At 70.3% G+C, this 54,673-nt stretch carries 53 protein-coding genes (2 of these 53 cut by a window edge); 24 read left to right on the top strand and 29 right to left on the bottom strand.

The genetic code is table 11. The features are described 5' to 3' along the window. Positions 1-1,650, bottom strand: the 5' portion of a protein-coding gene (locus tag ACFV9W_RS01060; RefSeq protein ID WP_385754041.1) for a cytochrome P450. Its footprint begins 1,542 nt before the window's first position; only the first 1,650 of its 3,192 coding nucleotides appear in the window; it begins with the start codon at positions 1,648-1,650; its stop codon lies off the left edge, out of view. A gap of 203 nt (positions 1,651-1,853) precedes the next feature. Between ACFV9W_RS01060 and ACFV9W_RS01055 the strand changes: the two genes are divergently transcribed. After that, a complete protein-coding gene (locus ACFV9W_RS01055; protein WP_385754037.1) occupies positions 1,854-2,516 on the top strand; it encodes a PAS domain-containing protein in 663 nt (220 codons plus the stop codon). Between the two features lie 26 nt (positions 2,517-2,542). On the opposite strand, the gene ACFV9W_RS01050 is transcribed toward ACFV9W_RS01055, so the two are convergent. Together ACFV9W_RS01050 and ACFV9W_RS01045 are read right to left on the bottom strand one after the other, a co-directional pair. Further along, the gene (locus ACFV9W_RS01050) at positions 2,543-3,568 is read right to left on the bottom strand and encodes a LacI family DNA-binding transcriptional regulator (protein ID WP_385754034.1); all 1,026 of its coding nucleotides are present in this window, start codon (positions 3,566-3,568) and stop codon (positions 2,543-2,545) included. Further along, on the bottom strand, positions 3,552-6,002 hold the full coding sequence (locus ACFV9W_RS01045) for a glycoside hydrolase family 3 N-terminal domain-containing protein (protein WP_385754032.1): 2,451 nt from the start codon (positions 6,000-6,002) through the stop codon (positions 3,552-3,554). The genes ACFV9W_RS01050 and ACFV9W_RS01045 overlap by 17 nt, the downstream gene beginning before the upstream one ends. Positions 6,003-6,252: 250 nt before the next feature. Here ACFV9W_RS01045 and ACFV9W_RS01040 point away from each other — a divergent pair, with 250 nt between their 5' ends. Genes ACFV9W_RS01040 through ACFV9W_RS01030 form a run of 3 tightly spaced genes read left to right on the top strand, consistent with a single transcriptional unit; the run spans position 6,253 to position 9,384 of the window. After that, positions 6,253-7,593: an extracellular solute-binding protein gene (locus ACFV9W_RS01040; protein WP_385754029.1), complete on the top strand. Its 1,341-nt coding sequence runs from the start codon at positions 6,253-6,255 to the stop codon at positions 7,591-7,593. After that, on the top strand, positions 7,590-8,492 hold the full coding sequence (locus ACFV9W_RS01035) for a carbohydrate ABC transporter permease (RefSeq protein WP_385754026.1): 903 nt from the start codon (positions 7,590-7,592) through the stop codon (positions 8,490-8,492). Before ACFV9W_RS01040 ends, ACFV9W_RS01035 begins: the two co-directional genes overlap by 4 nt. Before the next feature lies 1 nt (position 8,493). Further along, the gene (locus ACFV9W_RS01030) at positions 8,494-9,384 is read left to right on the top strand and encodes a carbohydrate ABC transporter permease (protein WP_385754023.1); all 891 of its coding nucleotides are present in this window, start codon (positions 8,494-8,496) and stop codon (positions 9,382-9,384) included. Positions 9,385-9,390: 6 nt separating this feature from the next. Here the strand turns inward: ACFV9W_RS01030 and ACFV9W_RS01025 are convergent, their stop codons facing one another. Both ACFV9W_RS01025 and ACFV9W_RS01020 read right to left on the bottom strand, forming a co-directional pair. Continuing rightward, positions 9,391-10,815, bottom strand: a complete 1,425-nt coding sequence (locus ACFV9W_RS01025) for an MFS transporter (RefSeq protein ID WP_385754020.1) — start codon at positions 10,813-10,815, stop codon at positions 9,391-9,393. Between the two features lie 164 nt (positions 10,816-10,979). Then, positions 10,980-12,422 (bottom strand): aminopeptidase P family protein, encoded by a 1,443-nt coding sequence (locus ACFV9W_RS01020; protein ID WP_385754017.1) that lies wholly within the window; start codon positions 12,420-12,422, stop codon positions 10,980-10,982. A 132-nt stretch (positions 12,423-12,554) separates the two neighbouring features. Between ACFV9W_RS01020 and ACFV9W_RS01015 the strand changes: the two genes are divergently transcribed. From ACFV9W_RS01015 to ACFV9W_RS00985, 7 genes are all read left to right on the top strand, one after another. Further along, positions 12,555-13,199 (top strand): helix-turn-helix domain-containing protein, encoded by a 645-nt coding sequence (locus tag ACFV9W_RS01015; protein WP_385754014.1) that lies wholly within the window; start codon positions 12,555-12,557, stop codon positions 13,197-13,199. A 103-nt stretch (positions 13,200-13,302) separates the two neighbouring features. After that, the gene (locus tag ACFV9W_RS01010) at positions 13,303-14,496 is read left to right on the top strand and encodes an NAD(P)/FAD-dependent oxidoreductase (protein WP_385754011.1); all 1,194 of its coding nucleotides are present in this window, start codon (positions 13,303-13,305) and stop codon (positions 14,494-14,496) included. Then, positions 14,493-14,816 carry a (2Fe-2S)-binding protein gene (locus ACFV9W_RS01005; protein ID WP_385754008.1) on the top strand — a complete coding sequence of 108 codons (324 nt, stop codon included), beginning with the start codon at positions 14,493-14,495 and terminating at the stop codon, positions 14,814-14,816. The genes ACFV9W_RS01010 and ACFV9W_RS01005 overlap by 4 nt, the downstream gene beginning before the upstream one ends. Beyond that, a complete protein-coding gene (locus tag ACFV9W_RS01000) occupies positions 14,813-16,309 on the top strand; it encodes an FAD-dependent oxidoreductase (protein WP_385754005.1) in 1,497 nt (498 codons plus the stop codon). The genes ACFV9W_RS01005 and ACFV9W_RS01000 overlap by 4 nt, the downstream gene beginning before the upstream one ends. Continuing rightward, on the top strand, positions 16,306-17,271 hold the full coding sequence (locus tag ACFV9W_RS00995; protein WP_385754002.1) for a dihydrodipicolinate synthase family protein: 966 nt from the start codon (positions 16,306-16,308) through the stop codon (positions 17,269-17,271). Before ACFV9W_RS01000 ends, ACFV9W_RS00995 begins: the two co-directional genes overlap by 4 nt. Further along, complete coding sequence (locus ACFV9W_RS00990) at positions 17,271-18,272, top strand: proline racemase family protein (protein WP_385753999.1); 1,002 nt, start codon at positions 17,271-17,273, stop codon at positions 18,270-18,272. The genes ACFV9W_RS00995 and ACFV9W_RS00990 overlap by 1 nt, the downstream gene beginning before the upstream one ends. Positions 18,273-18,382: 110 nt before the next feature. Further along, the gene (locus tag ACFV9W_RS00985; protein WP_385754882.1) at positions 18,383-19,771 is read left to right on the top strand and encodes an amino acid permease; all 1,389 of its coding nucleotides are present in this window, start codon (positions 18,383-18,385) and stop codon (positions 19,769-19,771) included. Here the strand turns inward: ACFV9W_RS00985 and ACFV9W_RS00980 are convergent. Continuing rightward, positions 19,759-21,102 carry a 6-phospho-beta-glucosidase gene (locus tag ACFV9W_RS00980; protein WP_385753996.1) on the bottom strand — a complete coding sequence of 448 codons (1,344 nt, stop codon included), beginning with the start codon at positions 21,100-21,102 and terminating at the stop codon, positions 19,759-19,761. The genes ACFV9W_RS00985 and ACFV9W_RS00980 overlap by 13 nt on opposite strands. Then, the gene (locus ACFV9W_RS00975; RefSeq protein ID WP_385753993.1) at positions 21,099-21,848 is read right to left on the bottom strand and encodes a DeoR/GlpR family DNA-binding transcription regulator; all 750 of its coding nucleotides are present in this window, start codon (positions 21,846-21,848) and stop codon (positions 21,099-21,101) included. Before ACFV9W_RS00975 ends, ACFV9W_RS00980 begins: the two co-directional genes overlap by 4 nt. Before the next feature lie 166 nt (positions 21,849-22,014). Here ACFV9W_RS00975 and ACFV9W_RS00970 point away from each other — a divergent pair, with 166 nt between their 5' ends. Then, a complete protein-coding gene (locus ACFV9W_RS00970; RefSeq protein ID WP_385753990.1) occupies positions 22,015-24,117 on the top strand; it encodes a phosphocholine-specific phospholipase C in 2,103 nt (700 codons plus the stop codon). Positions 24,118-24,221: 104 nt separating this feature from the next. Then, positions 24,222-25,118 carry an aminoglycoside phosphotransferase family protein gene (locus ACFV9W_RS00965; protein WP_385753987.1) on the top strand — a complete coding sequence of 299 codons (897 nt, stop codon included), beginning with the start codon at positions 24,222-24,224 and terminating at the stop codon, positions 25,116-25,118. 20 nt (positions 25,119-25,138) lie between these two features. Here ACFV9W_RS00965 and ACFV9W_RS00960 read toward each other — a convergent pair whose 3' ends face one another. From ACFV9W_RS00960 to ACFV9W_RS00915, 10 genes are all read right to left on the bottom strand, one after another. Then, positions 25,139-26,221 carry a mechanosensitive ion channel family protein gene (locus ACFV9W_RS00960; RefSeq protein WP_385753986.1) on the bottom strand — a complete coding sequence of 361 codons (1,083 nt, stop codon included), beginning with the start codon at positions 26,219-26,221 and terminating at the stop codon, positions 25,139-25,141. A gap of 160 nt (positions 26,222-26,381) precedes the next feature. Continuing rightward, entirely contained in the window at positions 26,382-27,407 is a 1,026-nt protein-coding gene (locus ACFV9W_RS00955; protein ID WP_385753983.1) for a Gfo/Idh/MocA family protein, read from the bottom strand. After that, the gene (locus tag ACFV9W_RS00950; protein ID WP_385753981.1) at positions 27,404-28,420 is read right to left on the bottom strand and encodes a Gfo/Idh/MocA family protein; all 1,017 of its coding nucleotides are present in this window, start codon (positions 28,418-28,420) and stop codon (positions 27,404-27,406) included. The genes ACFV9W_RS00955 and ACFV9W_RS00950 overlap by 4 nt, the downstream gene beginning before the upstream one ends. A 34-nt stretch (positions 28,421-28,454) precedes the next feature. After that, positions 28,455-29,291, bottom strand: coding sequence for a carbohydrate ABC transporter permease (locus ACFV9W_RS00945; protein ID WP_385753979.1), 837 nt, complete (start codon positions 29,289-29,291; stop codon positions 28,455-28,457). After that, positions 29,284-30,252: a carbohydrate ABC transporter permease gene (locus tag ACFV9W_RS00940; RefSeq protein WP_385753977.1), complete on the bottom strand. Its 969-nt coding sequence runs from the start codon at positions 30,250-30,252 to the stop codon at positions 29,284-29,286. The genes ACFV9W_RS00945 and ACFV9W_RS00940 overlap by 8 nt, the downstream gene beginning before the upstream one ends. Continuing rightward, positions 30,252-31,520, bottom strand: a complete 1,269-nt coding sequence (locus tag ACFV9W_RS00935; RefSeq protein ID WP_385753975.1) for an ABC transporter substrate-binding protein — start codon at positions 31,518-31,520, stop codon at positions 30,252-30,254. The genes ACFV9W_RS00940 and ACFV9W_RS00935 overlap by 1 nt, the downstream gene beginning before the upstream one ends. A 36-nt stretch (positions 31,521-31,556) precedes the next feature. Further along, positions 31,557-32,720 carry an ROK family protein gene (locus ACFV9W_RS00930; RefSeq protein WP_385753972.1) on the bottom strand — a complete coding sequence of 388 codons (1,164 nt, stop codon included), beginning with the start codon at positions 32,718-32,720 and terminating at the stop codon, positions 31,557-31,559. A 137-nt stretch (positions 32,721-32,857) separates the two neighbouring features. Beyond that, complete coding sequence (locus ACFV9W_RS00925) at positions 32,858-34,030, bottom strand: hypothetical protein (RefSeq protein WP_385753969.1); 1,173 nt, start codon at positions 34,028-34,030, stop codon at positions 32,858-32,860. Next, on the bottom strand, positions 34,027-34,209 hold the full coding sequence (locus ACFV9W_RS00920) for a helix-turn-helix domain-containing protein (RefSeq protein WP_385753966.1): 183 nt from the start codon (positions 34,207-34,209) through the stop codon (positions 34,027-34,029). Before ACFV9W_RS00920 ends, ACFV9W_RS00925 begins: the two co-directional genes overlap by 4 nt. A gap of 12 nt (positions 34,210-34,221) precedes the next feature. Further along, complete coding sequence (locus ACFV9W_RS00915) at positions 34,222-35,268, bottom strand: hypothetical protein (protein WP_385753964.1); 1,047 nt, start codon at positions 35,266-35,268, stop codon at positions 34,222-34,224. A gap of 282 nt (positions 35,269-35,550) precedes the next feature. On the opposite strand from ACFV9W_RS00915, the gene ACFV9W_RS00910 reads away from it, so the two are divergent. The 3 genes from ACFV9W_RS00910 to ACFV9W_RS00900 all read left to right on the top strand — a co-directional run bounded on the left by ACFV9W_RS00910 (position 35,551) and on the right by ACFV9W_RS00900 (position 37,585). Beyond that, positions 35,551-36,462, top strand: coding sequence for a YceI family protein (locus ACFV9W_RS00910; protein WP_385753961.1), 912 nt, complete (start codon positions 35,551-35,553; stop codon positions 36,460-36,462). 640 nt (positions 36,463-37,102) lie between these two features. After that, positions 37,103-37,306 carry a hypothetical protein gene (locus tag ACFV9W_RS00905; protein WP_385753959.1) on the top strand — a complete coding sequence of 68 codons (204 nt, stop codon included), beginning with the start codon at positions 37,103-37,105 and terminating at the stop codon, positions 37,304-37,306. 9 nt (positions 37,307-37,315) lie between these two features. Continuing rightward, positions 37,316-37,585, top strand: a complete 270-nt coding sequence (locus ACFV9W_RS00900; RefSeq protein WP_385753957.1) for a hypothetical protein — start codon at positions 37,316-37,318, stop codon at positions 37,583-37,585. Positions 37,586-37,771: 186 nt separating this feature from the next. On the opposite strand, the gene ACFV9W_RS00895 is transcribed toward ACFV9W_RS00900, so the two are convergent. The 3 genes from ACFV9W_RS00895 to ACFV9W_RS00885 all read right to left on the bottom strand — a co-directional run bounded on the left by ACFV9W_RS00895 (position 37,772) and on the right by ACFV9W_RS00885 (position 39,846). Further along, positions 37,772-38,041 carry a hypothetical protein gene (locus ACFV9W_RS00895; protein ID WP_385753955.1) on the bottom strand — a complete coding sequence of 90 codons (270 nt, stop codon included), beginning with the start codon at positions 38,039-38,041 and terminating at the stop codon, positions 37,772-37,774. Positions 38,042-38,829: 788 nt separating this feature from the next. After that, complete coding sequence (locus ACFV9W_RS00890; RefSeq protein ID WP_385753953.1) at positions 38,830-39,144, bottom strand: PadR family transcriptional regulator; 315 nt, start codon at positions 39,142-39,144, stop codon at positions 38,830-38,832. A 504-nt stretch (positions 39,145-39,648) separates the two neighbouring features. Continuing rightward, positions 39,649-39,846, bottom strand: a complete 198-nt coding sequence (locus ACFV9W_RS00885; protein WP_385753952.1) for a hypothetical protein — start codon at positions 39,844-39,846, stop codon at positions 39,649-39,651. A 221-nt stretch (positions 39,847-40,067) separates the two neighbouring features. Here ACFV9W_RS00885 and ACFV9W_RS00880 point away from each other — a divergent pair, with 221 nt between their 5' ends. The 3 genes from ACFV9W_RS00880 (at position 40,068) to ACFV9W_RS00870 (ending at position 42,306) form a co-directional block, all read left to right on the top strand. Continuing rightward, positions 40,068-40,706, top strand: coding sequence for a DUF6082 family protein (locus tag ACFV9W_RS00880; RefSeq protein ID WP_385753949.1), 639 nt, complete (start codon positions 40,068-40,070; stop codon positions 40,704-40,706). Between the two features lie 512 nt (positions 40,707-41,218). Further along, entirely contained in the window at positions 41,219-41,758 is a 540-nt protein-coding gene (locus ACFV9W_RS00875; RefSeq protein WP_385753947.1) for a winged helix-turn-helix domain-containing protein, read from the top strand. Further along, entirely contained in the window at positions 41,755-42,306 is a 552-nt protein-coding gene (locus tag ACFV9W_RS00870) for a transposase (protein ID WP_385753944.1), read from the top strand. The genes ACFV9W_RS00875 and ACFV9W_RS00870 overlap by 4 nt, the downstream gene beginning before the upstream one ends. Positions 42,307-42,574: 268 nt before the next feature. On the opposite strand, the gene ACFV9W_RS00865 is transcribed toward ACFV9W_RS00870, so the two are convergent. Further along, positions 42,575-43,246: a hypothetical protein gene (locus ACFV9W_RS00865; RefSeq protein WP_385753943.1), complete on the bottom strand. Its 672-nt coding sequence runs from the start codon at positions 43,244-43,246 to the stop codon at positions 42,575-42,577. Between the two features lie 82 nt (positions 43,247-43,328). Next, complete coding sequence (locus ACFV9W_RS00860; RefSeq protein ID WP_385753940.1) at positions 43,329-43,781, bottom strand: hypothetical protein; 453 nt, start codon at positions 43,779-43,781, stop codon at positions 43,329-43,331. On the opposite strand from ACFV9W_RS00860, the gene ACFV9W_RS00855 reads away from it, so the two are divergent. Further along, on the top strand, positions 43,780-43,998 hold the full coding sequence (locus ACFV9W_RS00855; protein WP_385753938.1) for a hypothetical protein: 219 nt from the start codon (positions 43,780-43,782) through the stop codon (positions 43,996-43,998). The two genes, ACFV9W_RS00860 and ACFV9W_RS00855, sit on opposite strands and share 2 nt — an antisense overlap. 68 nt (positions 43,999-44,066) lie before the next feature. Here ACFV9W_RS00855 and ACFV9W_RS00850 read toward each other — a convergent pair whose 3' ends face one another. The 3 genes from ACFV9W_RS00850 to ACFV9W_RS00840 all read right to left on the bottom strand — a co-directional run bounded on the left by ACFV9W_RS00850 (position 44,067) and on the right by ACFV9W_RS00840 (position 46,276). Beyond that, positions 44,067-44,594: a hypothetical protein gene (locus ACFV9W_RS00850; RefSeq protein WP_385753935.1), complete on the bottom strand. Its 528-nt coding sequence runs from the start codon at positions 44,592-44,594 to the stop codon at positions 44,067-44,069. A gap of 485 nt (positions 44,595-45,079) precedes the next feature. Next, a complete protein-coding gene (locus ACFV9W_RS00845; RefSeq protein ID WP_385753932.1) occupies positions 45,080-45,271 on the bottom strand; it encodes a CsbD family protein in 192 nt (63 codons plus the stop codon). A gap of 162 nt (positions 45,272-45,433) precedes the next feature. Continuing rightward, complete coding sequence (locus tag ACFV9W_RS00840) at positions 45,434-46,276, bottom strand: SDR family oxidoreductase (protein WP_385753929.1); 843 nt, start codon at positions 46,274-46,276, stop codon at positions 45,434-45,436. Positions 46,277-46,379: 103 nt separating this feature from the next. On the opposite strand from ACFV9W_RS00840, the gene ACFV9W_RS00835 reads away from it, so the two are divergent. Together ACFV9W_RS00835 and ACFV9W_RS00830 are read left to right on the top strand one after the other, a co-directional pair. Beyond that, positions 46,380-46,763 carry a winged helix-turn-helix transcriptional regulator gene (locus ACFV9W_RS00835; RefSeq protein WP_385753927.1) on the top strand — a complete coding sequence of 128 codons (384 nt, stop codon included), beginning with the start codon at positions 46,380-46,382 and terminating at the stop codon, positions 46,761-46,763. Positions 46,764-46,812: 49 nt separating this feature from the next. Further along, positions 46,813-47,517, top strand: coding sequence for a hypothetical protein (locus ACFV9W_RS00830; protein ID WP_385753924.1), 705 nt, complete (start codon positions 46,813-46,815; stop codon positions 47,515-47,517). A gap of 241 nt (positions 47,518-47,758) precedes the next feature. Here ACFV9W_RS00830 and ACFV9W_RS00825 read toward each other — a convergent pair whose 3' ends face one another. The 4 genes from ACFV9W_RS00825 to bglX all read right to left on the bottom strand — a co-directional run bounded on the left by ACFV9W_RS00825 (position 47,759) and on the right by bglX (position 52,120). Further along, a complete protein-coding gene (locus ACFV9W_RS00825; protein WP_385753921.1) occupies positions 47,759-47,935 on the bottom strand; it encodes a hypothetical protein in 177 nt (58 codons plus the stop codon). 134 nt (positions 47,936-48,069) lie between these two features. Continuing rightward, the gene (locus tag ACFV9W_RS00820; RefSeq protein ID WP_385753919.1) at positions 48,070-48,894 is read right to left on the bottom strand and encodes an SAM-dependent methyltransferase; all 825 of its coding nucleotides are present in this window, start codon (positions 48,892-48,894) and stop codon (positions 48,070-48,072) included. Between the two features lie 86 nt (positions 48,895-48,980). Further along, positions 48,981-49,772 (bottom strand): crotonase/enoyl-CoA hydratase family protein, encoded by a 792-nt coding sequence (locus tag ACFV9W_RS00815; protein ID WP_385753916.1) that lies wholly within the window; start codon positions 49,770-49,772, stop codon positions 48,981-48,983. A 65-nt stretch (positions 49,773-49,837) separates the two neighbouring features. Next, a complete protein-coding gene (gene bglX, locus ACFV9W_RS00810; RefSeq protein WP_385753913.1) occupies positions 49,838-52,120 on the bottom strand; it encodes a beta-glucosidase BglX in 2,283 nt (760 codons plus the stop codon). Positions 52,121-52,308: 188 nt separating this feature from the next. Between bglX and ACFV9W_RS00805 the strand changes: the two genes are divergently transcribed. Next, positions 52,309-54,192 (top strand): ABC transporter ATP-binding protein, encoded by a 1,884-nt coding sequence (locus ACFV9W_RS00805; RefSeq protein ID WP_385754879.1) that lies wholly within the window; start codon positions 52,309-52,311, stop codon positions 54,190-54,192. Positions 54,193-54,334: 142 nt separating this feature from the next. Continuing rightward, positions 54,335-54,673 carry the 5' end (the start) of an AAA family ATPase gene (locus ACFV9W_RS00800; RefSeq protein ID WP_385753911.1) on the top strand. 2,424 nt of this gene lie beyond the right edge of the window, so only the first 339 of its 2,763 coding nucleotides appear in the window; the start codon lies at positions 54,335-54,337; its stop codon lies off the right edge, out of view.

Raw genomic sequence — 54,673 nt, 5'->3', positions numbered from 1 at the left:
CACCACGGGGCGGTCGGTCGGCAGCCCGTCCGCGTACGCGTCCAGCGCGGCGACCTCGGTCTCGCAGCCGAGCGCGGCGGCCTCGTCGGCGAGCTGGGCGGCGAGCCCGGTGCAGGTGCCGTAGTTGCTGCCGTGCAGGAACAGGGCGCGGGTGCCGGGGAGTACCCGCGTAGGGAGAGTGTCGGCGACCGGGTCCGTCTCGGCCTTCGCCGCGGCGCCGGGCAGCGGAGTGTGCCGGCGGTCGGCCGGGGTGCGCGGCGCGAGTGCGAGGGTGAAGCCGTCCGGCTTCAGCGTGAGGGTCTCCTTCACCGACAGCTCGTAGTCGGCGTGGTCGACCAGACGGTAGCGGTGCACGAGCATCGCGAGCAGCATCGTCGCCTCGTGCAGCGCGAACTGCCGCCCGATACAGGCCCGTTCACCCGTCCCGAAGGGCTTGAACGCGTGCGGGGAACGCTCCGCCTCGGCCTCGGGCGTGAACCGGTTCGGGTCGAAGCGCTCCGGGTTGTCGCCCCACACCGGACCCCGGTGCAGCATCGGCGCAAGCACCGTCACACCCTGCCCGGCGCGCAGCGGAATGCGTCCGCCGAGCAGTGTGTCCTCGCGGGCCTCCCGGCTGAACGCGGCGGCCGTCGGCCACAGGCGCAGCGCCTCGTTGAGGACCTGCCGGGTGTACGTGAGCCGGCCGACCTCGTCGAAGTCCGGCTCCGGGTCCGTGGTGTCACCCCACAGGGCGTCCACCTCGCGGCGTACGAGATCGAGGACGGCCGGGTTCTTGGCGAGGTAGTACAGGGCGAAGGACATCGCACCAGACGTCGTCTCGTGCCCGGCGATCAGGAACGTGATGACCTGGTTGCGGATGTTGGCGGTGTCCAGGGTGGAGCCGTCCTGCGGGTGCTCGGCCGTCAGCATCAGGCCGAGCAGGTCGTCGGTGTGCCTCTCGCCGCTCTCGACCCGCGCGGTGATCACGTCGTCGACGACCTGGGCGAGATAGTCGGCGTCGGCGCGGAACGCCGCGTCGGCGGCCTCGTAGTCACCACCGGGGACACGTGCCAGGCGCTTCATGCTCCACTCCAGGCAGCGCACCATCGCCTCGACGAACGGGTGCGGCTCGCTGCTGGCGAAGGAGGCGAAGTCGTAGCCGAACCCGGCGAGGCCGATGGTGTCGAGCGTCATGCGGGTCATGTCACCGGGCACGTCGACCGGGCTGCCGTCACCGGCCGCCAGGTCCCAGGACTCGACGAGGCGGCGCGCCACCTTGTACATCACCGGGTGGTACGTCCGCATGGAGCCGAGCGCGAAGGCCGGCATGAGGATGTCGTGGGCGCGGGCCCAGTTCGGCTCGTCGTTGTAGGCGGTGAACAGGCCGTCGGCGGCGAACTCGCGGACGTTGCGCAGCGCCGGGCCGATGCTCTTGGCGAAGCGGGTCTCGTCGGCGAGCTCGGTGACGAGGTCGAGGTCGGAGACGAACAGGGCGTCCCGCCCGTGAACCCGCCGCACCAGCTGCGGGCCGTGCTCCCGCATCAGGCCCATGATCTGCTGCAGCGGTCCGGGGCCGAGACCGGTGGCGGTGACATCGACGACGGGGACCCCGGCGGCGGCGTAGGCGCTGTCGTCGGGCGTGGGGGAGGGGGTGGGCGCGGAGTCCGGCATGGTGGGGCGGTGCCTTTCGCGGAGGGGGGATCGTGCTGTCGCGGAGTGGGGGGAAAACTGAGAACTGCGGCTTCCAGCTTGATCCGCTCCCCCTGCTGGTCAGCCCATCCCCACTACATGATTGTGTAGTGGCTGACGGTGCATCGGACTTGTGCGCGGGCGCAGTCCGTGGCACGGGCGACACTCACGGAGGCGATCAGCGAATGGACACCGGGGGCGTCGGGGACGCGGTGCTGTGGCGCAATCGCGCGATGGTGCTGTTCGACCGGATCCCGATGCCGGTCGCGGTGTGCGATCCCTACGGCGACGTACGCCTTGTCAACGCCGCGTTCGCCCTGGAGTGGGGCACCACCGCGGGCCGCCTCAAGGGGCGCGCGATCCTCGACCTGTTCGTGCCGGTCGACGCCGCGCAGGTCGACCGGATCGCGCAGGCGTTGAGGGCGCGCCGCCGCTCGCGCTACACGGTCGCGGTGGCCTGGCGCGGCGGCGACGGGACGCGGCGCCGCGGCGAGTTGATCGTCGACACGGTGAGCGAGAGCGCGCATCGGGTGCCCGATCTGCTGGTGACGGTACGGGTGTACGACACGGCGGCGGCGCCAGAGCGAACCCCGTCCGCCTCCCCGCCGCCGCACCCGCAGGAGGCGCGCATCCTGGCCCTGCTGGCCGCGGGCGCCACGACGGCCCGCGCGGCCCGCGAGACCGGCCTGACGACCGACGGCGTCACCTACCACCTGCGCCAACTGTCACGCCGCTGGGGCGCGTCGAACCGCACGGAACTGGTCGCGCGGGCGTACGCGGAGGGGGTGCTGGTGGCGGGGGAGTGGCCGCCGAGGATCGCGGCGGAGGTGCGGGAAGACGGGTCGTGACCATGGGCGACCGGCTCCCGCACTCCCTACTGCGCCGCAGGCGCCTCCTGCGGCGGCGCCGTCGACGCCCGTACGACCAGTTCCGTGGCGAGTTCGATGTGGTGGGACTCGACCCGCTCGCCGTTGGCGAGGCGCAGCGCCGTGCGCAGGGCGATGCCGCCCATCTCGCGCAGCGGCTGGCGCACGGTGGTCAGGGCCGGTGCCGCCATTCTGGCCAGGAGTGTGTCGTCGAAGCCGACCACGCTCAGGTCCTCGGGGATGCGCAGGCCGCGGGCGCGGGCGGCCTCGATGATGCCGAGGGCGATCTCGTCGTTGCCCGCGAAGATCGCCGTCGGTGGTGTGTCCAGGTCGAGGAGCGCGGCGGCGCCGAGCATGCCGGCCTGGTGCGTGAACGCCCCGTGCCGGACGTAGTCGGCAGGCGTGGGGGCGTCCACCGCTTCCAGGGCGGCGCGGTAGCCGTGCATGCGGGCCTGGTTGCACACGGCCATGGTCGGTCCGCCGAGGTAGCCGACGCGGCGGTGGCCGAGGTGGATCAGATGCTCGGTCGCGGCCAGGCCGCCGGCGAAGTTCGTCGACCCGACGCTGTGCACCCGGTTGTGCGGCAGGTGCAGCGGGTCGAGGACGACCAGCGGAAGTCCGGCCCGGGTCAGTTCCTTCACATGCGCGGCCGTGTACATGCTGGTGACCGCGATGAGGGCGCGCCGCCCCGCGGACGCGAGGTCCCGGGCCCAGTGCGGGGCGGGTGACGACTTGCTGATCACGACGGAGGCGCCCAGTTCGGCCGCGGCGTCGATGATGCCTTCCAGCGCCTCGGCCGAGTACGTCTTCAGGTCGCCGTTGAACTGCACCTCGATGGTGGGGTTCTTCGCGGCCTCGGTGTGCCGGAAGACGGGGGCCAGGTAGTCGTGCTCGCGCAGCAGCTCCTGCACCCGGGCACGGGTCCGCGGCGCCACGTCACTGCGGTCGTTGACCACCTTCGACACGGTGGCCACGGAGACCCCCGCCTCGCGGGCGATGGTCGCCAGGGTGGTGCGTCTAGCGTGCGGTGGCATCTGCTTCTTCCAGGGTCACGTCCACCGGTGTGGTGAGCCGCCGGTCGTGGCCGATCATCCGGGTGGGGCCCGTCAATCGTACGACAGCCCGGCACGGCAACTCCTGGGACGAGGCGCCGACCTGCACCTCGATGTCGCCGGGTTCGACGATCCGGGTGAGGTCGCGGCCGGTGAACGCGGTCCGGTCGGCGTGCACCCGGAAGGTCACCCGTGCGCTCGCCCCCGGGGCGAGGTCCACCTGCGCGAAGCCGGTCAACTGGCGTACCGGGCGTGCGACTTGGGCGACAGGGTCGCGCAGGTAGAGCTGGACAGTCTCGCGACCGGACCTGGTGCCGGTGTTGCGCACCCGCGCCGACACCGTGAACTCCCCGTCGGTGGGGGCCTCGTCCGTGCTCACGTGCAGGTCCCCGATCTCGAACGTCGTGTACGACCTGCCGTAGCCGAACGGGAACAGCGGCGTCGGGTCGACGCTGCTGATGCCCTCCGTGTGCGCGCCCAGCGGCGCCTGCAGATAGGTACCGGGCTGGCCGCCGGGTCGGCGCGGGATCTGCACCGGCAGTCTGCCCGCCGGCTGGACGCGTCCGGACAGCACCCCCGCGATCGCCGCCGCACCCTCCTGGCCCGGCATGAACGCCTGGACGAGCCCGGCGGCCTGCGGATGCACCTCGCCGAGGGCGTAGGGGCGGCCGGAGAGCACGACGACGACCACGGGCGTCCCGGTGGCGAACAGCTCCGCGAGCAACTCCGCCTGTACGCCCGGCAGCCGGAGGTCCTCCACGTCGCAGCCCTCGCCCGACGTGCCGTTGCCGAACAGTCCCGCACGGTCGCCCACCACCGCGACGCACAGCTCCGCCCCGCGCGCCGCTGCCGCCGCCGCGGCGAAGCCGGACCGGTCCTCCTCGCGTACGTCGCAGCCCGGCTCGAAGACGACCTCGGTGTCCGGGAGTTCGCCGCGCAGCGCCTCCACGACGGTCGGCGCCGAGATGCCCAGCGGCAGCCCGGGGTGGCGGGGCAGCACATGGTTCGGGAAGGCGTAACAGCCCATGAGAGTGCGCGAGTCGGCCGCGCAGGGCCCCACCACGGCGATGCGGCCCGGCGCCCGGCGTCCCGCCTCCGCGTCGACGAGCGGCAGCGCGCCGCCCGCGTCGAGCAGCACGACGGACCGCTCGGCCAACTTGCGGGCCAGTTCCCGGTTCTCCGGCGAGTCCAGGTCCCTCGTCGCGGCGGACGCGGCCGAATCCTCGGGCGTCCAGCCGGGGTCGAGGAGGCCCAGTTCGACCTTCTGGGTCAGCAGGCGGCGCACCGCCCGGTCGAGCAGGGACTCCGCAAGCTCGCCCCGCAGGACCCGGTCCGCCAGGTGCGGGCCGAAGGTGAGCGTGTCCGGCAGCTCCACGTCGATGCCCGCCCCGAGCGCCAGGACGCCCGCCTCGTCGAAGTCGGCCGCGACCCCGTGGAGCCCGGCGAGGAACGCGAGTGACCCGTAGTCGGAGACGACCGTCCCGGTGAACCCCCAGTCCTCGCGCAGCAGTTGGGTCAGCAGCCACGGGTCGGCGCCGGCCGGGACGCCGTCGATGTCGGAGTAGGAGTTCATCACCGACCGGGCGCCGCCCACCGCGATCGCCGTCTCGAACGGCGGCAGGATGACGTCCATCAGCTCGCGGCGGCCCATCGGCACAGGACCGTGGTTGCGGGCGCCGCGGGCGGCCGAGTACCCGGCGAAGTGCTTCAGGGTGGCGATCACTCCCGCGCCCTCCACCCCGCCGACGTACGCGGCACCGAGCACCGACACCAGGTAGGGATCCTCGCCCATCGTCTCCTCGACCCGGCCCCACCGGTAGTCCCGCACCACGTCCAGGACCGGAGCGAGCCCCTGGTGCACGCCGAGCGCCCGCATGTCCCGCCCGATCGCCCCGCCGAGGCGGCGCACCAGGTCCGGGTCGAAGGCCGCCGCCCACGCGAGCGGAGCCGGGTAGACGGTGGCGCCATAGGTGTTGACCCCGGTGAGGCACTCCTCGTGGGCCAGGGCCGGGATGCCGAGCCGGGAGCCCTTGACGACGGTGTGCTGCTGCTCGACCAGGAGGTCCGCGCCGTCCCGCGCGCTCACCGGACGGCTGCCGTACACCCGCGTGAGGTGACCGAGCCCGTCCCGAGCCGCGTCTTCTAGCGGAACACGCCCCGCGTCCTTGAACAGGGCCTCCAGCGGCGCCACTTGGGGCTTCTCGACCGGCTCGTCGCCGGTCTCCCCGGGTGACCCGTCGTCCCCTGCCTCGTGTCCCATGAAGTTGCCGATCCAGCGGCTGCCGAGCTGCGCCACCTTCTCCGCCACCGTCATCTCGGCGAGCAGCGCCTCGACCCGGTCGGGCACGGGCAGTGCCGGGTCCTGCCAGAGTGGCGTGACCTGCCCCGTCCCGGCACGTGAATCAGCCGCGGACATCCGCATCCTCCTCTGCCCTCAGCCCGCAGAACTTCGAAACATTTTCGATGTCTGTCGCGGCTTCCACGAGTGTTGTGTCCGCCCGACGCTACGCATAAGTTCCGTGCGCCACAACGTTCTTGCAGATGCCTTGACAGCCCTGTGGCCGCTACCTAATTTGCAGTCACAGAGCTGAACGTCGGCTGGTTTTCGAAAAGTTTTCACGGCGGCCCACGCGTCGCCGGCGGCTCTCGAGTGCGGAGATACAGACATGGAAATCCCCCTCTCACGACGTCCCGTCTCAAGACGGACCGCCCTCGGCATCGCCGCCGGTGTGCCGCTCTCCGCGGCGCTCGCGGCCTGCGGCTCGTCGGGACCGACCAAGGGCGGTGCGGGAGGCTCGGGCGCCTCGTACTGGTACCTCAGCGGCCAGCCCCAGGAGGGCATCAGGACCGGCGCGCTGGAGGCCTTCAACAAGGCCCACCCCAAGAGCGCGATCAAGGGCACCACCTTCCAGAACGACGCCTACAAGACGAAGATCAAGACCGCCATCGGCGCGGGGAAGGCGCCCACCCTCATCTGGGGCTGGGGCGGCGGAACGCTGCGCAGCTACGTGGAGGCGGGCCAGGTCGAGGACCTGACCCCGTGGTTCGACCAGAACCCCGAGGTCAAGAAGCGCCTGATCCCCACCTCGTTCGGCGCGGCGACCGTCAAGGGCAAGATCTACGCGATGCCCTGCGAGACGGTGCAGCCCATCGTCCTCTACTACAACAAGGACGTCTTCGAGAAGGTCGGCGTGAAGCCGCCGCAGTCGTGGGACGACATCATGGCGCTGGTGCCCAAGTTCAACGCCAAGGGCATCGCGCCGTTCTCCCTCGGGGGCCAGTCCCGGTGGACGAACATGATGTGGCTGGAGTTCCTCTTCGACCGCATCGGCGGGCCCGAGGTGTTCCAGGCCGTCTTCGACGGCGAGAAGAACGCCTGGTCCGACCCGGCCGCCATCAAGGCGCTGACCATGGTGCAGGACCTGGTCAGGGCCAAGGGCTTCATCAAGGGCTTCTCCTCGATCACCGCGGACTCCAATGCCGACCAGGCACTCCTGTACACCGGCAAGGCCGCGATGATGCTGCACGGCTCCTGGTCGTACGGCATCCAGAAGCACGACGGCGGTGACTTCGTCTCCGGCGGCGGCCTGGGCTTCATGAACTTCCCGGCCGTCGAGGGCGGCAAGGGCGACCCGAGCAACACCCTCGGCAACCCGGGCCAGTACCTGTCCATCTCCTCGAAGGCCAGCGCCAAGGAAAAGAAGATCGCCAAGGAGTACTTCGCCAAGGGCGTCCTCCAGGACGCCGAGGTGAAGGCGTGGATCGACAACGGGTCCGTACCGCTCAAGCTGGGCACGGAGAAGCTGCTCGCCGCCTCCAAGGACGCCGACTTCCTCCAGTTCACCTACGACGTCGCCACCAAGGCCAAGGTGTTCAGCCAGTCCTGGGACCAGGCGCTCAGCCCCACGGCGGCCGAGACACTGCTCGACAACATCGTGAAGCTGTTCCAACTGTCCATCTCGCCCAAGCAGTTCGCCGCCAACCTCAACGAGGTCATCGGGAAATGACCGCGCTCACCGCCCACCCGCCCCGTCGCGGCCGGCGCAGCATCCTGCCGTGGCTGACCGTGCCGGCGCTCGTGGTCTTCGTCGGGTTCGCCGTCGTCCCGCTCGTCGGTGTCTTCGTGCTGTCCTTCACCACCTGGGACGGAATCGGCGCCATCCACCCGTCGGGGCTGACCAGTTGGCGGTCGGTGCTCACCAACCCCGGCCTGCCGCACGCGGTGCTGGTGACTTTCGGGGTGATGATCGCGTCCTGGGCCTTCCAGACCCCGATCAGCATTCTGCTCGGCACGTTCATGGCGGGACGCCAGCGCTACCGGGCGGTCCTCGGGGTGGTGTACTTCATCCCGCTGCTGCTCAGCTCCGCCGCGATCGCCGTCGCGTACAAGGCGCTGCTCAACCCCACCTTCGGGCTCGGCGCGGGCCTCGGGGCGGACTGGCTCAGCAAGGACTGGCTGGGACGGCCGGGACTCGCCTTCGGCGTCGTCATCTTCATCGTCTCCTGGCAGTTCATCCCGTTCCACTCGCTGATCTACCAGGGTGGTGTGCAGCAGATCCCGAAGTCCCTCTACGAAGCAGCCGAGTTGGACGGCGCCGGACGGATCCGGCAGTTCTTCAGCGTCACGCTGCCCCAGCTGAAATACACCATCATCACCTCGTCGACGCTGATGGTGGTCGGCTCGCTGACCTTCTTCGACCTGATCTACGTCCTGACCGAGGGCGGGCCGGGGGACGCCACCCGGGTGCTCGCGCTCGACATGTACAAGCGGGGCTTCCAGGCCAACCTGATGGGCCCGGCCAGCGCCATCGCCGTCATCCTCGTCCTGGTGGGTCTCGCCCTGGCCCTGCTGCTGCGCAGGCTCGGGGGCCGGGACGCCGGTGAGAGCCAGCTCGAGGGGGCCTGACATGACCACCATGCTGACCAAGCCGCAACCGCAGAAGACCGACCACCGCGAGCGGCGCCGCACCCGCTCGGCCACCGGGCGGCGCAACTGGGCCGGGGGCCTGGCCGGCTGGCTCTGGCTCGCCGTCGTCGCCGTCCCCCTGTACTGGACGCTGATCACCAGCCTCAAGGACCAGAGCAACTACTACGCGGGCAACGCGCTGCTGCCGTCGGGCGACTCCACGCTGGCCAACTACCGGCTGGTCATCGAGTCCGACTTCGGCCAGTACTTCCTGAACAGCGTCGTGGTCGCCGTCGGAGCGGTGGTGCCCGCGGTCACGTTCTCCTTCATGGCCGCGTACGCGATCGTGCGCGGCTGGCGCCTGCGGTTCCTGCGCGCGGCCAACGGCCTGTTCCTCATGGGCCTCGCCATCCCGCTGCAGGCGACGGTCATCCCGATCTACCTGATCATCATCAGGCTGCATCTGTACGACAGCCTGCTGGCGCTCGTCCTCCCGTCGATCGCCTTCGCCATCCCGCTGTCCGTGCTGGTGCTGTCCAACTTCATCCGGGACGTGCCCAAGGAGCTGTTCGACTCGATGCGGGTCGACGGGGCCACCGAGTGGACGACGCTGTGGCGGCTGGCGGCGCCGCTCACGCGGCCCGCCATCGTCACCGTGTCCATCTACAACGGGCTGACCATCTGGAACGGATTCCTACTGCCGCTGATCCTGACCCAGAGCCCGGACAAGCGGACCCTGCCGCTCGCCGTGTGGTCCCTGCAGGGCCAGTACCAGGTCAACGTCCCGGCCATCCTGGCCGCCGTCGTCCTCACCACGCTGCCGATCCTGATCCTCTACGCGATCGGCCGCAGGCAACTGCTCAGCGGCCTGACGGCCGGGTTCGGCAAGTGACGGCGGTTACGCCGGGCCCTCGCCCGCCTCCAGCGCCCCCAGGTCCACGTTCTTCGTCTCCTTGCTGCACAGCAGCGCGACGAGAGTGAGGAGCGCCATCGCCGAAAGGTAGACGCCGACCAGCCACGGAGAGCCGTCGCCCGCCTCCCACAGCGCCACCGCGATGAACGGGGCGACGGCCGCGCCGAGCACCGAGCTGACGTTGTACGAGATGCCGGAGCCGGTGTAGCGCACGGACGTCGGGAACATCTCCGGGAGCAGCGCGCCCATCGGGCCGAAGGTGAGGCCCATCAGCGTGAAGCCGAGGACCAGCCACAGGACGACACCGAGCGTGCCGAGACCGATCAGCGGCACCCACACCAGGCCGAAGACGAAGATGCCCGCGGTGATCCACGAGAGCGTCTTGCGGCGGCCGAACTTGTCGGCCAGCGGACCGGAGACGAGCGTGAACACGGCGAAGAAGACCACGCCGAAGATCAGCATCAGTACGAACGTGGTGTAGCTGTAGCCGAGGCCGGGCACGGTGGCGTCCGTCGCGGTGCGGCCGTAGCTCAGCGAGAACGTCGTCATCAGGTAGAAGAGCACGTACGTCGCCAGCATCGCGAAGGTGCCGAGGGTCAGCTGCTTCCAGTGGTGACGGAACACGGTCGCCAGCGGCAGCTTGCGGACCTTCTTGGTCTCCTGCGTCTTGGTGAAGACCTCCGCCTCGACGAGGCGCGTCCGCACCCACAGGCCGACCGCGACCATGACGGCCGAGAACAGGAACGGGATCCGCCAGCCCCACGACAGGAACGCCTCGGAGGGCTGCGAGGGGTCGGCGCCCGCGGCGGACGGCAGCAGAGCGGCGATGACCAGGAAGAGACCGTTGCCGATGATGAACCCGAGCGGCGCGCCCAGCTGCGGGAACGTGCCCCACAGCGCCCGCTTGCCCGGCGGCGCGTTCTCCGTGGCGACCAGCGCCGCGCCGCTCCACTCGCCGCCGAGCGCGAAGCCCTGCGCGATCCGCATCAGCACGAGGAACGCGGTGGCGACCCAGCCGATCGACCCGTACGTGGGCAGCACGCCGATCAGGAACGTGGCGATGCCCATCGTGAGCAGCGAGACGACCAGCGTCTTCTTGCGGCCGAGCCGGTCACCGAGGTGCCCGAAGAAGGCCGCGCCGATGGGGCGGGCCACCATCGCCGCGCCGAACACGGCGAACGACGACAGGAGCGCGGTCGTGGGGTCGCTGCTCGGGAAGAAGAGCGCGGGGAAGACGAGTACGGCCGCGGTCGCGTAGACGTAGAAGTCGTAGAACTCGATCGTCGTCCCGATGAGGCTGGCGATCAGGACCCGCGAGCGCGGGTTGACCGGCGCGGCCGGATTCGGGCCGGAGGCGGGTGACGGCGCGGCGGAGTTGGCAGGTGCCGGGCCGGTGGCAGAAGCGGACATCTTCGGTCAGTCCCAGGGCGTGTTGCGGTGTGCGTCCACCGGCGCACGAACGCCGGCGACCCTCGTACCGGTCGGACGGTACGAGGATCACAACCCTGCCATGTGTCTCACTCACCGGTAATCGGTGTTCGGTATATGAGACACATAAGGAACGGGCGGTTGGCCTACTCCGCCATCCAGCGTTCCAACCCCGCCGCGTCCAGCGGCAGTTCGCCGGACAGCGCCTCCGAGCCGGCCTCGGTCACCAGGATGTCGTCCTCGATGCGCGCCCCGATGCCGCGCAGCTCCGGCGGCACCGTCGTGTCATGGGCGTGGAAGTACAGGCCCGGCTCGACCGTGAGCACCATGCCCGGCGCCATCCGGGCACCCTGGTACGCCGCGTAGTCGGCGCGGGCGCAGTCGTGCACGTCGAGGCCGAGGTGGTGGCCGATGCCGCACACCAGATAGCGGCGGTGGTGCTGCCCCTTGGGGGAGAGGGCCTCGTCCACGGAGACCGGCAGCAGCCCCCAGTCGTCCAGGCCGCGCGCCACGACCTCCATCGCCGCTGTGTGGAAGTCGATCCACTCCCGCCCCGGCCCCACGGCGTCGAGCCCGGCCCGGTGTGCCCGCTCCACCAGGTCGTGCACGGAACGCTGGGCGTCGGTGAAGCGGCCGGAGGCCGGGAAGGTGCGGGTGACGTCGGCCGTGTAGTAGCTGCGCGTCTCGACACCCATGTCCAACAGCACCGCCGCGTCCTCCGCCACCGGCCCGTCGCAGCGCACCCAGTGCAGGGTCGCGGCGTTGCGGCCGCTGCCCACGATGGTGGCGTAGCCGGGGCCGTTGCCGTACGTGCGGGCGTAGCGGTCGAAGGTGCCCTGCAGCCAGCGTTCGCCGCCACCGCGCACGGCGGCCGGGAACTCGCGCACCACGGCCCGGAATCCCTCGACCGTACGGTCCACGGCCTCGCGCAGCTGCCCGATCTCCCACGCGTCCTTGACCATGCGCAGTTCGGAGAGCGCCCGGCCGAGGTCGGCGGAGGCGGCCATTCCGTGCCGACGGGCCGTCCCGGCGTCGAGCGGCCCGGTGAGCAGCGGCCCCTGCGCGGCGCACGCGGCCAGCGCCTCATCCAGCGAACCCAGCGGTGCCGTCTCAAGGCCCAGCGCCGCGCGCCAGTCGTCCAGGCCTGGCGCGGGGCCCACCCACAGCTCGCCGTGCGCAGCGTCCGCGAAGAAGCCGGGCTCGCCGGGGCGGGCAGGCGGCGGCAGATACAGCACCGCGTCATGACCGCCGGGCGCCGGCCGCAGCACCAGGACGGCGCCCTCGATCGCACACCCGGTCAGCCAGTAGAAGTCGCTGTCCGGCCGGAAGTCGTACGCGGTGTCGTTGCTGCGCACCGGCGCCCGCCCCGCGGCGATGACGAGCGGCCGACCGGCGAACTCCGCACCGAGCCGCACCCGGTGCGCGGCGGCGGCCTCGGCGGCGCCCGGCACGGTCGGCGGCGTACGGTCGGCCTCGTCCCAGCCCTGCCCCATGTACGCGGTGAAATCCGGCAGTTCGGCCAGCCGTGGCATGCGCGGGTCCGGGGTGCTGGGGCGGGGGACGGAGCTGCCGAGGGTCGTGTCGGTCATGCCGATTCCACTTCTAGTCAGTGCTGTTGCGTCGGCGTCGGGCATGAACGGGAAACTGTTCGGAACACCAAACGCTTCGTGCGGCATAGTGTTCGGCAAAGCGAACGCTGTCAAGGGAGTCAGGGAGAGGCTATGGACGTTCCTCAGGAGTCGGTCCGTGACATGGTGGCGGCCAATCTCCGCCGCGCGCGGACGCGGCGCGGCCTGTCGATCTCGGAGCTCTCGCGCCGCTCCAAAATTGGCAAGGCGACGCTCTCCCAGCTCGAGTCCGGCACCGGAAACCCCACCATCGAGACGGTGTTCAGCCTCTCGCGCGCCCTGGAGATGCCCGTCTCCGACCTCCTGGAAACGCGGGCGCCCGGCGGCCTGACCGTCGTGCGCGCCAAGGAGGTCGAGGTGCTCAGGGGCGAGGGTGTCGACCTGCGGCCGCTGCGCCGGATGACCTTCGGCGACCTGGTCTTCGAGGTGTACGACCAGGTCGTACGGGCCGACAGCAGGCAGGACTCGCTCGGCCACGTCGGCACCGAGCACACCATCGTGCAGACCGGCCGGCTCCAGGTCCGCGTCGACGGCGACGAGGTGGAGCTCGGCCCCGGCGACTACGTCGGCTTCGACGCCACGCTCCCGCACTCCTACACGGCGCTCGACGGCGACGTGCACTCGGTGCTGCTGCTCCAGTACCGCCCGCACGAGCACGCCCACTTGGGAATCCCGCACCCCGGGACAGGGGCCGGGACAGGGGTCACTGCCGGGACCGCCGGGCCCGAAGGTGAATGACCCCCGCAAGTATTTTTCGATCACCCTCAGCACATCCGTTGACACTCCCTGAAGGGCCGTCCTAGCCTCCTCGCTGTTCGATGAAACGAACGGAGGCGGTTCGATGCACGGAACACGGGCGGTCATTCTCGGAGCCGGAATCGTCGGAGCCGCCTGTGCGCGGGAGTTGGCCCGCGAGGGCTGCGCCGTCACGGTCGTCGACCGGGGCCGCCCCGCCGCCGCGACCACCGCGCACGGCGAGGGCAACATCCTCGTGTCCGACAAAGGCCCGGGCCCCGAACTCGAGTTGGCGCAACTGTCCGGACGCCTGTGGCCGCGAATCATCGACGAGATCGCCGAACGGGACGCGGACGTACGCGACTTGACCGAATGGGACCCCAAGGGTGGAATCGTCGTCGCCACCACCGACGGCGGCGCCCGCGAACTCACCAAGTTCGCCGAGTCCCAACGCGCGGCAGGAGTACGGGCGGAGACCCTGGACGCCGCCTCCCTCGCCGCCGCCGAACCGTACGTCACCCGCGACCACACAGCCGCGATCCACTACCCGGACGACGCCCAGGTCCAGCCCTCCGGCGCGGCCGCCGCACTCCTCGCCGACGCGCTCCGCGCAGGCGCCACCCTGCGCAGTCACTGCGAGATACAGGACGCGGTCACCCGCTCCGGCCGCCTCACCGCCGTCCGCACGACCGACGGCGACCTCATCGAGGCGGACCTCTTCATCAACGCCGCGGGCCCCTGGGCGGGCGAACTGTCCACCCGCCTCGGCGCCCCCGTCGACGTACGCCCCCGCCGCGGCGACGTCCTCGTCACCACACCCCTCCCGCCCACCGTCTTCCACAAGGTCTACGACGCCGACTACGTGGGCGCCGTCGGCAGCAGCGCCGAGGACCTCCAGACCTCCGCCGTCGTCGAGGCCACCCGCGGGGGCAGCGTCCTCATCGGTTCGTCGCGCCGCCGAGTCGGCTTCGACGACCGGCTCCGCCCCGACGCCCTCTCCCCGATCGCCGCCAAGGCGCTGCGCCTCTTCCCGGCCCTCGCGGACGTACCGATCATGCGCGCCTACGGCGGCTTCCGCCCCTACGTACCCGACCACCTGCCCGTCATCGGGCCCGACCCGCGCCTCGCCGGACTGTGGCACGCGGGCGGCCACGAAGGCGCGGGCATCGGCCTGTCCGTCGGCACCGCACGCCTCGTGCGGGACCTGCTCCTGGACCGGCCCACCGAGATCGACGCGACGCCGTTCCGGGTCGACCGGCCGGCCGTCCTGGGAACCACGGAGAAGGGGAGGGCGGCATGAGCCCACGACGCGTACCGGCGGCCACGGACGCCGTCGGGCGGCGCGAGACACCGCTCACGATCACCGTCGACGGCGAGCCCGTCGCCGGGATCGTGGGCCAGTCCATCGCGGGCATCCTGCTCGCATCCGGCCGCCGCGCCTGGCGCGCCGGCCGATCCGGCGCGCCCCGCGGCGTGTTCTGCGGCATCGGCGCCTGCTTCGACTGCCTGGTCACGGTCGGCCCCGAACGCGACGTACGGGCCTGCCGCAGGCGGGCGCGGGACGGGGACGAGGTGCGGACGCAGACACGTAACAACCCCACCCCGACGGAGGCCACATGACACGCCACGTAGTGGTCGTGGGCGCTGGACCCGCAGGGCTCGCCGCCGCCGACGCCGCGCTCGGTGCGGGCGCCCGCGTCACCCTGATCGACGAGGCCGAGCAGCCCGGCGGCCAGTACCACCGGATGCTCCCCGAGGCCTACGCCGCCGAACACCCCGAGCGCCTCCACCACGGTTGGCGCGCCTTCGACGAGCGCCGCCGCCGCGTCCTCGCCCACCCGCGCTGCACCTGGTGGTCCGAGACCGCCGTGTGGGCCCTGGAACGGCCCGACCCGGCGGAGCCGGGACCGCCGCGCGTGCACGTGCTGCGCGGTCCGGTCGACGGGGGCGGTCGGCAGCGGCAGGCGCTCGACCCCGACGCGCTGGTGCTCGCGGTCGGCGCCCACGACCGCGTACTGCCGTTCCCCGGCTGGGAGTTGCCCGGCGTGTTCACCGCGGGCGCGGCGCAGGCGCTGGCCAAGGGGGAGCGCGTCGTGGTCGGCGACCAGGTGGTCGTGGCCGGGAGCGGGCCGTTCCTGCTGCCGGTGGCCGCGTCGCTGATCGAGGCGGGGGCGCGGGTGCGTGAGGTGCTGGAGGCCAGTACCTCGGGGACCCTCGCGCGTGGCTGGGGGCGGCGGCCCTGGGAGCTGGCGGCGCAGGCCGGAAAGGCGGCCGAACTCGCTGAGTACGGTGGACTGTTGACCCGGAACCGGGTTCCGTACCGCACCGGACGTGCTGTCGTCGAGGCGCGCGGGGACGGGTGCGTTGAGGAGGTCGTCACCGCTCGGCTGCGCGCCGACTGGTCGGTCGTGCCGGGCAGTGAGCGCACCGTGGCCGTCGATGCCGTGTGCGTGTCGCACGGGTTCAGCCCGCAACTGGAGCTGCCGGTTGCCGCCGGGTGTGCGCTGCGTGCCGCCCCGGCCGGGGAGTTCGTCGAGGTGGACGGCGACCAGCGCACCACCTGCCCCAATGTGTACGCGGCCGGGGAGATCACCGGGATCGAGGGTGCGCCCGCCGCTCGCGTGGAGGGTGCGCTCGCCGGGTGGCTGGCCGGAGGCGGAAACCGGAACATCGCCAAGGTGCGGCGGCTGCGGACCAGCCGTGACCAGGGGCGTGTCTTCGCCGCCCGCCTGGCCCGGGCGCATCCCATCGGGGCGGGCTGGACCGGATGGATGCGGCCCGAGACCGTGGTGTGCCGGTGCGAGGAGACGGACTACGCCACCGTGTGCCGCGCCGCCACCGACGAGTCGACCGCCGCCCCGCGCGCCGCCAAGCTCGCCACCCGCGCCGGACTCGGCCCCTGCCAGGCCCGGATGTGCGGACCCACCGTCGCCGAGATCGGGGCACGGCTGCGGGGGCCCGGAGGCGAGGACCGTGACATCGCGGGTCTGCCTCCGGCCAGTGAGCACCGGCGGCCCGTCGCCCGGCCGATCCGCCTCGGCGATCTGGCCGCCACCCCCGAAACCACTTCCACGTTCCCTAGTAACTCCCGTACAGAGGAGAGCAGTTCATGAGCGGAAAGAAGCAGCAGAAGAAGGGTTCCACCGAAGGTCTCGGTCTCGGTGGTGTCGTCGTCGCCACCGCCCTGCCCTACTCCGGGGACGCCTCCGCGCCCGCCGGGCTCGCCGTCGACTACGACCGGTACGCCGAGCACTGCCGTTGGCTCGTCGACAACGGCTGCCGCGGCGTCGGCCCGAACGGCTCGCTCGGCGAGTACTCCTCCCTCACGGACGAGGAGCGCCGGAAGGTCGCCCGTACGGCGATCGACGCCGTCGGCGACGACGGTGTCGTCGTGGTCGGTGTGCACGGGGTCGGGTCCCACCAGGCGAAGCACTGGGCCGAGGTCGCGGCCGAGGACGGCGCCGACGGTGTGCTGTGCCTGCCGCCCACCCTGTACCGGGCCAACTCCCGTGATGTCATCGACCACTTCGAGGCCGTCGCGTCCGTCGGGCTGCCGGTCATGGTCTACAACAACCCCTTCGACACGAAGGTCGATCTCACGCCGGATCTGCTCGCGGAGATCGCGCGGATCGACAACATCGTCGCCGTGAAGGAGTTCTCCGGTGATGTGCGGCGGGTCCTTGAGATCAAGGAGAAGGCGCCGTCGTTGGAGATCATCAGCGGGGCTGACGATGTGGTGCTCGAGAGCCTGTTGATGGGGGCCACCGGGTGGTTCGCCGGGTTCCCGAACGTGTTCCCCGCCGAGTCCGCCCGGCTCTACGACCTGGCGCTCGCGGGCAAGCTGGAGGAGGCGCGGGCCCTGTACGAGCCGCTGGTCGCCGCCTTCCGCTGGGACTCGCGCACCGAGTTCGTGCAGGCCATCAAGTTGGGGATGGAGCAGGTCGGCCGGTTCGGCGGGCCCTGCCGTCCGCCGCGCGGGGCGCTGCTGCCCCAGATGCGGGAGCAGGTCGAGGCGGACATGGCCCGCGCCATCGCCTCGCTGGAGAACTCCTCGCAGCAGCAGGGGGCGCTCTGATGCGGTCCGTGCGCACCCTGAGTGCCGTCGACTCGCACACCGAGGGCATGCCCACCCGCGTCGTCACCGGCGGCGTGGGCCCCATCCCCGGCGACACCATGGCCGAGCGGCGCACGTACGCCATGGAACACCTCGACGAGCTGCGCCGGTTCCTCGTCGACGAGCCGCGCGGCCACTCCGCGATGAGCGGCGCCGTCCTCCAGCCGCCGACCCGTCCCGACGCGGACTGGGGTGTCCTGTACATCGAGGTCAGCGGCTTCCTGCCGATGTGCGGGCACGGCACCATCGGCGTCGCCACCGTGCTTGTGGAGACCGGGATGGTGGAGGTGAGCGAGCCGGAGACCGTCGTCAGGCTCGACACACCCGCCGGGCTCGTCGAGGCGCGGGTCGGCGTGCGGGACGGTGTCGCCGAGCAGGTCACCCTGCGCAATGTGGACTCCTTCGCGCTTGAGCTCGATGCCACCGTGAAGGTGCCCGGCTACGGCGAGGTCCGCTACGACATGGCGTACGGCGGGAACTTCTACGCCATCACCGAACTCGACCAGCTCGGCCTGCCCTTCGACCGGGCCCGCAAGGACGACATCCTCAAGGCCGGGCTCGCCATCTCGGATGCCATCAACGAGCACAACCGGCCCCGGCACCCGCTCGACCCGGTCATCGGCGGCTGCAAGCACGTGCAGTTCCTCGCCCCCGACTCCACCGCCCGGCACTCCCGCAACGCCATGGCGATCCAGCCCGGCTGGTTCGACCGCTCGCCGTGCGGCACCGGCACCTCGGCCCGGATGGCGCAGCTGCACGCGCGCGGCGAACTCCCGCTGCACACCGAGTTCGTGAACGAGTCGTTCATCGGCACGCGGTTCACCGGGCGGCTCGTCGGTGACGCGAAGGCCGGTGAACTCGACGCCGTCGTACCGGAGTTCTCCGGCCGGGCCTGGATCACCGCCACGGCCAACTACCTCCTCGACCCGAGCGACCCGTTCCCGCACGGCTTCGTGCTCTGACACACCAGGGCCGCGCACACCTCCCAGGAGTCACCGTGTCCCGTACGACAACCACCAACCCACCCCGCGACCCGGCCGGGCCAGGCGGGGGACTCCTCTCGCGCGCCGGGATCTTCCGCCTCAAACCCGTCGACGACTCGGAGGAGGAGACCAGCGGCGGGCTCAAGCGCACGATGGGACTGTGGCAGCTCGTCGCGCTGAGCCTCGGCGGCCTGGTCGGCGCGGGTGTCTTCTCGCTCGCCGGCGTCGTCGCCAACGAGGACGCCGGGCCCGGCGTGATGCTCTCGTTCCTCATCGCCATCGTGGCCAGCGGCGCGGCCGCCCTCTGCTACGCCGAGTTCGCCGGCACCATACCGAAGGCGGGCTCGGCCTACACCTACTCCTATGCCGCGCTCGGCGAGTTCGTCGGCTGGGCCATCGGCTGGGACCTGCTGCTCGAGTACACGGCGATCGTGGCCGTGGTCGCCATCGCGGTGTCCGGATACTTCTCGTACATCCTGGAGCATGTGGGCATTGATGTGCCGACGTGGATGCTCGGCGCCCCTGGCACCGGGGCCGGGCATCGCGTCGACCTGTTCGCGCTGCTGCTGTGTCTGCTGCTTGCCTTCGTGCTGTCCCGTGGGACGAAGGAGTCGGCGCGGTTCGAGACGATCCTTGTTGTTGTGAAGCTCGGCATCGTCGCGCTCGTCGTCGTCGCCGGGGCCTTTCACATCAAGTCCGGGAACTACACGCCGTTTCTGCCCTACGGGGTCGGCGGCGCGTTCACCGGAGCGGCCACCGCGTTCTTCGCCGTCTACGGGTACGACGCCATGAGCGCCGCCGCGGAGGAGAGCGCCGAGGCGAAGAAGGTGCTGCCGAAGGCCATCATCGTCTCGCTCGGCATCGCCGCGTTCGTCTATCTCGCGGTGTGTGTCGTGCTGCTCGGGATGCAGAACTATCGGGACATTGATGTGGCCAGTCCGTTCTCCAGTGCCCTGGGGGCGGTCGGGCTCGGCGGACTCGGGCTCGTCGTGGCCGTCGGTGCCGTCATCGGCATCACCACCTCTGCTTTTGCCAACATGCTGGCAGTGTCCCGGGTCTGGTACTCGATGAGCCGCGACGGGCTGCTGCCGAAGTACTTCGCCCGCAACCACCCGCGCAGGCACGTGCCCACGCGGGTGATCTGGCCGGTCGGCATCGGCTCCGCGCTGATCGCCGGGTTCCTGCCCATCCGGGAGGCCGCCGACCTCACCAATATCGGCATCCTGATGGCGTTCATCGTGGTGGCCATCGCTGTTGTCGTGCTGCGGAAGACGCGGCCCGAGCTGCCGCGATCCTTCCGTACGCCGCTGGTGCCGTGGGTGCCCGCGATCGGTGTCGCGTTCTCCGTGTGGCTGATCAGCCACCTGGACCGGGTGACCTGGGCCCGGTTCGCGGCGTGGATGCTCCTCGGGGTCGGTGTCTACGCGGCGTACGGCTACCGGAACTCGGTCGAGCGCCGCGACGGTCAGCGCAGGTAGGCCAGGCCCGGGTGCGCCTCCCGGTACGCGTCGACCAGGCGGCGTGCCACGTTCGCCGAGTCCACCAGCGGATGCAGCGCGAACGCCTTCACCGCCGTCGCCCGCGATCCCGAGCGGGCGGCGGCGAGGATCTCGCGCTCGACCGCCTTGACGGAGGTTACGAGGCCCGTGGCATGCCCCGGCAGCGGGTCGACGGCGACGGGGTGCGCCCCGTTGGCGTCGACCAGGCACGGCACCTCGATCACGGCGTCCGCGTCGAGGGCCGAAAGGGCCGTGCGGTTGCGGACGTTGAGGATCAGCGTGGTGCGCTCGTCACGGGCGATGGCCCGCATCAGGTCGAGGGCCACCTTCTCGTAGCCACCGGACTCGGTGAGGGAGGCCTCATCGCGTTCGCCCGCGCCGGCCGCCTCCCGGTTCTCCGCCATGTACGTGGCCTCGCGCTCGGCCCGCGTGGCGTCCCACGTCTTGAGCGGCGGGGCCGCCGGGTCGCGCATCCGGTCGTAGAACCGGGACTGCTGGACGTGCAGGAACGCGCCGCGGGTCGCCTCCGCCTCCTGGTAGGCGTGCACCGCCTCGCGGTTGAAGTAGTAGTAGTGCAGATACTCGTTGGGAATCGAGCCCAGCTCGCGCAGCCACTCCGCGCCGAACAGCTTGCCCTCCTCGAACGAGCCGAGGAGGGTGTCGTCGGCGAGGAGGCGGGGGAGTTCGTCGCGGCCGTTCACCTTCAACCCGCGCAGCCAGCCAAGGTGGTTGAGACCCACGTAGTCGACCCAGGCGTTCTGGGGGTCGGCGCCGAGCGCCCGCGCCACGCGCTTGCCGAGGCCGACGGGGGAGTCGCAGATGCCGATCACGCGGTCGCCGAGGTGCGTCGAGAGGGCTTCCGTGACCAGGCCCGCCGGGTTGGTGAAGTTGATGAACCAGGCGTCCGGGGCGAGTTCGGCGACCCGCCGCGCGATCTCCTCGACGACCGGCAGCGTGCGCAGCCCGTACGCGAGCCCACCCGCGCCGACCGTCTCCTGACCGAGGACGTCCTCCGCGAGGGCGATCCGCTCGTCCGCCGCGCGCCCCTCCAGGCCGCCCACCCGGATCGCCGAGAACACGAAGTCCGTGCCGCGCACCGCCTCGTCGAGGTCGGTGGTGACGGTGACCTTCGGCGCGTCCGGCACCCCCTCGGCCTGCTCGGCAAGGACCCGGGAGATCGCGTCGAGGCGCTGCCCGTCGAGGTCGTACAGCGCGACCTCGGTGACGCGGCCCTCCGCGTGGTCGGTGAGCAGGGCCCCGTACACGAGCGGCACCCGGAATCCGCCGCCGCCGAGAATCGTCAGTTTCATACCTGCACTACTTTCACGCCGGCCTCCGTGAGCGCCGCACAAGTGGGCGCGGGCGCGGAGGAGTTGGTCACGAGGACGTCGAGGGAGTCGGGGCCGCACACCTTGGCCATGCCGGTGCCGGGGAACTTGGAGGAGTCCGCGAGGAGCACCGTGCGGTCGCTCGCCGCGATCATGGCCCGCTTGACCGGGACCTCCACCACGGTGGTGTCCATCACCTGCCCGTCGGGGCGGACGCCGCTGGTGCCGAGGAACAGCCAGTCGGCGTGCAGCTGGCGCAGGTTGTCCTCGGTGAGGAAGCCGACCAGGGAGCGGTACTCGCGGCGCACCATTCCGCCGAGCAGCACCAGGCCGATGCCGGTGTCGTCGGCCAGCTCCTCGTACACCACGAGGTTGCTGGTGATGACGGTGAGGCGGCGGCCGTGGAGCTGTCGGGCCAGGCGGTACGCGGTCGTGCCGATGTCGAGGAGGACCGACTGGCCGTCCGTTATGAGGGATGCCGCGTGCTCGGCGATGGTGTCCTTCTCGGGGACCCGCACCTGCGCGACCTCGGAGAAGGGCTGGTCGCCCTCCTCCATGACGGCGCCGCCGTGCACCCGGGTGAGGAGGCCGTCCTCCTCCAGTTTCACCAGGTCGCGGCGGATGGTCGCCGGGCTCGCGGTGAGCTGCTCGGCGAGCTCGGCGACGGACGCGGTCCCACCGGAGCGCAGCGCACGCAGGATCAGGTGGTGTCGTCGCTCAGCCAGCATGCGGCGCACACTACTCGTCAATTTCGATCGATTCCATGCTCATTTTTGTTCAGAGCTTGATTGTGCGGCGGTGGCATGAGTTCATCCAGTGCTCACCATCCGTACCGACCGTGCTCGTAGCGTCCCGGCGTACCGTCCTCCCCACTCTTTTCCAGGAGCCGACGACATGACCAATCCGCTCACGCACCCCGTGTCCCGGCGCCGCGCCCTCGCCCTCGGCGGAGCCGTCGCGGCGGGCTCCCTGCTGCCGCCCTCGCTGCAGCAGGCCCTGGCCGCCGAGCCGCCGGCCGGCGGGCTCGACGCCATCGAGCACGTGGTGATCCTCATGCAGGAGAACCGGTCCTTCGACCACTACTTCGGCATGCTGCGCGGCGTCCGCGGCTTCGGGGACCGCAACGCCGTCCACCTGCCCGACGGCAAACCGGTGTACGAGCAGCCGGACGGCCTGAAGAGAGTCCTGCCGTTCTCCGTGCGCGCGGCCGCCAAGGCACAGCAGCACGACCTGCAGTACATCGACGCCCTCAACCACGACTGGAACGGCGGCCACAAGGCCTGGAACAACGGCTGGATGAACCAGTGGGTCTCCGCCAAGACCGCGGCGACCATGGCGTATTACGACCGCTCCGACATCCCGCTGCAGTACGAGCTCGCCGACACCTTCACCATCTGCGACGCCTACCACTCCTCCATGCACAGCTCCACCAGCCCCAACCGCAACTACCTGTGGAGCGGCAACTCCGGCGACGAGCCGGGCGGCGGGCGCGCCATCGGCAACGGCGCCTACGACGAGGGCACCCACAAGGGCTACGCCTGGCCCACCTACGCGGAACTCCTGGAGAAGGACGGCCGCAGCTGGCAGACGTACACCGAGTGGGAGAACTTCACCGACAACCAGATCGAGTTCTTCGCCTCCTTCAAGGCGGTCGCCCGCAAGGCGCTGGCCAAGACCGGCGGGCACACGTACATGGAGTCGTTCTACGCCCTGGTCCGCAAGGCGGACGACGCCGGTGACACGGCCGAGCGGGAGCGGCTGCTCGGGCTCCTGGAGGAGGGGGTCGACGTCCTCACGGCGGCCGAGCGCAGCCTGTTCGAGCGCGCCCTGCGCCGCGTGCCCACCGGCACCCTCGCCGAACGCTTCGCCGAGGACGTCGCGGCAGGGAAGCTGCCCGCCGTCTCCTACCTGGTGCCGTCCGCGGTCGACTCCGAGCACCCCAGCGTCTCCGTGCCCGCCGCGAGCGCCAGCGTCCCGTACAAGGTGCTCGACGCGCTGGCCTCGCACCCCGACGTATGGCGCAAGACCGTTGTGCTCATCAACTACGACGAGAACGACGGCTTCTTCGACCACGTCCCGCCGCCCGCGCCCGAGCCGGGCGACCCCGACGAGTGGTGGCAGGGCCGGCCCACCGGGCTCGGCATCCGTGTGCCGATGCTCGTGATCTCGCCCTGGTCGGTGGGCGGCTATGTGTGCTCCGAGCTGTTCGACCACACCTCCGTCAACCGTTTCCTGGAGAAGTGGACCGGCATCGAGGACCCGAACATCACGCCGTGGCGTCGCAAGATATGCGGCGACCTGACCTCCGCGTTCGACTTCGACACGGCCGAGAAGCAGCCCGCTGTGGAGTACCCGGGCCCGGTGCCGCCCGCGTCCGCCCGCTGGAAGCCGGTGCCGCCTGCCGAGCAGAAGATGCCCGTGCAGGAGCCCGGTACCCGGCCCGCGCGCCCGCTGCCGTACCAGCCTGACGCGTATGCCCGCCTGAACGACGGCCGGGTCGAGGTCACCCTCTCCAACACCGGAGCTTCCAGCGCCCACTTCGCGCTCTACCCGTACGAGGGCGAGTTCGACGTGCCGCAGCACCGGGACGTCTCCGGCACCCGCGCCCTGAGCGTGACACCGGCCAAGGACCACTACCGGTTCACCGTCACCGGGCCCGGCGGCTTCCGCCGCGAGTTCGCGGGCCTCGCCGCGTCCACCGCCGAGGTCACCTCGTCCGTCCGCGCCAAGACCCGCGAGCTGCGCATCACCCTGGCCAACCACGGCACCGAGCCCAAGGTGTTCACCGTCCGCCCGCAGGCCTACGTCCGCGCGGCCGACGCCGCACCGCTCACCCGCCAGGTCCGCGTCGCGCCCGGCGACAGCACCACCGTGACGCACCCGGCCGCGAAGTCCCACGGCTGGTACGACCTGATCGTGCGCTGCGAGGACGAGCCCGACTTCGCGCGGCGCCTGATGGGCCACATCGAGAACGGGCGGCCCTCGGTCTCCGGCTGACCCGAGGGCCGACCCGAGGGGCGTGCGGGAAAACCGATCGCCGGGCCGGGCGTGCGTGGCTACGCTCGGCCCGGCCAGGCAGGCCGCTCCCGCGAAAGGTGACCATGGGCGTACGCAAGCTGCACCAGGACGAGCCGGACATCGACGAGGGCCTCGTGCGCGCCCTGGTCGACGAGCAGTTCCCGCGGTGGGCGGAGCTGCCCCTGAAGTACGTCGACTCGCACGGCACGCAGAACGTCCTGTACCGGCTCGGCGAGGAGTGGGTGGTCCGGCTGCCGCGCATGTCCGGCGTCGTGCCCGAACTGGCGGGCGCCCGGCAGTGGATGCCCTACCTCGCGGCCCGGCTCCCGGTGCCCGTGCCCGAGCAGGTGGCCGAGGGCGAGGCCGGGCACGGCTTCCCGTGGCCGTGGGCGGTGCACCGCTGGCTCCCCGGCGAGAACCCGACCGCGGGCCGGCTGGCCCGGCCCGAGGCGCTGGCCGAGGACCTGGCGGCCTTCGTCACGGCGATGCGCGCCATCGACACCACCGGCGCGCCGGAGTCCTTCCGCGGCCGGCCCCTCGCCGAACGCGCCGACGGAACCCGCGAAGTGATCCGCGGTCTGGACGGGACGATCGACTCCGCGGCGGCCCTCGCGGTCTGGGACGAGGCCGTACGCACGCCGGGCGCTACCCGCGACGTATGGCTGCACGGGGACCTGCAGCCCGGCAACCTCCTGGTGTCGGACGACGGCCGGCTCGCCTCGGTCATCGACTTCGGGTGCATGGGCACGGGGGACCCGGCCGTCGACCTGATCACTGCCTGGTACGTCCTCGGCGGGCCGGAGCGGCGCGTCTTCCGGCAGGCCGCGGCGGTCGACGACGACGCGTGGGTGCGCGGCCGCGGCTGGGCGCTCACCATCGCGGTGCACGAGCTGGCGTACTACCGGGACCTGAACCCGTTCATGGTGCGGACGGCGTCGCGCGTGGTCGGTGAGATCCTCGCGGACGCGGCCCGCACCTGACGGGAGTTTGAAGACAGGCCCTACAGGGAGGGCGCGACCGGGGCGTCCCGTTGCTGCGGGATGACGACCGCCGGGCTGCCCTGCGTCAGCGCCACCGTCCGCGCGGGCGACGGGATGCGGATGCCCTCGTCGCGGAAACGCGCGTGCAGCCGTTTGATGAACTCGTGCTTGATCCGGTACTGGTCGCTGAACTCGCCTACACCCAGGATCACGTTGAAGCTGATCCGGGAGTCGCCGAAGGTGTGGAAGCGCACGAGCGGCTCGTGCTCGGGCACGGCGCCCTCGACCTCCTTCATCACCTCGGTGACGACCTCGACCGTCACCCGCTCCACTTCCTCCAGGTCGACGTCGTAGCCGACCCCCGCGAGCACGGTGAGGGTCATCTCCTGCTCGGGGCGGCTGAAGTTGGTCATGTTCGTGCCCGACAGCTGCGTGTTCGGGATGATCACGAGGTTGTTGGAGAGCTGCCGCACCACCGTGTTGCGCCAGTTGATGTCGACGACATAGCCCTCCTCGCCGCTGCTCAGCCGGATGTAGTCACCGGGCTGCACGGTCTTGGAGGCCAGGATGTGCACGCCGGCGAACAGATTGGCCAGGGTGTCCTGAAGCGCCAGTGCCACGGCGAGACCGCCCACGCCCAGCGCGGTGAGCAGCGGCGCGATGGAAATGCCCAAGGTCTGGAGCACGACCAGGAACCCCATCGCGAGCACCACGACCCGCGTGATGTTCACGAAGATGGTCGCCGAGCCGGCCACCGCCGCACGGGACTGCGCGACCGCCCGCACCAGACCCGTGATCACCCGCGCCGCCGTCAGCGTCGCCACGACGATGAGCAGCGCCGTGAGCGCCATGTTCACATTCCGCCCCGTACGCGGGGTGAGCGGCAGCACCTCGGCGGCCACGGCGGCACCCGCCGCGACCGCCGCCCACGGCACCAGCGTGCGCAGCGCGTCGACGATCACATCGTCACCGGCCCACCGCGTCTGCCCGGCGCGCACGCCGAGCCAGCGCAGCAGAGTGCGCAGCAGCAGCCCCGCCAGCAGGCCGCCGACGAGGGCGACACCGGCGAAGATCAGGTCGTGGAGCTCGATGCCGCGATTCATCGGGCACCTCCCGCACGAGGGCCGAACGCCGTGGTCGGGACGGATATGTGATGTGTGGTCACGTGGTACCTGCTCGGTCGGGGACAGGGGCGGAGGGCCGGAGCCTCACCTATTCTGCACAACTCTCTCGCACCCGGTCCCCAAGTCCGTTGCCGCCCCCTTACGTGATGTCGACGACCCGCCCGGTGCGCGCCGACTCGTACGCCGCCGCCACGATGTGCACCGCGCGCAGCCCTGCCGCGCCGTCGGTCACGTCCACCGGGCCCTCGCCGAACAGGAACGACCGCAACATCAGCGCGTCCAGGTCGACGCCGTACGGGAGTTCCACGGCGGCCCGTGCGCTCTCGCTGAAGCCGTGCACCTTCTGGTCGAAGGCGTCCATCTCCAACGCCGCCCGCTCCCCGACGACCTGCATGGAGAGCCCGCCCCACGCCGGATGGTGCTGCGGCTGGCTCCAGCTGCAGTCGAGCGTGAGGACGGCCCCGTTGGCGTACGTCACGGTGAGCAGGCCGGCCGTCTCGACGGCGGCCCGCCCCTCGTACAGCAGGTTGTTCGTCTGCGCGTAAACGGAGCGGGCGGGGGAGCCCTCGAAGAGGTCATCCAGGAGGTCCGCGACGTGCACGGTGTGGTCCATCACGGCGCCGCCGCCGGAGAGTTCGGGATCGGTGAACCAGCGGCTCCGGTCTCCCGGCATGTAGCCGTTGTTGGCGCCCGCGACCGTCAGCACCTCACCCGTGGTGCCCGCCCGCACCGCCTCGCGGACCGCGAGATAGGCCGGGCTGAACCGCACCGGATGCGCCACCGCGAGCCGCACCCCGGCGGCCCGGCACGCCTCGACCATCGCCGCGCCGTCCTCGGGCGTCGTGGCGAGCGGCTTCTCGCAGAGCACGTCGACGCCGTGCGCGGCAGCGCGTTCCACCAGCCCCCGATGGCGCACGTTCTCCGAGCAGACCACGACCTTGTCGGGCCCCCACGCGAACAACTCCTCGTACGTATCGACGTAGTTGACGCCGATCCGCGAGGCGAAGTCCTTGCCCCGCACCTCGCCGGGCGCCGCGAGATCCGTGTCCGGGTCGGCCGCCAGCACCTCCACCCCGTCCATGGCGGCGAGCTGCCGCGCGAACCCGCCCGCGTGCACGTGCGCGAACGACAGCACACCCACCTTCATGTCCCGCCCGCCCTTCACAGCCCGGCCTCCTCGGTCACCTTCAGTTCGACGGGTGCGCCCGTGCGCGCGGACTCGGCGGCGGCGCACGCGATCCGCACCGCCTCGACGCCGTCGCGCGCCGTCACGCGGGGCGGCGGGCCGCCCTGGACGGCCTCGGCGAACTCCCGCAGCTCGGTCAGATACGGGCTCTCGGTCAACGGACTGCCGGGAATGCCCTCGCCGAGCGGGCGCACCCCCTGCGCCAGCACCCGGAATCCGGTGTGGGCGGTCGAGTCGTGCTCCAGGATGCCGCCGGGCCCCGCGATCCGGAACGTCGTCCGGAACGGCAGGTCCGGCAGCCCCCACACACCGAGCACATGACTGACCGCGCCGGAGGCGTGCGTGAGGACGGCGGTGCCGGTCGCGACGTCCCCCGCGACCGCGCCCGCCTCCTGCTTGCCGCGCACCTGCGCGTGCACCCGCACGACGTCACCGGCGAGCAGCCGCGCGAAGTCCAGGTCGTGGATCATCTGGTCGACGAGGATCCCGCCCGACAGAGCGGGATCGGAGAACCACGGCGCCCACACCGGATAGCACCCGGAGCGCGTGAACCGCAGCACCGCCGGCTCCCCGATCTCCCCGGCGGCCACCGCGCCGGCGAGCGCCGCGTACGCGGGGAAGTAGCGCACCACGTGGGCGGGAAACAGCAGCACACCGGCCGCCCGCGCCGCGTCCGCCATCTCCTGGGCCTCGCCGACATCGAGCGAGAGCGGCTTCTCGCTCACCACGTGCTTGCCCGCTGCGACGGCCTCCAGGACGAGCGGCCGGTGCGTGTACGTGGGGGTGCACACGTCGACGACGGCACACCGGTCGAGCAGCTCGGACAGACTGTGCACCGCCGTCACGCCGAACTCGGCGTACTTGGCGGCCAGTTGTTCCGCGTGTCCGTCGGTGGACAGGATCGTGACGCGCGCGCCCAGGGCGGTCCAGGCGGGCAGATGGGCGCGGGCGATACCGCCGGCGCCGATCAGGCCCACGTCGAGGGGTGGCATGAAGCTCCTTACTCAGGGGGGTGTTGGGGCGGTGTCAGCCCTTCGTGCCGCTCTGGGCGATGCCCTGCACGAAGTGCCGCTGAAGGAAGAGGTAGAGGACGATCATCGGCAGGCTCGCGATCAGCGAACCGGCCATCATCACCGGATAGTTGGTCTCGAACTGGCCCTCCAGCGAGGTCAGTCCGGCGCTGATCGGCATCTTCGCCGGGTCGGTGTTCACCACGAGCGGCCACAGCAGGTCGTTCCACGACCACATCGCCGTGATCACCGCGAGGGCGGCGAGCGCGGGACGGATCAGCGGCAGCATGATCGACCAGAAGATGCGGAAGGGGCCCGCTCCGTCGATGCGCGCCGCCTCCTCCAGCTCCCTGGGCAGGGAGAGGAAGAACTGCCGCAGCATGAAGGTCCCGAAGGCGCTGAACATTCCCGGGAGGAACAGCGCGGGCGGCGAGTTCAGCAGGCCGAGCCGCTGGATGATGTCGTACTGCGGCAGGATCAGCAGCGAGGACGGGACGAGCAGCACCGACAGGAACAGCGCGAACAGCACGTTCTTGCCCCGGAACCGCATCCGGGCGAAGGCGTACGCGGCGAGCGAGCAGAACACCAGCTGGCCCGCGGTGCGGCCGACCGTGTTGATGACACTGTTGCCGAGCATCTCCCCGTAGGGCAGTGCGGTGAACACCTCCTCGAAGGAGCCCCAGTTCCACTGCTGCGGCAGGAACGTCGTCGGTACGTGCACCGCCTCCGGCAGCGTCTTGAGTGCCGTGAGCAGCTGCCACAGGAACGGGAACACCATCACGAGCGCCCCGAGCGAGAGGAGCGCGTGCGTGGCGACGGAGCCGCCGCTCACACGGCGCAGCGAGTCACGCATAGTGCACCCACTTCTTCTGGAGCCGGAACTGAAGGAACGTCAGGGCCGCCGTGAGCAGCATCAGGAGGAAGGCGAGGGCCGCCGCGGCGCCCTGGTTGTTCTGCTGGAACGCCCACTGGTAGAAGAGGCTGACCACGGACTGCGTGGACCCGAGCGCCGGGTTCATGGGGCTCATCATCACGTAGATCAGGTCGAACATCTGGAGCGAGTTGATGACGCAGATGACCGCCGCGAAGAAGATGCTCGGGCTCAGCAGCGGGATCGTGATGGTGAAGAAGCGGCGCACCGGCCCCGCGCCGTCCAGCTCGGCGGCCTCGTAGTAGTCCTGCGGGATGCCCTTGATCCCCGCGATGAAGATGATCAAGTAGTAGCCGACGCTCTGCCACACGGCGACGACCCCGATGGCCCACAGCGCGGTCGACGGGTCCGAGGCCCAGAAGTGCCGCGCCACGCCGAACCACGACAGCACCTCGTTGAGCAGGCCGAAGTTGCCGTTGTAGAGCCAGTTCCACACCAGTCCCACCGCGACCGGGAGCGTCACGAACGGGATGAAGTACAGGGCCCGGTAGACGGCGACACCGCGCAGGCCGCGCCGGTTCAGCAGGGCCGCGACGGCGATCGACAGCGGCAGCGTGAGCAGCCCGATCGCCCCGTAGAGCAGCGTGTTGCCGATGGCCCGCCACACCGTGACGTCCTGCAGCACCCGCGCGTAGTTCTCGCCGCCGGTCCAGGTGTTGCCGCCGAACGGGCCGAAGTGGGTGAAGCTGAAGCCGAAGGTCTGAAGCATCGGCCAGAGGTAGAACAGCAGAAAGCCGAGCCCGATCGGCGCGATGAAGACGTACGCGGCCTTCTGTGTACGGGAGTTGGGCCCACGCGCGCCGCCCTCGCGCCCCGCCTTGGAGCGCGGTTTCCTGATGCGGCCCTCCGCCTCCGCGGCGGCCGTCGAAGGGAACACGGCCATCAGTTGTCCTCCTCGTCGAGCGCCCGGTCCATCTGTTTCGCGAGCGTGCGGGCCGCGCCCTCGATGCCGCCCTTGCCGCTGAACGGAGCCCCGAGCAGCAGATACTCCAGGTCCTCCCAGACGGCCGTGTTCCGCGAACTCGGGTACGGCGATGCGTAGTCGACCATGTCGAGGAAGCACCGCAGGTCGAACTCGGGCATCGACTTCAGCCAGGCGTCCTGCGTCCCCGTGTACGACGGGATGGTGACTCCGCCCTGGGCCTGGATCTCGCCCGCCCGCCGCCGCGCCATGAAGTCCACGAACTTCCAGGCCGCCTCCTGCTTGCGGGACTTGGCGCTGACGCAGTTCGCGAGGCCGTGGATGACGGTGCCCCGCTCGCGCCCCTTGGGCAGGACCGCGACCCCGCCGTGGTCCTTGATGGCGGGCGTCCCGTACATGAACGAGGCCATCGACGAGATGTCGTAGTTCATCGCCACCTGCTCGGACAGGTACAGGTTGCGGGAGCGGACCTCCGACATGGCGCTCTGCGGCGGCGACCAGCCCCGGTCCACCAGATCCGTCCAGAAGCGCAGGCCCTCGATGGTGCGCGGGTCGGCGAACCCGGAGCGGCCGTCGCGGAGCACGTACCCGCCGGCCTGGAAGACCGACGGATAGAACTTGGCCTGCCGGTCCATCTCGGCGGCGATCCCGTAGACCCGCCGCCCCGGATTCGTCAGCTCGCGCGCCGCGTCCCGCAGGTCGTCCCAGGTCCAGGAGGAATCCGGGTACTTGACGCCCGCCTTGTCGAAGAGCGCCTTGTTGTACCAGAGCCCGATGGTGTCGAAGTCCTTCGGCAGCCCGTACTGTCTGCCGTCGTACTTGTAGATGTCGACCAGCGCCTCCGGGTGCTGGCCGACCGGTGTGCGGGCGCGGGTGATGTGCTCGTCGAGCGGCACCAGCGTGCCGTTGGCCGCGTACAGCTTGATGTTCACGGCGTTCATCCAGAACACGTCGGGCGCCGTGCCGCCCCGCATCGCGGTGCGCAGCGTCGTCCAGTAGGAGTTCCACGGGGTCAGCTGGATCTCCACGGAGACGTCCGGGTGCTCGCGCTCGAAGGCCCGGATGATCCGCCGCATGCCGGGGACCTGCGCCGGGTCCCACATGCCGTACGAGAGTGCGGTGCGGCCCCCGCGGGCGGTGGCGGCGGTGGGATCGCCGCCACCCGTGCTGCAGCCGGCGGCGAACGGGGTCGCCGCGAGAGCACCGGCGAGAAGGCTTCTCCTGCGCATGTGTGCGCCTCCGGTCGATAGGTGTACGAGGAGGTGTCAGGGAACGGGGGACGGCGGGCGCGAGGGCCCCGAGCCGTCGAGGAGGTGGGTGTCCACGTTGTCCAGGGCGCGGCGCACCGCGCCGAGTGCCACGCTCTCGCGGCCGAGCGAGCTGACCGCGATGCGCGGGACGTGCAGGGTGAGGGGGGCGAGGTGTTCGGCGAGCAGCGGGCCCAGCGGCTCGCCGACGGGGGCCAACGCGCCGGACAGGACGAGCAGTTCGGGGTCGAGGGCGAGGACGAGCGCGGCGATGCCGGGTGCGACCCCGGCCAGGTAGCGCTCCAGGACGGCGAGCGCCTTGGGGTCACCGGCGCGTACGGACCGGGCGAGCGCGTCGGTCTCCGACTCGCCGGGCAGTGGCTCGCCGTCCCAGCCGAGCGCGTCCCCGGCCTCGTTCAGGCCGAGTTGGGGCAGGATGCCCAGCTCGCCCGCGCCACCGCGGCGGCCCCTGTGCAGGCGCCCGTCGATCATCACGCCGCACGAGATGCGCCGCCCCACGAGCACGCACGCCACGTCGTCCGCGAGTTCCGCGGCGCCCCGCCAGTGTTCGGCGAGCGTCGCGAGGTTCACGTCGTTCTCGACCAGGACCGGGCAGGGGAGCTCGTCCGCGAACCGGCGCGACAGGTCCAGGTCGGTCCAGTCCGGAACGATCACCGAGCGGATCCGGCCGGTGTCGTCGACCATGCCCGGCACGCCGATGCCGACGGACCACACATCGTGCGGGCCGAGCCTCTGCTCGGCGAGGAAGGCACGCAGCCGGGTGCGCAGCAGCTCGATGCGCTCAGCGCCGGTCAGCTCAGCGGGGAACTCCTCCCGGTGCCGCGCGACGATCTCGCCGTCGAGGCGGGCCAGGAGCAGCACCAGTTTCCTGAGCCCGATGTCGACGCCGACGACGTGCCCGGCCTCGGCCCGGAACCGGAAGCGGCGCGCGGGCCGGCCCGGGGAACGTACGGCGGGCGGCGCGGTCGTCTCGGCGATCCAGCCCTGCGCGGCCAGCTCCTCGACCAGGACCTCGACCGTCGGCCGGGACAGGCCGGTGGAACCGGTGAGCCGGCTGACCGTCTGTGGGCTCTCCTGGCGCAACGACCGCAGCACCACGGCGGTGTTCAGTCCGCGAAGGGCCGCGAGATCGTGCCCGCGCGCCCGGTCGTGCCCCGCCATGGACTGTGCCTCCGTCGCGTCGTCGGTCCGGTTGCGCAGGACTGTTGCATAACCTCGCGGGCCAGGGAACCCCACCGGCACGGGTATTTCGCAGAACTCCTGCAAATTGAAGCCCTGAGCGCGGTGCCGGACGTCCTCTACAGCCGCTCCACCGCACGGAACGCGGACAGCCGCGCGAGCAACCGGCGGGCGGGTGATGTCAGTTCGCCCACCGGCAGGGGTTCGCCGGTGTTCAAGCGGCCGATCAGGGCGGACAGTTCGCGGGTCGTCAGGCCGGTCCGGGTGATGAGTCCGCAGGCCGCGACCAGGCGGTGCCCGGCGGCCGGCATCCACACCACGCGTTCCGTGGCGCGGACCGCGTCGTCGTCCGTGAAGTAGCCGGGTCGCGTGGGCGGCGGCGCCGGGCGCAGGCCGCCGTCCGTGGCGTGCCGCAGCACCTCGTGGGCCAGGCGTCGGCGGAGCGGCGCGGGGCGTGTCTCCTGGCGCAGGTGGTCGAGCGCGGCCGCGAGGGGCGGCGGGAGGGTGCCGGGCAGGTCGTCGGCCCACTCGCCGTCCGGTACGAGAGTGTCGACCGTGCCCCAACTCCCCTGCGAGAAGGCCGGGGTGAGGTCGTGCGAGGGTGTGCGCGGCACGGCGATGTGCACGACCGTACCGGGGGAGCGGGGCGGGTGCACGGTGTGTTCGTGACCGGCGGGCCAGTAGAGCAGGTCGCCGGGGGTGGCCGTGGCCGACCAGTGCCCGTGGCCCGGGCCGGTGAGACGGATCCGGTGGCGGCCCCGGAGGACGTAGAGGAACGTTGCTGCTTGGTGGTGGGAGGGCGTGGGCGGCGGTCCGGACGTCCCGTGGCACAGCGTCGTGCCGATGGGGGCCAGGGGCTGGCCGACCTCGGTCCACAGTGCGGTGAGGAACGCCCGCTCCCGGGCCCACAGTGGATGGTGTCCCGCGTGCAGCTCCCGGACGGCGAGTGCGAAGGGGGCACCGCCCAGCTGCCGTTCGAGCCGCCGGTCGTAGGCGGCGAACGAGCCGTCCTCAGGGCGGGGCAGCAGATCGCCGGGGTCGGTGAGGCGGCGCGGGCCCACCGCGAACCGGACCCGTTCGCCGGACTCCGATGACGTGGTGTGGTGTGCGGCGGCGACGGCCCCCTCGAAGACCTCATGGGCGTCGAAGGGCGCGGCGGCGTGCCCGGGGGAGCGGAGCGGGCGCAGCAGGACGGGCCTGCGGTCCCAGTGGTCCTGCGTGAAGCGCTGCCAGTCGACGTACCGGCCGACGGCTTCGAGCACGTCGACCGGGGTGGCCGCGCCCGCCCTCATGGATGCGGCTCCTGTGGTGTGACCGCGACGGCGCGTGTGCGGACCAGTTCGCGGAGCAGGCCGTGCAGGTGCGGGGAGCGCTCGGAGAGGCCCGACGCGCGGGCCAGGGCGGCGACGGTGGTGTCCTGATGTGTCGCGCGCAGGCAGTCGAGTACGCGGTCGGCCGCGCGGCCCCGCACCGGCCACACATGTCAGTTCGCCGCCCACAGCGCGTCGTCCGGGCCGGTGGCGACCCGGATGACCTCGCTGACCCGCAGTAATCGGTGCCGGGCGGTGAGGGGGACGGCGGGCCGTGGTGGCGGCGCCGGATTCAGTCCGGCCGCCGAGCGCAGCCCGGCCCAGCGGGCGAGCAGGTCTCCTTCGATGTCCGGGTCCGCGAGCCGGTCCGTGAACAGGCGGGCGGAGTCGGCGAGTTGGGTGGGAATCGCGAGTCGCCCGTCGGCCCGTGCGGTCAAGGGGTGAGGAAGGGCAGCCGGGGTGTCCGCCCGCGTGCGGCGTCTTCGTTCCGGTCCGCAGGCGGCCTCCGTGATCAGCGGCAGCGCCGAGGCCGTCCGGGCGGGCACGCTCACCCGCAGCGTCGTGCACGGCCCCGTACGGTGGTCGAGGTGCCGGCTCCCGGCGGGCCAGTGCACCAAGTCGCCTGCTGCGGCCCGGAGTTCGTACTCGGTGCCGGTGTGCTCGGGGCGTACTCGTACGGTCAGTTCGCCGTCGACGACCCAGGTGAGCGACGCGGATCCAGGGTCGCCCGACTCGGCGGCGGCGTGGTGCCGGTCGCCGACGGACAGCTCCGCCGTCACCGGGACCGCGGGCCACCCGACGTACCGCCAGAGCCCGGCCAGGGCGTCGCGCACCCGCGACCACGCCGAGAAGTCGCGGTGCAGCGGGTCGGTGGCGGTCAGCAGCCATCCGTCGCCGTCGAGCGGGGCGGCGGAGGCGAGGCGTGCGACGTACTCGCGGAGGTCCCGGTCGGCGCGGCCGGGCAGCAGCGGTCCCGGCCGACACAGTGTGCCGTCGGCCGTGTTCAGGCGCAGGGGCTCGGGGCCCGATTGCCCGGTCGCGGCGGTGTCTTCGGCTGTGGCCGCCGCGACGAGGAGCGCGTGGGCGTCGGCGCGGTCGAGGCCCAGCGGCGGGGCGTCCGTGACGACGACCGGCTCCCTGGCCCAGTGCGTCTCGGCGAAGCGCCGCAGGGCGGGGCCGTCGGGCGCGGTCCTGCGGGCGGGGGCGGGCCTTGGCTTCATCGGGTGGGGGATCTCCTCGGTCCCACGTGGGGGTGGCGCCGGGTTCGCGACCCTGCCAGAGGGGTTCCTGCTTCGTCAACGCTTTGCGGAGAACCTGTGAACACCAGCGGGGAGCGAGGGAAAGAGGGTGGCGTCCAGGGGGTGGTTGGCATCGAAAACGTGTGGATCTTGTGAAATGGCGGGTTCCGCCCTGCCGGAATACGGGCCTCCGCCCGTTTTGGGCAGGCGGGGCGCATGGCATGGTGGGCGCGCTCGCTCAGATGTCCAAGAAAGGCCCCGCTCATGCCCCTCGCATTGTTCCGCCGGAAAGGCGCCGGTTCCGCAAGGCGTGGAGGCGGGCCCGTCCACTCCATGCCCGCGGGCGCGGGCGGCGTGCACTGCGAGGTGACGGACCCGTTCGGCCAGCCCATGCCGGGCGCCGAGGTCACGGTGACCCAGTCGCAGAGCGGGCGGGTCTCGGTGAAGGCCACGACCGACCCCTTCGGCCTGCTCTTCGTCACGCTGGAGCCCGGCCGCTACAGCATCCTGATCGCGGCGGAGGGCCTGGAGCCGTTCCAGCAGACCGTCGAGGTCGTCGCGGGCGAGACGCTGCCGCTCACCGGCATCCAGCTGCACGTGGGCCGCTCGCCGGAGCTGCCGCAGCCCGGCACCTGGATGTTCGACCCGCCGCACACCGCGATCCGCTTCATCGCCAAGCACGTCGGCATGGCCCATGTCCACGGCCGCTTCACGCGCTTCGAGGGCGGCATCCAGATCGCGCCCGACATGGCGGACTCGCGCGTCGAGGTACGCATCGACGCCGCGTCGATCACCACGGGCAACAACACCCGCGACAACCACCTGCGCTCCGCGGACTTCCTGGACGTGGAGAACTACCCCTACCTCCACTTCAGTTCGGACCGCTTCATCTACCGCGGCGGCTCCAAGTGGACCGTCCAGGGCGCCCTCACGATGCACGGCGTGAGCCGCACGGTCGACCTGGAGACCGGCTACCTCGGCGTCGTCAACGGCGGCTACGCGGAGGAACTGCGCTGCGCCGCCCTCGCGACGGCGGAACTGCACCGCGAGGACTACACCCTGAACTGGCGCACCATGCTCGCCAAGGGCATCGCGGTCGTCGGCCCCACGGTCAAGCTCGAAATGGACCTCCAGGCGATGTACCGCAGCGCGGACACGCCTACTCCGCCGGAGTAGCACTGGGCTTTACCTGCGGTTTCCTGTCCGTGCGGATGCCGGGCCATCGGGGGTGACGTGACGGTGGAAGTGGTCGCGTGACCCACACGGGACGTCGGTCCGTCTTGTCGTGGGGTGCGTGTCTCGGAGCTGGTGAGATCTTTGAGGAGTCCGTATCGAACCAGCGGTCCGTGGCTGCCCGGCCTGCCCGTCCGCTTCCGGCATCACCGACGCGAACGCGTGCCGTGGGACGCGGAACTCTTGCTCAGGCGACGGGACAAACTTCATCAGCCAGTCGGGGCGCCCCTCTAATCCCATGCCGGCACCGTGCCGCCAGGTTCCCCAGCAGCCGGCCCGCCGCCTCCCGATCCGGCACCCGCCATCCCGCACCGCAGCCAGCGACGGCAGCAGCGCTTGCGTCTTCGCGAGGGACAGCCGCGGGCGGAGAGGGGCCGGTGGACCCACGGTGGCCGTGTCGTCGTCGACGTTCATGACCGGAGCAGCGACACGGCCCCGGTTCTCGACACGACTCTCTCGACTCGCACAGAGCACGAACACGGGCCGGGAAATGGGCGGGGAAATTGCGCGACGACAGCCAGCGCGGCGCTAAGCTACAAACGAACCAGGAATCACGATCCGTGAATCCAGCCGGGAGGACGCGATGAGCAGCGACCAACGTTGGACCGCCGAGGAACTCGCCGACCTCGACGAGACGATCAACGCTGCCCGAGAGTCCGGCAACACCGAGCTGGCCGCCTACTGGCAGGGCATCCGCGACGGCAGCACCCCCACCACGAACTGGGAAACCCTCCGCGTCGACCTGTATGCGAAACACGGCATCGATGTGAGCCACTCAGCGGCATAATCAAGGCGCATGGCGCCCCAGCACCGTAAGCCCGGAGCCCGCATCGAATACGGCGACGTCGCCATCCGGCAGGCCCATCAGTTCACTGCCTCCGAGGTCATCGACATCGACCGTGCCTTGGCAGCCATCGCAGCCGACCCCACCATCGGCATCATGCGCATCAAGCCCGAACACGGCGGACTCATGTGGGAATACCGGCAGCCCGGCACCTGCGTGCGGATCATCTACACGATGACTGTCAGGCGGACCGTCGTGACTGTCGCCTACTTCGAAGCATGACAACGCCCTGAACGCATCCGCTGCAGAGTGCGGGCCGTTGCGACCACCATGCCGTGCCCGGCCTGCGGCGGCAGCGGAGACGTCTGGAATCCGGTCGACAACGAGGATGACGACCAGGCCGGCGACCGGTGACAGTACGGCACCCCAACCCCGGTTCGGGTTGGGGTCCCTGCAGTGAATCACGATCTACTCGTCCGGCGGCGGTTCACTGCGGACTGTAGCCAGCTCGATGCCGCGCACCCGGCGCAGCCACCTGGCCAGCACGTACAGGGCGCCGCCGAGGATGGCGCACGGTTCCCAGATCTCCGTCACCAACGCAGCGAGACCGCCATCCCCGACGATGTACACGGCCTGCGCGCCCACCACCAGCGCGATCAACGTGTTCGTGCGGCGCTCCGCCCGCAGCAGCCAGTCCACCGGCGTCCAGAACGGCGCCCCCATGTCTGACAGACGCATCCGAATCGCCGCGTACAAGAAGCCGCGGGCCAGTCGGTGACGAGACCGGGGCGGCACTCCAGACTGTGGATCGTCAGCCGCCGTGACCACTGCGGACCATTCCCCCAGCGCATGCGGTCGACGCGGACCCGCCACCCAAGCGGCCGCTGTCACGATGCGGTGGGATGCGCGTGAAGGCGGTTGCCACGGGCTGAACACGGCCGCACAGACGGCGTAAGAAGCCAGCAGAAATACGATGAGTCCGGGATCCCCAAAGTGGATTTCGAGTGTTTGCTCAAGGTAGAGAGCAGTGGCAACTATAGGCAATGTAAAGAGGGCTAATAGTACAGCTGTGCGCCGACGTGCGTTGCGCCAGAGTAGCCGTGCCTCTCCTCCCAGAACGAGGGCTCCAGCGGCCATGATGCCGACTCCCTCACCTGCCCAGATCAACACCTCTTTCAGATACACGGCCATCCCCAATGCCGTCACGCCCGCCATCAACTTGAATGACCACCTGGCGGGGCGAGGCCACTGGCTCGGGTGTATGGCCAGGTTCCGACGGAACCGACCCCGCGCCCAACGTAAAGGGCGGTGAAATACGGACTGGCGACTGAGTAGCAATCCAGCGAAAGCAGTGAGCGTGAGAATTTTCACTGCTAACCGCGCTGTGGGGTGTGTGCTGAAGAAATCTGTCTGAGCCGTCCGCATCTGGAAAAGGAAGTGCTCGTACTCGTAGTTGAACTCATCGCCGGTTTCAGCGAGAAAGAAGACGGCAACGCCAGCCAAGATGAACGGCCACACAAGCCACCTCACGCTGGCCCCCCAGAGAATCGGAACCGCGAGTAGCGGCGCCGCCGCGACTCCAGGGCATCAGATGCGGCCACTCGTCCGGTCCCGCTCAGCTCGTAGAATCGGCGCGGCGGCCTCCCGGGGTGAGGTGTAACTTCAACGGACGTCGTCACCCAACCGTGCTGCTCTAGCCGATCGAGGATGGGGTAGACAGTTCCGGACCCCAACTCGGCTTCCTGACAGATTCGCAGCCCCCACGCCGGATCGTCAGGCGTAGACGCCAGCAACACTTTGATCACCTCAAGTGTTGGGCGTGTCAAGCGAATCGCAGTCATATCTGCAATGAAGCAGCGCCACGACCATGTGTCGAGAACGAGAAAGTGTCAGCTCCTGGAAGTAGACGTCACGCAGATACCCCAGCACCGGGCCGTAAACCCCGCCCCGGGAGCCTGTCAGGCACCTCACCGAACAGCACCCACACCGCCGCGAAACCTCCCCCGGCGAAGCCAACTACGGCACGCTCGACACCCACCGGCAGGCGACGTACACGACCGGCCGACCCGTCGCAGGACGGATGCACGTTCCGGAGGTCCCCGACGGCTCGACCATGACGCGCATGTCCAACGCCTCCCGAGCTGTCGCCCGCTCCGGCGGCTTCCCGGCTTCGGCCTTGCCCGCCAGGAACCGCCGGACCAGCGCGCCCACGTTCCACACGTCCCTGAAGAACGACAACCCACGGCACGCAACCACACAGGTGCCCGGCCGCAAAGCGGAACCGGCGAACACTCCGCCCAGAGCGGAAAAATGGGGCAGAGTACTTCGGCTCTGCCCCACAACGATCAGCCGCTGGCAGCGACCCGCCCCCAAGCGCGCAGCCGCGATTCGAACGGGCCCACGACGTCGGCCGCCGCCGCGACCTCCGATGGGACCAGGTACAGACTCTGCGCGTCCTCGAAATCCACCGCCACCGACGGTCGATCCTCCTCCGTCCTACCCGGGTCGCTCGCCAGGATCCGCGCCGACGCGAGCAACTGCACCGAGCCGTCCTGGCGCGGGAGAGACCTACGGGATCGTCGGCATGCCTCACATCGACCACACGGCTGGCGCGCAGTTCGGGAAGCGCCGCACAGACCCGTAGCAGGGAGGGCCGGGGACGGCGGTGCTCGCGTTCGGCAGCCGGGGTCTTCGTCGTGCTGGAAGCGGCTACTCCTGCGGGCTTGGGGCATGTCTGGCACATTCAGAACCCGAGGGGGGAAGCATGAGGAACGTCAAACTCCTGCGCTGGCTACCGTGGTTGGTCGGCGCGATTGCTCTGCTTGCACTCACGATCCTGGCGCCGTTCGCCATGAAGTGGTGGGCACCCACAGGCATGAAGTGGGGCGAGTTGGCTGACGTCAGTCAGACCTACAGTGCCATGTCGATTCCACTTTCGGGCGCGGCGCTGGTCGGTGTCGTCTGGTCCATGGTGGTCCAGGCCCGGCAGCTGAGGATCGCTAACGACAACGAGATGCGAGCCTCGCAGAAGGAGCTGGTACTGCTCGCGCTCGACGATCCAGAACTACTCGTGTGCTGGGATCCGCCGGCCACTCCTACGACCCACGCACGGGCACGCCAGTACGCCTATTACAATCTGATACTCAGCTCATGGCGTGTCGAGTACCTGAATGGGACCACGCCCGAGGCGACAACCTTGCGTTCTGGGCGCGTTCTGATGAGGGGTGAGATCGGGCGGGAATTCTGGAAAACGCGACGGTTTGGCTGGGAGGCATATTCGGCGACTCGGGGACGTAAGGATCGCCATTTCGTGCGGATCATGGATGAGGCGTTGAGGCTAGCCGAACTAGACGGGCCAACTACTCCGCCTGACCAGTACTTTGCCCCTTCGGTGCAGCCGTAAGCGATATGGCACGGGCGGCCCATCCGTAGTCGGCTGTGTCGGTTGGTGGGGTGGCGGGCTGCAAGCTCATCCGGTCGTGCGGCATCCGGCATTGCTGCATGCAGTCTGCCCTGGATGCGGCGCACACCATGAACACAACCTCATCCGGGAACGGTAGTGTGACGCGCCGCGTGGGAGAGTGGCAACTCCAGCCCAGTCGGCGTCGAACGTGCAACGAGCCCCTGCCGTTTTGAACCGCGGGGACATGTGTATACGAGGGGATTGTCTCAGTATTTGTTGGACCACAACGAATGCTTCGAGCGGACGACCAGCTACGAGGATAGGAACTTCCGCGAGCGCCGCTGTACCGAATCGTGGGAGGGGAGTTGTGCATTCGCTCCAGTGGCAAGGCGTTCTGGGCGGACCGTCATTTCGACACCGAAGACGTCGCGATGGGGATCAGGCACTACTGAGCTTGAACTCGGGTTGTCGTAGCCGATGACAGGGCTTGATCCTCGCGGTACGCCGTTGTCATGAGGTATGCGCAAGGAGGCGGGCTGTCGGACGAGCGTCGGCTGTTCCGTGAGGGGATCCGCATGATGGCCGCCGAGCGGTTCGCGCAGGGTGAGCCGAGCTCGGCGATCGCGGAGGAGTTACGGGTCAGTGTCCGGTCGGTCCAGAGGTGGCGGCTGTTGTGGGACAAGGGCGGCTCGCGGACCCTGCGGTCTGCGGGATCTGCCTCGCCGCCCAGGCTGAGTGAGGCCCAGTTCGCCGTCCTAGAAGCGGAGTTGGTCAAGGGACCGGTTGCGCACGGCTGGCCGGATCAGCGGTGGACGCTGTCGAAGGTCAAGACCGTGATCGGCCGCCGGTTCCACAAGAGCTACACCCTGCAGGGCGTGCGCAAGCTGCTCATCCGGCACGGCTTCTCCTGCCAGGTGCCGGCCAGACGGGCCGTCGAACGCGACGAGGAGCAGGTCACTGGCTGGGTGAAGGAGACCTGGCCACAGGTGGAAGGACTGCGGCGGCGCTCGACGCCTGGATCGTCTTCGAGGACGAGTCCGGCTTCTCGATGACGCCGCCGGTGGCTCGCACGTGGGCTCGGCGCGGGCAGACGCCGGTGATCCGGGTCCGTGGCCGCTCCCGCCGCCGGATCTCGATCGCCGCGCTGGCCTGCTACAAACCGGGCCAGCGCTCCCGGCTGATCTACCGGCCGCGTCGCGACGACGGTCGCCGTGACGGGCGCAAGAGCTTCGCCTGGACCGACTACCGCGACTTACTCATCACCGCGCATCAGCAGCTCGGCGGGCCGATCGTGCTCGTCTGGGACAACCTCAACGTCCATCTCGCCTACGGCATGCGGCAGTTCATCGCCCGGCAGGACTGGCTGACCGTCTACCAGCTGCCCTCCTACGCACTCGACCTCAATCCGGTGGAGGGCATCTGGTCGCTTCTGCGGCGCGGCTGGCTGTCCAACACCGCTTTCACCACCCCCGAACACCTCATCCAAACCATCCGACACGGGATGAGGAAGATCCAGTATCGCCCTCACCTCATCGACGGACGCCTCGCCGGAACCGGGCTATCACTCAGCTCAACGACTCCACGAGTTCAAGCTCAGTAACGGCCGCCGCGATCCCACGGCCGCGGAGCACTTGACGGTTTCTCACCAGAGTGCTGCCGGCGTGCCGCCTGCGCCACCATCACACCGATGAGGACAACCCCGCAGACCGCGGCCAACGGCATCCACCTCTGCGAGAAGCTGATGAACATCAACAGCAGTGCGGCGACAAAGATCCCCGCATCAACACCAGAACGCATGCATCCCCCCGCAGATTTTCCGTCCGCCCCCGCTTCGCTACTTCGGCAGGGGGCGGGGGTGTTTCGTCGTGTCAGAAGTCGAGCTTCGCCTTGACGTCGGCGACGTTTGGCCCGCTGTCCGTGGCAGGCATCTTCCACGCGTGGGCCTGATCGTCGCCGTCGACGTAGACGAGCGTGCCGCCCTTCGCCTGCGCCGGAGTCAGGTCGAAGACCTGAGACCGCCACTGCCAACTGCCGGGCTGTACGGGGTCGGCGCCGTCGTACTTGTCGAACGCGACGGTCGACGAGTTCCCGCTGTCGAAGCCGATGGTCTCGCCGTCCGGGGTCCGCCACTGCCATCCGCCGCCGCTGACGGGGGCGGGCTCGTCGGCGGCCACAGCCGTCATTGCCTTGTCTTTCATCACGACGACAGCGAACAGCCCGTTCTTGGCGGTCGCGCCTGTCGACTTCTTCGTGAACACGACAGTGTCGGGCGTGATATGCAGAACCCCGGTGCCCTCGTCGCCGCCGGTTTGTGCGGACTCGCCGAGCGTCATGTCCTTCCCGGCGCCCGCGGCCTCTTCGGGGCCGGCGCTCGCGTCACCGCCCTCGTCGGAGCAGGACTGCATCCACTCGGCCTGGGTCAGGTTCTCGTCGGTGCAGTCGACCTTCTTCTTCGACCCCTTGACCGCGGCCGGCTTCGTCTCGGCCTTCTCTTCTCTGCTGCCACTTGCGGTCAGAGCGGTGAGTAGTAGACCAGCCATGGCTGCAGTAGCGCGAACGCGCATGATTCCCCCCAGAGCTGCGAGCACCCACACCCAGCGAGTGGTGCACCCTCGGTCCCGCTTACGAGCAGGCTTCGTCGAACTTCACGGCCTTGAACTCCACCGGCTGTCCGGTCAGCTTCGCCCCGGCCGCCGGGCTCTGAGTACACACCTGCCAGTTCGACTCCATGAACACGATGCGGTCGCTCCCCGACGCGTCCGTCACGTCGATCGAGGTGTTCGAAGGCAGGGCTCCGCGGGCCGCCTTCACCGACTTGCCCTTGAAATTGGGCATCTGGCCGGACGCCTTTGCCGGCTCCTGGTTGTCCGTTGCCGGGCACGACTCGTCGGTCTTTACCGCGCCGAAGTCGAGCATGGTCGTCGTGGCGACTTTGGTGCCTGCCTCCACGGACTGGCTGCAGACCTTCCAGTTTCGGTCGAACGCCTGCGACCGGCTGCGTCCCAGCGCGTCATGGGACGTGAGTACATGGAAGCCCTCCGACTGCGCTTCGTCCTGCGCCGACTGGAGGCCCATGCCCACGAACTTCGAAACCGCCTTCTTCTCCCCAACGGCCCCGGATGTGCTGGACGACGGACTGGTCGGCGTGCTGGTGCTCGGTGCAGCGGTCGACTTCGACGGCCTCGGGCCCGCGGTGTCCCCCGGGCCGCAAGCGACGAGAGTAGCGGCGGCGGTACAGAGCATGACGGTGCTGACGATGCGGGTGCGCATGGATTCCCCTTGGTGGTGCTGATTCCTACAGGCGGCGACGCCCGCTCCCATCGCGTCGGCGAGGGAGCGGGGCGATTCGTGAAGCGCGGGCTAGTCCCAGCCGCCCGTGAAGTTGCTGTTCACCTGCGCCGTGCAGATGTTGTAGCTGCCGGATGCGTGCCCCTTCTTCGTGTGGCCGTCGACCGTGACGGAACAGTTGATGTCCCCGCCACCCTGCAACTGCGCCGACACATGGAAGTAGAGGGCATCGTCGTTGACGGACAGCGTCTTCGTCATTGGCAGGCCTGAGCCGTCCCGGCTGTCGCTGTCGCTGCCGTACATCGTGTTGACGCCTGCCGGGGCAGACCCCCACACCTTGAAGACGACTTTCCCCGACGGGGCTTCATCTTCCGCCGGCTTTGCCGCGGGCTTCTTGGCGGGTGCTGCGGCCTTCGGCTTGGCCGTCTTGGTGACCGTCACGGTTGGCGCCGGCCTCGCCTTGCCGTCCTCGGCCGCGGGGCTCTTCGTCACGGTGACTGTGGGAGCAGGCTTCGTGTTCGCGACCGCCTTCTGCTCGCCGACACCGGACGCCCCGATACCGACGCCGACGAGCAGGATTACGAACGCGGCGGGGATCACGAACCGCTTCTTCGCCCACTTCGGACCGGATGGCGGGGGAGGGAAGCCCGGTCCCGGGAGCGCGGGCCCGGGTGGCACAGGCCCGCCGAACTGCGGCTGGTGAGGCGGCGGTTGGTTGTACGACATGAGTCCCCCAAGTGATGTCCGATGACTCATGACGGTAAGAGAGGATGCAGCGGCCATGAAAGAAATATGATGGAGTTGTGATGAAAGTGTGAACCTTCAAGAGGGTCCGGCGCTGCGTACCTGCGTGAAGCTGCTCCGGAAAGCCACGCGACGGACGCGCGCTTGAGTGTTGAGCATGCTAGGAGTGCAGACACAAGACGACTCGCCAACCGTTTTTTGCCGTCTGCATCGGTCCAGGTCGGCCGGAGCCATCCATGGTGATTGCTGTGCCAACGTCATGGATCACGACACTGACGATGCCGGTGATGCGCATGCGTGTGCCCTCCCGCTCGGCGGGAGGGCACACGGCGCGCGGGTGTCTACTTGTCGTCGTCGCGCAGGGAGTCGCGGAGGCCTTCGGCCTTGTCGCGGACGTTCTCGACGCCTTCCTTGGCCTTGCCGCGGGCTTGGTCGGCCTGTCCTTCGGTCTTCATCCGGTCGTTGCCGGTGACCTTGCCGGTCATCTCCTTGGCCTTGCCCTTGGCCTTGTTCATGGCGCTGTTGTCGCCCATGACTGCTCCTTGCGTGGTCGAGCGGGGGATTGCTGCAACGGTAGGAGCGCCTGGTGGGGGCCGCATCTTGTGCGGTCGCAGAGAGTGCGCCTGCGTACTGGGCGGGGCGCGGCTGAGGCCGTATCGCACCAGGCCGCCCCGGTGCTTCAGCCGGGTTCCGGCTCAGCGGAACGCCGCGACGTTCCGAGCCACCCAGTCGGCGAAGGGGTGCGGAGGGCGGCCGAGGACCCGTTTCACGTCCGGGCTGATGCGGAGTTCGGGCGGGGTCGGGGCGGAGATGATGTCCAGGGTGTCGTCCGCGAGTTCCGGTGGGACGGATCGGGTCATCGCGGATTTGGCTTCTGCGCGGGTGAGTTCGTGGAAGCGGATCGGCGAGCCGAGTGCCGCGGCGATGGTCTGTGACTGCTGGCGGGGCGTGATCACCTCGGGGCCGGTCAGTTCGAAGGTGCCGCCGGTGTGCCGGTCGTCCAGCAGGCAGGCCGCCGCGACCTCCGCGATGTCCGCCGGGTCGACGACCGGAACCCCGACGTCGCCGAAGGGTGCGGCGACCGTCCTTTGCGTACGGACGGACTCCGCCCACGCGAAGGCGTTGGAGGCGAAGCCGCCCGGTCGCAGGACCGCCCAGTCCAGGCCGGAGCGGCCGAGCGTGTTCTCCAGCGCGCGCATCGCGATCCGCGACGGGCCGAGCGGCCTCGTCGCCACGCCCTGCGAGGAGAGCAGGACGACTCGGCGGACCCCACGGGCCGCGGCCAGGTCGATGATGTCGGCCGGCCTGGCTCCGGGCGCGTGCAGGTCGCCGGACAGGAGGAGGAACAGGGCCTTGGCCCCGTCCAGGGCGGGGAGGAGGGTCTGGGGCTCGGTCAAGTCCGCCGGTATGTGCCGGACGCCGTCCGGCACGGTCGCCGCTGCGTGCCGCGACACCGCCGTCACCTGCTCGCCCGCTGTGGTCAGGGCCTGCGTCAAAGGTCGGCCCACATTCCCGGTAGCCCCGGTCACCACGATCATGTTCAGCTCCTGAGTCCGTTGTGTGCTGCTGTGTGCTGCGGCAATTGACGCTAGGAGGCTGGCTTACTTTTCGTAAGAACATACCCAGAGGTAAGCTCCGTACATGGGAGAAGGTGCGCAGCTGACGCGGGGCGAGCCGGGCAAGCGGTATGAGGTGTTTCACACCGACTGCCCCGCGCGCGATGTGGTCGACCACGTGACCAGCCGGTGGGGCATCTGGGTTTTGATCTCCTTGCGGAGCAGCGATCTTCGGTTCCACGAGCTGCGCGACAGCATCCAGGGCATCAGCGAGAAGATGCTCGCGCAGACGCTGCGCGCGCTGGTCCAGGACGACCTGGTCTGGCGGAAGGTCGAGCCGACGACCCCGCCCCAAGTCACGTACGGGCTGACCGGGTTCGGGCAGGACGTCGGCGCGCCGTTGGCGGACTTGTTCGACCGGATCACGGAGCGGTTGGCGGCGGACGGGGTCGAGCGGCCGCGGAAGTGACTGTTGGATGCCGCTTGAATGCGGAGCGCGGCGTCGGAATACTGGGAATGTGGCAACCGAGCCTCCAGATCGTGCCGCCTTCAGTGATGTCATCGGTCCATGGGCGGACGCCGGAGCCGAGCGCGACCGCCAGGCCGATGAGCGCGAGCGCCAGGCTGACGCGCGCGAGGAAGTCGCCGACGGGCGTGAGGTCACCGCTGACCTGCGTGAAGTCGGCGCCGACGAGCGCGAAAGGGCCCTGAACGCCCGGGAGGCAGTCTCGGACCGGCAGGCCCGCATCGTCGGTGAGGCGGTCCCCAGCCTGCTGGAGCGTTCGCAGGAGGCGAGTGAAAGGGCGCGGGCGCTGCTCGCGGCAAGCCATGCCCGGATGGCGCGTGCGGACGCCAACGTCGCTCGCGCGGAGGCCCACAAAGCACGCGAGGACTGGGCGGTTCAGCAGGAGATCGCCACTTCGGACCGGTTGCTCGGCGTCGAGGCCGTGTCGCGCCAGGGCAACCTGGACATCTACGTGCAGCAGCTGCAGGCGCGGTACCTCACGGCCGCCGCCAGGCTGGCCGACGCGCACGACATGGTGGCCAGGCACCACGAGCGCCTCGCTCAGAGTGACGGGCCGGGCGCCGAGGAGCACCGCATTCGGTCCCGCCAGGCCCGCCAGATGGCGCTGCACATCCGGACCGCGGCCCACGAGGTCGCCTGTCCGGAGAATGCCGCCGCGTCCCGTGAGCTGCCTCCCGATGCCCATCCCGTCCCGTGACGAGGCGTTGGCGGCCTGTGCTGTGGTCGGGCTGGGTGCACCGGTAGCCGCGCCGTACGCCCCCGGATCGCGGCCGGAGGTCCCCTGTGGAAGGCTCATGGGTGAAATGCCCCATTCCTCCCCAGGAGGTCCCATGTCCTCGAAGCGTCGTCGGAAGAAGAAGGCGCGCCGCAAGCACGCGGCGAATCACGGCTCTCGTCCGCAGTCCTGACCGCGGGGGCGGCTGCGGGGCGGGGTGGGGTCACGCGCGCTGCGCGAGCCCACCGTCGATCGCGGCCGCCCACTCCGTGACCAGCGTCTCGTACTCGGCGCGGTCCTCGGGGTTCAGATGCCCACCCGTGCGCGCCCACAGGTCACGAATCTGCTCGTTGACCACGTCGGCGGACCGTACGGTGCGTGGGGCTCGGATGGCGGACATGTGAAAGAGAGTAGGGGATCCGTACGCCTATTCGCTGCGGTCCGTCACGTGGTCATCGCCATGTGTGAGTTTGGTCATGCCTGTCGGCGTGAAGACTCCTGTCCCGCTCAAGTCACCCGTCCCCGTACGTCACTTCAGTTCTTGCGGCCCACCGCCCCGTACATCGGCACCGGGGACCCGTCCCGGTCCTCGTCGACGGCCAACTCCGGGTGCCAGTCGGGGAGCCAGACCACGCCGGGGTCCAGGATCTCGAGCCCGGTGCCCGTGAAGAACTTCGTCATCTCCTCGTGCGTGCGCGGCGCGAGCGTGACCCCGCCGGCCGCGTACATGTCGATCGCCTGCTGGGTGCGCGACGGATCGTAGTCCGCGGCCACATGGGACAGGACCAGATGGCTGCCCGCGGGCAGCGCGTCCACGAAGGTGCGCACGATGTCGTACGCGCCCTGGTCGTCCGGGATGAAGTGCAGCAGCGCGATCAGCGACACCGCGATCGGGCGCTCGAAGTCCAGGATCTCCCGGGCCAGTTCGATGATCCTGGCCGGTTCGCGGGCGTCGGCCTGGACGTAGCGGGTCGTGCCCTCCGGTGTGCCGCGCAGCAGCGCCTCGGCGTGCCGCAGCACGATCGGGTCGTTGTCGACGTACACGACGCTCGCCTCGGGTGCCGCGAGTTGAGCGATGCGGTGCAGGTTCGGCTCGGTCGGGATGCCGGTGCCGATGTCGAGGAACTGGGTGACGCCGCCGCGCGCCGCGAGCATCCGCGTCGCGCGGTGCATGAACCAACGGTTGTGCCGGGCCGCGTACTTGGCGGTCGGCTCAAGGGTGGTGATCTGGCGGCCGAGCTCCTCGTCCACCGGGTAGTTGTCCTTGCCGCCGAGGTACCAGTCGTACACGCGCGCCGGGTGCGGCCTGCTGGTGTCGATGCGCGGTGGAGTGGAGGACGTGTCGGGCGTCGAGGGCATGGGTGGCTGCAACTCCCTTGTCGACCGTGGATGTTCGATCGTGTGCACGAGCATCCTGCCGTATGGACGCGCGGCAGTACGCCGATTCAGGGCTGTTGGTCCGGCTTCTGGTCCTCGAACGACCCGTGTCGTCCCGATCCCGCCGCGAAGCGGCCCGCGCCTTCCAGTGCCCCGCTCAATACACCCATCCCGTAACGGAGTTCGGTGTCCATCGCCGTCTCCTCGTCCCGGCCGTGCTGCTCGCGCAGGGATGCCCGGTCGCTGCGCAGGCAGTCCTGCGGGAACGCGGCGATCTGCGCGGCCAGTTCCTGCGCCGCCGCACGGGAACCGCCGGGCGGGACGAGGCGGTTCGCGAGGCCGATTTCGTACGCCTCCCGGGCCTGGACCGGGCGGCCGGTCAGGATCAGGTCGCTCGCGCGGCTCTCGCCGATGAGGCGGGGGAGGCGGACCGTGCCTCCGTCGATGAGCGGCACGCCCCAGCGGCGGCAGAAGACGCCGAACACCGCGTCCTCCTCGGCGACCCGCAGATCGCACCACAGGGCGAGTTCGAGGCCGCCCGCCACCGCGTGACCGGCCACCGCCGCGATGACCGGCTTCGTCAGACGGAGGCGGGTCGGACCCATCGGCCCGTCCCCGTCCTCCGCCACCCGGTTCCCGCGTTCCGTGCCGATCGCCTTGAGGTCGGCGCCCGCGCAGAACGTGCCGCCCTCGCCCCACAGGACGGCGACCCGCGCCGACTCGTCTGCCTCGAACGCGCGGAAGGCGTCGGCCAGTTGAGCCGCCGTGGGTCCGTCGACCGCGTTGCGGGCCTCGGGGCGGGACAGGACGACCGTGGTGACCGGGCCTTCGCGTTCCACGCGGACGGACGACGGTGACATGAAGGGCACCTTTCGGCGGAGCGGAGGGCGGGCCGGGCGGGCCGGTTGGCCGGCCCACGTGACGACTAGCTGACGGTGAGCTTCAGCTTGGCATCCGCCGTCGAACTGTTCCCGACGTACAGCTCGAACGACCCCTCCTCGACGCGGAATTCGCCACTGGGATCGTTCGTCCAGAAGCCCAGGTCCTCCGCGCCGAGCTGGAAGCGGACCGTCGTCGACGCGCCCTTGTCGAGGGTGACCCGCTTGAACCCGCGCAGCCTGCGCACCGGTTGGGTCAGCGAGGCCGCCACATCGCGTACGTACAGCTGCGCGACCTCGTCGCCGGAGCGCGAGCCCGTGTTGCGGACCTCCACCGAGACCTCGAAGGTGTCGCCCTTGCGCAGGGCGCCCGCCGAGATCGAGGAGCGGCTCAGCTTCGGCGTGCCGAAGGCGAACGTCGTGTAGCTGAGGCCGTACCCGAAGGGGAACTGCGGCGTCGGCGGCAGGTCCAGGTACTTCGACGTGAACTTGTTGTCCTTGTCGTACGGGCGGCCCGTCGACTCGTGGTTGTAGTGGATCGGGATCTGGCCGGTCGTGCGCGGGAAGGACACCGGGAGCTTGCCGCCCGGGTTCACTGTGCCGAACAGCACGTCCGCGATCGCGTTGCCCGCCTCGATGCCGGGGTGCCACGCCTCCAGGACGGCCGGTGCGCTGTCCAGCCAGTCGCCGACGGTGAACGGACGGCCGCCCACCAGGACGACCACGAACGGCTTGCCCGTGTCGGCGATCGCCGCGATCAGCTTCTCCTGCGCGCCCGGCAGCGAGATGTCGCTGCGGGCCGCCGCCTCGCCGCTCATCGACGGCGGCTCGCCGACGACCACGACCGTGACGTCCGCCGCCTTCGCCGCGGCCACCGCGTCGGGAATGCCGCCGGTGTCCTTGCCCTCCGGGTCGACGCCGCGGGCGTACGTGACTTTGGCGCCGGGAGCCGCCTTCTTGACCGCGTCGAGCACCTTCACCGAAGGGAACTTCTCGGCCGACGCGGGCACCACCCACGTACCGAGCAGGTCCGAGGAGTCGCCGAACGGGCCGACGACGGCCACGGACCCGGCCGACTTCTTCAGCGGAAGCGCGCCCTGCTCGTTCTTCAGCAGCACCATCGAGCGGGACGCCGCCGTGCGCGCGGCCTTGCGGGCGGCGGCCGAGGGCTCGTCGATCGCCTTCGACTCCTCCACGTACGGGTCGTCGAACAGGCCGAGTTCGTGCTTGAGGCGGAGCACGCGGGCCACCGCGTCGTCGATCCGCCGCTCCTCGACCTTCCCGGCGCGCACCAGCTTCTTGCCGTTGGTGAGGAGGTGGGTGCTGGTCATCTCCATGTCGACGCCGGCGTTGAGGGCGAGCCGCGCCGCGTCCGCGCCGTCCTCGGCGAAGCCGTGCGCGATCAGCTCCGAGACGCCGGTGTAGTCGCTGACGACCAGTCCCTCGAACCCCCACTCCTTCTTGAGGATGTCGGTGAGCGTGTGCGGATTGCCGTGCGCCGGGACGCCGCTGATCGTGTTGAAGGAGGCCATCACCGTGGCGGCGCCCGCGTCCAATGCCGCCTTGAACGGCGGGAGATAGAGGTTGCGCAGGCGCGACTCGGACACGTCGACCGTGTTGTAGTCGCGGCCGCCCTCCGCGCCCCCGTACGCCACGAAGTGCTTCGCGCAGGCGGCGACCGTGTCCTTCGACCCGTACCCGGAGCCCTGGTAGCCCTTGACCTTGGCCGCGGCGAACTTCGCGGTGAGATACGGGTCCTCGCCGTTGCCCTCGGCGATGCGGCCCCAGCGCGGCTCGTGGGTGACGTCCATCATCGGGGCGAACGTCCAGTGCACGCCGTTGGAGCGGGCCTCCTTGGCCGACACCTCGGCGTCCGAGCGGGCCACGTCCGGGTCGAAGCTGGACGCCTGGGCGAGCGGGATCGGGAAGTTGGTCCAGAAGCCGTGGATGACGTCGAGGCCGAACAGCAGCGGGATGCCGAGCCGGGACTCCTCGACGGCCAGGCGCTGCAGCTCGTTGGTGGTCTTCGCGCCGAAGATGCTGAACACGGAACCGACCCGTCCGGCGCGCGCCGCGTCCTCGACGGCCTTCGTCGTGCCGGAGCCCGGGTTGAGGTCGTAGGACCAGGGGAGCTGCTGGAGCTGACCCAGCTTCTCTTCGAGAGTCATACGTGCGAGGAGGCTCTGCACCTTGCTCTCGTAGCGCGCGGGCGGTGCGGCGGTATCGGTGGTGGCCGCGTATGCGGTGGCAGTCTGGCTGGTAGTGATGGCGCCCGCGGCCGTGGTGACACCGATGGCGGACAGCAGGGTACGTCTGCGCAGCTCCGGCATGCCTTCGCTTCCCGATCGTACGGGGCCCACAACTCGTGTAATGGGCACAAGAATTGAAGCGAAGTTACGTTCCGGTTACCCGAGGGTCAAGGGGTGCGACCGGGGTGTCGGATCGCGTTCGATGCCGTCCGCGACCCCGCGCCCTTGACCTCAAGATTGGTTGAGGTTCTACCGTCATCGGCATGAGCATGGAGACCACAGCCTGGACGCAGCTGTACAGCGTCATGAATGCCCAGGACGGCGGGCCCAAGGGCCGTCCCTTCGCCCGTGCGACCCTGCGAAGGATCGCCGTCTTCGCCCGGCCGCACCGGCGTCGCATCGCCCAGTTCGTGTTCCTGAGCATCCTGACCGCGCTGCTCGCCGTGGCGACGCCGATGCTCGCGGGCACGGTCGTCAACGCGATCGTCGGCGGCGATGACGCGGGCCACGTCGTCCGCCTCGCCCTCCTCATCGCGGTCATCGCGCTCGCCGAGGCGGGGATCGGGCTGCTGGCCCGCTGGCTCTCGGCGAACCTCGGCGAAAGCCTCATCCTCGACCTGCGGACCGCCGTCTTCGACCACGTACAGCGGATGCCCGTCGCCTTCTTCACCAGGACCCGCACGGGAGCCCTGGTCAGCCGCCTCAACAACGACGTGATCGGCGCGCAGCGGGCCTTCAGCAACACACTGTCCGGCGTGGTCGGCAACGTGGTCACGCTGATCCTGACCCTGGCCGTCATGCTGACGCTGTCCTGGCAGATCACGCTGCTCGCCCTCGTCCTCCTGCCGGTCTTCGTGCTCCCCGCCCGCCGCATGGGCTCCCGCATGGCCCGCCTCCAGCGCGAGGCCGCCGCGCACAACGCCGCCATGGGGACGCGGATGACCGAGCGGTTCTCCGCGCCCGGCGCGACGCTGATCAAGCTGTTCGGGCGGCCCGGCGACGAGTCCGCCGAGTTCGCGGAGCGCGCGCGGCGGGTCCGGGACATCGGCGTGCGCACCGCCATGGCGCAGTCGGCGTTCATCACCGCGCTCACCCTCGTCTCCGCCCTCGCGCTCGCCCTGGTGTACGGCCTCGGCGGCTACTTCGCGCTGACCGGCACCCTCAAGGCGGGCGCCGTCGTCTCCCTGGCGCTGCTGCTGACCCGCCTGTACGCGCCGCTCACCTCGCTCGCCGGCGCCCGCGTCGAGGTCATGAGCGCGCTCGTCAGCTTCGAGCGGGTCTTCGAGGTGCTCGACCTCAAGCCGCTCATCGAGGAGAAGCCCGACGCCCGGGAGATCCCGGACGGCCCGGTCGCCGTCGAGTTCGACGACGTCCGCTTCGCCTACCCGTCCGCCGACAAGGTCTCGCTGGCCTCGCTCGAAGAGGTCGCATCCCTCGACACGCGCGGCGGCGCCGAGGTGCTGCACGGCGTCTCCTTCCGCGCCGAACCCGGCCAGACGGTCGCGCTCGTCGGCTCGTCCGGAGCCGGCAAGTCGACCATCGCGTCACTGCTGCCGCGGCTCTACGACACCGATGGCGGGGCCGTCCGCATCGGCGGCCTCGACGTGCGTGACACCAGCGCCGTCTCGCTGCGCGCCACGCTCGGCATGGTCACCCAGGACGGCCACCTCTTCCACGACAGCATCCGCGCCAACCTGCTGCTCGCCCGCCCCGAGGCGAGTGAGGCCGAGCTGTGGGACGTGCTGACCAGGGCCCGGCTCGACGCGCTCGTCCGCGATCTGCCGGACGGCCTGGACACGGTCGTCGGCGAGCGCGGCTACCGCCTCTCCGGCGGGGAGCGGCAGCGCATGACCATCGCCCGGCTGCTCCTGGCCCGCCAGCGCGTCGTCATCCTCGACGAGGCCACCGCGCACCTCGACAACACGTCGGAGGCGGCGGTGCAGGAGGCGCTCGCCGAGGCGCTGGAGGGGCGTACGGCGGTCGTCATCGCCCACCGCCTGTCCACGATCCGCTCCGCGGACCAGATCCTCGTGGTGGAGGACGGGCGGGTCGTGGAGCGGGGAACGCATGAGGAGTTGGTGGCGCGGGGCGGGCGGTACGACGAGCTGTACCGGACGCAGTTCGGCGGAGCGGAGGTCGCGGAGGCGGCGTGACCAGGCACCGTGGTTGCGGACGCGGGGCTCTGCCCCGGACCCCGCTGCTCAATCGCCGCAGGGGCTGGACCTACCCAACCCGCAACTACGGCAGGCCAGTTGGCAACTCCCGCCCAACGTGACCGCGGGTTACCCTGACCGCATGCTGGTGGGTCGTACAGCGGAATGCGCGCGCCTCGCGGACCTCGTCGACGGCGCGCGCACCGGTCGCAGCGCCGCCCTGGTCGTCCGCGGCGAGGCGGGCATCGGGAAGACCAGTCTGCTCGGGTACGCCGAGTCCGTCGCCCGCGACCTCACGCGGCTGCGTACGCAGGGCATCGAGGCCGAGTGCGAACTGCCGTACGTGGGGCTCGCGGACCTGTTCCGGCCGGTCACCGACCACCTGGACCGGATCCCCGAACGGCAGGCGGCCGCGCTGACCGGTGCGCTGGCCCTCGGCCCGGCCGTCGCGCAGGACCGGTTCGCGGTCGCCGCCGGAACG

Source organism: Streptomyces sp. NPDC059897 (assembly GCF_042730865.1).
GTDB lineage: Bacteria > Actinomycetota > Actinomycetes > Streptomycetales > Streptomycetaceae > Streptomyces.
This window is presented reverse-complemented; position numbering and strand designations above follow the sequence as displayed.

What these genes read in the sequence shown, in the direction of transcription:
- ACFV9W_RS01055 (WP_385754037.1), top strand. Translation starts at nt 1,854, where the DNA reads ATGGACACCGGGGGCGTCGGGGACGCGGTGCTGTGGCGCAATCGCGCG.
- ACFV9W_RS01050 (WP_385754034.1), bottom strand. Translation starts at nt 3,568, where the DNA reads ATGCCACCGCACGCTAGACGCACCACCCTGGCGACCATCGCCCGCGAG.
- ACFV9W_RS01045 (WP_385754032.1), bottom strand. Translation starts at nt 6,002, where the DNA reads ATGTCCGCGGCTGATTCACGTGCCGGGACGGGGCAGGTCACGCCACTC.
- ACFV9W_RS01040 (WP_385754029.1), top strand. Translation starts at nt 6,253, where the DNA reads ATGGAAATCCCCCTCTCACGACGTCCCGTCTCAAGACGGACCGCCCTC.
- ACFV9W_RS01035 (WP_385754026.1), top strand. Translation starts at nt 7,590, where the DNA reads ATGACCGCGCTCACCGCCCACCCGCCCCGTCGCGGCCGGCGCAGCATC.
- ACFV9W_RS01030 (WP_385754023.1), top strand. Translation starts at nt 8,494, where the DNA reads ATGACCACCATGCTGACCAAGCCGCAACCGCAGAAGACCGACCACCGC.
- ACFV9W_RS01025 (WP_385754020.1), bottom strand. Translation starts at nt 10,815, where the DNA reads ATGTCCGCTTCTGCCACCGGCCCGGCACCTGCCAACTCCGCCGCGCCG.
- ACFV9W_RS01020 (WP_385754017.1), bottom strand. Translation starts at nt 12,422, where the DNA reads ATGACCGACACGACCCTCGGCAGCTCCGTCCCCCGCCCCAGCACCCCG.
- ACFV9W_RS01015 (WP_385754014.1), top strand. Translation starts at nt 12,555, where the DNA reads ATGGACGTTCCTCAGGAGTCGGTCCGTGACATGGTGGCGGCCAATCTC.
- ACFV9W_RS01010 (WP_385754011.1), top strand. Translation starts at nt 13,303, where the DNA reads ATGCACGGAACACGGGCGGTCATTCTCGGAGCCGGAATCGTCGGAGCC.
- ACFV9W_RS01005 (WP_385754008.1), top strand. Translation starts at nt 14,493, where the DNA reads ATGAGCCCACGACGCGTACCGGCGGCCACGGACGCCGTCGGGCGGCGC.
- ACFV9W_RS01000 (WP_385754005.1), top strand. Translation starts at nt 14,813, where the DNA reads ATGACACGCCACGTAGTGGTCGTGGGCGCTGGACCCGCAGGGCTCGCC.
- ACFV9W_RS00995 (WP_385754002.1), top strand. Translation starts at nt 16,306, where the DNA reads ATGAGCGGAAAGAAGCAGCAGAAGAAGGGTTCCACCGAAGGTCTCGGT.
- ACFV9W_RS00990 (WP_385753999.1), top strand. Translation starts at nt 17,271, where the DNA reads ATGCGGTCCGTGCGCACCCTGAGTGCCGTCGACTCGCACACCGAGGGC.
- ACFV9W_RS00980 (WP_385753996.1), bottom strand. Translation starts at nt 21,102, where the DNA reads ATGAAACTGACGATTCTCGGCGGCGGCGGATTCCGGGTGCCGCTCGTG.
- ACFV9W_RS00975 (WP_385753993.1), bottom strand. Translation starts at nt 21,848, where the DNA reads ATGCTGGCTGAGCGACGACACCACCTGATCCTGCGTGCGCTGCGCTCC.
- ACFV9W_RS00970 (WP_385753990.1), top strand. Translation starts at nt 22,015, where the DNA reads ATGACCAATCCGCTCACGCACCCCGTGTCCCGGCGCCGCGCCCTCGCC.
- ACFV9W_RS00965 (WP_385753987.1), top strand. Translation starts at nt 24,222, where the DNA reads ATGGGCGTACGCAAGCTGCACCAGGACGAGCCGGACATCGACGAGGGC.
- ACFV9W_RS00960 (WP_385753986.1), bottom strand. Translation starts at nt 26,221, where the DNA reads ATGAATCGCGGCATCGAGCTCCACGACCTGATCTTCGCCGGTGTCGCC.
- ACFV9W_RS00950 (WP_385753981.1), bottom strand. Translation starts at nt 28,420, where the DNA reads ATGCCACCCCTCGACGTGGGCCTGATCGGCGCCGGCGGTATCGCCCGC.
- ACFV9W_RS00945 (WP_385753979.1), bottom strand. Translation starts at nt 29,291, where the DNA reads ATGCGTGACTCGCTGCGCCGTGTGAGCGGCGGCTCCGTCGCCACGCAC.
- ACFV9W_RS00940 (WP_385753977.1), bottom strand. Translation starts at nt 30,252, where the DNA reads ATGGCCGTGTTCCCTTCGACGGCCGCCGCGGAGGCGGAGGGCCGCATC.
- ACFV9W_RS00935 (WP_385753975.1), bottom strand. Translation starts at nt 31,520, where the DNA reads ATGCGCAGGAGAAGCCTTCTCGCCGGTGCTCTCGCGGCGACCCCGTTC.
- ACFV9W_RS00930 (WP_385753972.1), bottom strand. Translation starts at nt 32,720, where the DNA reads ATGGCGGGGCACGACCGGGCGCGCGGGCACGATCTCGCGGCCCTTCGC.
- ACFV9W_RS00925 (WP_385753969.1), bottom strand. Translation starts at nt 34,030, where the DNA reads ATGAGGGCGGGCGCGGCCACCCCGGTCGACGTGCTCGAAGCCGTCGGC.
- ACFV9W_RS00915 (WP_385753964.1), bottom strand. Translation starts at nt 35,268, where the DNA reads ATGAAGCCAAGGCCCGCCCCCGCCCGCAGGACCGCGCCCGACGGCCCC.
- ACFV9W_RS00910 (WP_385753961.1), top strand. Translation starts at nt 35,551, where the DNA reads ATGCCCCTCGCATTGTTCCGCCGGAAAGGCGCCGGTTCCGCAAGGCGT.
- ACFV9W_RS00905 (WP_385753959.1), top strand. Translation starts at nt 37,103, where the DNA reads ATGAGCAGCGACCAACGTTGGACCGCCGAGGAACTCGCCGACCTCGAC.
- ACFV9W_RS00900 (WP_385753957.1), top strand. Translation starts at nt 37,316, where the DNA reads ATGGCGCCCCAGCACCGTAAGCCCGGAGCCCGCATCGAATACGGCGAC.
- ACFV9W_RS00895 (WP_385753955.1), bottom strand. Translation starts at nt 38,041, where the DNA reads ATGCGTCTGTCAGACATGGGGGCGCCGTTCTGGACGCCGGTGGACTGG.
- ACFV9W_RS00890 (WP_385753953.1), bottom strand. Translation starts at nt 39,144, where the DNA reads ATGACTGCGATTCGCTTGACACGCCCAACACTTGAGGTGATCAAAGTG.
- ACFV9W_RS00880 (WP_385753949.1), top strand. Translation starts at nt 40,068, where the DNA reads ATGAGGAACGTCAAACTCCTGCGCTGGCTACCGTGGTTGGTCGGCGCG.
- ACFV9W_RS00875 (WP_385753947.1), top strand. Translation starts at nt 41,219, where the DNA reads ATGAGGTATGCGCAAGGAGGCGGGCTGTCGGACGAGCGTCGGCTGTTC.
- ACFV9W_RS00870 (WP_385753944.1), top strand. Translation starts at nt 41,755, where the DNA reads ATGACGCCGCCGGTGGCTCGCACGTGGGCTCGGCGCGGGCAGACGCCG.
- ACFV9W_RS00865 (WP_385753943.1), bottom strand. Translation starts at nt 43,246, where the DNA reads ATGGCTGGTCTACTACTCACCGCTCTGACCGCAAGTGGCAGCAGAGAA.
- ACFV9W_RS00855 (WP_385753938.1), top strand. Translation starts at nt 43,780, where the DNA reads ATGCCCACGAACTTCGAAACCGCCTTCTTCTCCCCAACGGCCCCGGAT.
- ACFV9W_RS00860 (WP_385753940.1), bottom strand. Translation starts at nt 43,781, where the DNA reads ATGGGCCTCCAGTCGGCGCAGGACGAAGCGCAGTCGGAGGGCTTCCAT.
- ACFV9W_RS00845 (WP_385753932.1), bottom strand. Translation starts at nt 45,271, where the DNA reads ATGGGCGACAACAGCGCCATGAACAAGGCCAAGGGCAAGGCCAAGGAG.
- ACFV9W_RS00840 (WP_385753929.1), bottom strand. Translation starts at nt 46,276, where the DNA reads ATGATCGTGGTGACCGGGGCTACCGGGAATGTGGGCCGACCTTTGACG.
- ACFV9W_RS00835 (WP_385753927.1), top strand. Translation starts at nt 46,380, where the DNA reads ATGGGAGAAGGTGCGCAGCTGACGCGGGGCGAGCCGGGCAAGCGGTAT.
- ACFV9W_RS00825 (WP_385753921.1), bottom strand. Translation starts at nt 47,935, where the DNA reads ATGTCCGCCATCCGAGCCCCACGCACCGTACGGTCCGCCGACGTGGTC.
- ACFV9W_RS00820 (WP_385753919.1), bottom strand. Translation starts at nt 48,894, where the DNA reads ATGCCCTCGACGCCCGACACGTCCTCCACTCCACCGCGCATCGACACC.
- ACFV9W_RS00815 (WP_385753916.1), bottom strand. Translation starts at nt 49,772, where the DNA reads ATGTCACCGTCGTCCGTCCGCGTGGAACGCGAAGGCCCGGTCACCACG.
- bglX (WP_385753913.1), bottom strand. Translation starts at nt 52,120, where the DNA reads ATGCCGGAGCTGCGCAGACGTACCCTGCTGTCCGCCATCGGTGTCACC.
- ACFV9W_RS00805 (WP_385754879.1), top strand. Translation starts at nt 52,309, where the DNA reads ATGGAGACCACAGCCTGGACGCAGCTGTACAGCGTCATGAATGCCCAG.